This window comes from Streptomyces anulatus (assembly GCF_000721175.1).
Lineage (GTDB): Bacteria > Actinomycetota > Actinomycetes > Streptomycetales > Streptomycetaceae > Streptomyces > Streptomyces anulatus_C.
On the sequence record NZ_JOEZ01000022.1, the window covers coordinates 1 to 57,467 of the forward strand.

The window sequence follows — 57,467 nt, forward strand, 5'->3', positions numbered from 1 at the left end:
CGAGTGGGCCTACGCCCGCCCCTACCAATCAGAGCAGGAACGACGCGACGCCTTCCCCGGCTGGCTCCACACCTACAATCACCACCGCGGACACACCGCCCTCGCAGGCAAACCACCCGCCAGCCGCGTCCCCAACCTCACAGGGCAATACACCTAGACACCACCGAAGTCATCCCTTTGCGCGGCCCCGACGTACGCGTCCTTCAAGACGGCTCCTGCGTCCTCGCAGTCCGGGGAAACCGCACCCGCCTGATCATCTGCTCACGCCCCTACGAGCGCACCCTGGCCCAGGCCGCCGGGCACGCAGGCACCGGCTACCTCTTCCGGCCTGCCTGCTTCGCCCGGTCCAGCAACACCGTCACCGACCTCATCTACCGCGCCGCCCGCGACCCGCGCGTACCGCACCTGGTCCTGGGCCGCTGCCGCGCCACCTGGCTGGTCGAGCGCATGAACATCCCCATCCCGCTGCCCGTCCTGCTCGCCGCGGCCGGCCTCGACTCGCTCCACGCCCTCTCCCGCCTCCTGCCCTACCTCAAAGGCACCGGCGCCGAGCAGGCCCACACCGTCCTCAGGGAGATGCCGTGACCCCCACCCACAACCCCCGCCCACTCCCGCACGACCACACCGGCACACCCCCATGGCTGTACCAGCTGCGAGAACGCCGCCAGAACGTCAAAGCCACCGACTTCACCCGCGCCCGCCAGCTCGTCGAACGCTCCGGCATCATCCCCCTGCTCCACCAAGCACAGCAGCGCGCCCGCAAATCCAACGCCGGACGCACCCGCACCGTCAGCCTGAAGGCCCTGTTCATCGCCATGACCCTGGACTCCTGGCGCAACCACGGACGCGTCGTCCTGGCCGAGGTCGCCGACATCCTCGCCCAGCAGCTCACCCCTGCCGCACGCGCCCAACTCGCCCTGCCCGCATGGCCCGACAACGCCGACGGCTTCGAGTCCGCCTACCTGGCTGTGCGGCGCGCCTTCCACGCCGCCGAGGCGGTCATGGACCCCTCCCCACTCCCCAAGCGCCGCCTCCCGCGCGCAGACGCCCTGCGTCTGGAGCAGCAGGCCGACCAAGAGCAGCTCGCCGCACGCCGCCAACTGCTCGTCGAGGTCACCAACCGCATCGCCGAAGCCTCCCTCGCCCCGGCCAGAGCCGTCATCGAAGAATTCTGGGACGGCTCGGCCGCCGTTGACGCCACTCCGATCCGGACCTTCTCACGCGGCGTCAGCGCTACCGGCCCGGACACCGCCACCGACCCCGACGCCGCCTGGTACGTCCGCGAGGGCAACCACCGCGACCCTGCAACCGCCCCGCAGGCATGCAACACCCGCAGCGGCGGGAAGACCCGCAAGGCCAAGCGCTACCTCTTCGGCTTCGAAGCCACCCTCGTCGTCACCGGCGACACATCCGCCGCCCCGCCCGGCAGCCCCTCGGCAGCCGCCCGCGACCACAGCCAGCACCTGCCCGCCCTCGTGCTCGCCTTCACCGTCCACAAACCCGGACACGACCCCGCCGGCAACGCCATCACCGCACTCCGGGACATGCGGCGCCGCAACTACCCCACCGGCTGGCTCGCCGCCGACCGCGCCTACAACGCCGCCCTGCCCGAGAATTTCCACATCCCCGTCCGCGACCTCGGCTACCGCCCCATCTGGGACTACCGCATCGACCAGCTCGGCATCCAGGGCACCCACGCCGGCGCCCTCCTCATCGACGGCACCTGGTACTGCCCCCACCTCCCCGAAGCCCTCACCACCACCACCGCCGACCTCCTCAACAAAAGGATCGACAAGAACACCTGGCGCGCCCGCATCGACGCCCGCGCCTCCTACCGCCTGCGCCCCAAAGCCGCCCCCGACCACCGCGGCGCGCGAAGGATGCTCTGCCCCGCAGCAGGCACCCACCCCACCGTCGCTTGCCCGGTCAAACGCCGAAGCCTCGGCCGCGACCCGCGCCTGCCCCTCATCGACATCACCCCCACCCCGACAGGACACCCCGAAATCTGCCGCCGCGAGTCACTCACCTTCACCCGCGACATCGGCATCCGCCACTGGCAGGAACTCGACCATGGCCGCGCTCCCTGGGTCCACCACTACTTCCGCCTGCGCAACCGCGTCGAGCACTTCAACGGCTACGCCAAGGACCAAGAAGCCATCGAACGCTCCCGCACTCGCCGCATCCGCGGGATCGCAGCCCAGTCCCTCCTCCTCGCCTTCCAGATCGCCCATGCCAACCACCGCAAACTCGCCGGCTGGCTCGACACCCTCCAGACCAACAACCAACCCGCCCGCCGCCGCCCCTCCAACCGCCACAAACTCAAGAACCCCCACCGCTGGACCCCCAACGGATACCTCCCCGACACCACCCCGGAAACCTGACCCACCCCACCCCCCACACCCCACCTGAACAGCACAAACACATCTGGCCCTCTGCGAACCCGCAGAGGGCCAGATCACGTCCACCACAACAACAAAGCCGGTCAAAGCGACAAAGTGTCGCTTTGACCGGCTTCATTTGGTCGGTTGACCCGTGTGTCCGAGGGGGGACTTGAACCCCCACGCCCGATAAAGGGCACTAGCACCTCAAGCTAGCGCGTCTGCCATTCCGCCACCCGGACAAGGTGTCTGCCGTTCGCGGTGTGTTCCCCGCGGCGACATGGAAAACAATACCAGGGGTTCGCCGCGCCCTTCACCCGCATATCCGGTGGTCAGTGCGGTGCGGCGGGCCGGTGCGGCCTCGGCGTCCCCGGTCCGCGGAGGTCCCGGGGCTACCTTCGCGTCCATGAGTGATCGCGGCTACCGCCGGCCCCGCCCGCTGTCCCCTCTGCGTGAGCATCTGCGTGACACGTTCTGGTTCGCCCCGACCACGGGGTTCGTCTGCGTGTTCGTGCTGTGGTTGATCGCCATCGAACTGGACGAGGCGATCGTCACGCTGCTCCGGCGGGAGGAGGCGTACGACGAGCTCAGCCGGCTCATCGCGTTCTCCCAGGACACGAAGACGATCGTCACCACGATCAGCTCGGCGATGATGACCTTCATCGGGGTCGTGTTCAGCATCTCGCTGGTCGCGGTGCAGATGGCCGCCGGCCAGCTGACGCCCCGGGTGGTGCGGATCTTCGTCAGGAGCCGGATCAGCAAGCTCACGCTGACGGTGTTCCTGGCGACGTTCCTCTGCTCGCTGCTGGTGCTCTCCTCGTACGAGAGCGAGACGGACCCGCGCCGGGTGGTCTCGGTCCCGCTGGTGCAGAGCCTGCTCATCCTGGCGCTGCTCGGGCTGAGCCTGCTGCTCTTCGTCGTCTACGTGAGCGCGACGCTGCGGCTGATGCAGGTGGGGCCGGTCGTCGACAAGATCGCTCGCGACTCGTTCCGGGTGCTGGGCAGGATGCCGAGGGGGCCGCGAGGAGAGGACGAGCCGGGGCCCGAGACCGCGCGGGTGATGCACGAGGGGCGGGCCGGGGTGCTGCGCGACGTGAACACGGCGCGGCTGGTCCGGGCCGCGCGGCGGCAGGACGTCGTGCTGCGGCTCATCCCGCGGATCGGCGACTTCGTGGTGCCGGGGACTCCGGTCATCGCCGTCCACGGCGGGGCCGTGCCGCCTCGGCGACGGCTCCGGTACACGGTGTCCGTCTCGGTGGAGCGCACCCTGCACCAGGACCTGTCGTTCGGGCTGCGCCAGCTCACGGACATCGCGTTGCGGGCCCTGTCGACGTCCGTGAACGATCCGACCACCGCCGTGCAGTGCCTGGACCGGATCGTGCAGTTCCTGGCGGCCGTGGCGCACCTGCCGCTCGGCACGGTCCACCACCGTGACCGGGCCGGGCGGGTGCGCCTCGTGCAGGACGGGCCGGGGTGGGACGACCTGGTCGACCTCGCCTTCGAGGAGATCCGCTGGTGTGTCGCCGGGAGTCCCCAGGTGACGCGCCGGCTCATGGCGGGCCTCGACGACCTGCTGCTGTTCGCCCCCGAGGAGCGGAAGAAGGCGCTGGCCAGGCATCGTGCGCTGCTCGTCCAGACCGTGGAGCGCGCGGTGCCGGTGGCCGCCGACCGCGCGTTCGCCCTGCTTCCGGACCGCCAGGGCATCGGGTAGCCCGGCCCGCCGGAGGGACTCCGGCGGGCCGGGGTGCGCTCGTCAGTCGCCGCAGCGGCCCTCGCGCAGGGAGTGCAGGTGCTCGCTCGACTTACGGGCGAAGGCGAGCGACTCGACCGGGTTGTCGTGCTCGGTCTGCCAGTGGTGGTACGTCCGGCCGCGATGGGTCCGGTGCGTGACCTCGGACAGGAACGTCCTGTAGTCGATGTCCCCGTCGCCGACGTCCGACATGCGGTAGCCGTCGCGCGTCGTGTCGTCGCGGACGCCGTCCTTGACGTGGAACAGCGGGTAGCGGTCCGGGTGCTTCAGGACGTAGTTCAGCGGGTCGAGCGGCGCCGGGCTGCCGTCCACGCGCTTGCTGAAGCGGAACTGGGCGCAGAACGCCCAGTAGATGTCCATCTCCAGGTAGACGAGGTCCGGGTCGGTCTCTTCGAGCAGCACGTCGTAGAGGCGTACGCGCGGCTTGTCGGTGGCGAAGGAGAACTCCTCGGCGTGGTTGTGCTGGTAGAACTTCATGCCGCGCTTGCGGGCGGCCGCCCCGTACGTGTTGAAGTCCTCGGCCGCCCGCTTCCAGCCGTCCACCGTGTCGCCGTAGCGGAAGGGGCCGGAGGCCGTGCCGATGTGCTTGAGGCCGAGGGCCTGGGCGTCGTCCAGGACCTTCTCCAGGTTCTGGGCGAAGGTGTAGGCGCCGGGGTTGCTGTCGTCGTAGTAGCCGACGTGGCTGCCGATCGGGTTGAGGCCGTGGTCGCGCGCCAGCCGCTTGAGCCGGGCCAGGGTGATGGCGCCGGCCGAGCCCTGGGTGTAGCCCGCGAACTCGATCTCGTCGTAGCCGTACCTCTCCAGTTCGGCGAAGACGGGGGCGAAGCCGAGGGTGGAGACCTGGTCGCGGAGGCTGTAGAGCTGGATGCCGAGGCGGCCGGGGGGCAGCACGGGCCTGCCCTTGCCATGCCCGTGACCGTGGCCGTGGTCATGCCCGTGGCCCTCGCCGGGTACCTGGCCGCGGTCGCGGCTGTCGGCCTGGGCGCTCGCCGTGCCGATGATCGTGGCGGCGGTGGCTCCGGCGGCGACACCGAGGATGTTGCGGCGGCTCAGTCTGCGGGCGAGTCCGGTGTCCTTGGAGGTGCGGCTCATGTTCGCGTGACTCCCTTGGTGACCTGACGGGGTGAGTGGTGCGGTGCCGGGTGCGTGACGGGGATGTCAGTGCAGTCCGGCAAGCTGGAGGAGCAGGGACTTCACTTCGGTGGCCCTGACCCGGTCGGTGAACGCGTGGGGGGTGGAGCAGAGGATGAGCGGACCTTCGTCGTCGCTCTCGGGGAGGCGGCCGTGGCTGCCGCGAACAGGTGAGGGGTCCAGGGGGACGACCGCCATGCGGTAGCGCAGGCCGAGCTTCTTGCGGGCGACCGCCGAGACGGCCTTGACCCGGACGTAGGGGTCCTGGGGGTCCATGAAGAGCTCGACGGGGTCGTAGCCGGGCTTGCGGTGGATCTCGACGAGCTGCGCGAAGTCGGGGGCGCGTGCGTCGTCGAGCCAGTAGTAGTACGTGAACCAGGCGTCCTTCTCCGCGACGGCGACCAGTTCGCCGGAGCGGGGGTGGTCCAGGTGGTGCGCCTTCTTGCCCTCGTCGTCGAGGAGCTGCTCGATGCCGGGCAGGTCCGCGAGGGCCGCCCGGGTCGCCTCCAGGTCCTCGGGGCGGCGTACGTAGACGTGGGCGAGCTGGTGGTCGGCGACGGCGAAGGCCCGGGAGGTCATCGGGTCCAGGTATTCCATGCCGTCCTGGGTGTGGACCTCCAGCAGGCCCGCCCTGCGCAGGGCGCGGTTGATGTCGACCGGCCGGTCGACGCGGGTGATGCCGTACTCGGAGAGCGCGACGACGGTACGTCCCTCGGCGCGGGCGTCGGCCAGCAGCGGGGCCATGGCCCGGTCGAGGTCGGTGGCGGCCCGGTGGGAGCGGGGGTCGTCGGGGCCGTAGCGCTGGAGGTCGTAGTCCAGGTGGGGCAGGTAGCAGAGGGCGAGGTCGGGGGTGCGGGTGGCGATGATGTGCCGGGTGGCGTCGATGATCCACTGGGAGGAGACCAGGTCGGCGCCGGGCCCCCAGAAGTGGAAGAGGGGGAACGTGCCGAGTTTGTCGGTCAGTTCGTCGTGCAGGGCGGGGGGCCTGGTGTAGCAGTCGGGTTCCTTGCGGCCGTCGGCGTAGTAGACGGGGCGCGGGGTGACCGTCCAGTCGGTGTCGGCTCCCATCGCGTACCACCAGCAGATGTTGGCGACGGTGTAGCCGGGGTGGGCGCGGCGGGCCGCGTCCCACAGCTTGTCGCCCTCGACGAGCCCGTTGTGCTGGCGCCACAGCAGGACGTCGCCGAGTTCGCGGAAGTACCAGCCGTTGGCGACGATGCCGTGTTCGGCGGGCATCGTGCCGGTGAGGAAGGTCGACTGGGCGGCGCAGGTGACGGCGGGCAGGACGGTGGAGAGCGGTGCCTGTGCGCCCTGCTCCCCCAGGGCCCGGAGGTTCGGCATATGGGCCAGGAGCTGGGGGGTGAGGCCGACGACGTCGAGGACGAGGAGGGGGGTGGGGGCGGTGGCGGCGTCTTCGCTCATGGCAGCTCCTTGAGGCCGAGGTCGACCAGGAGGTCGCGGGCGAGGGTGAGTTCGGCGGCGATGCCGTCGGCGAGCTGGGTGCGGGTGCGGGGACGCAGTTCGGCGGGCAGCGCCTGCCAGGTGTACGTCTCCACCTCCAGGTGGCGGGTCAGGGGCACGGGTCCGCCGACGAGCCGGGTGAGCGTGTCGCGGAGCACGGGCAGGGTCGAGGTCAGCGGGGGCGCCGGGGGTGCGTGCAGCGGTACGTGGAAGTGGGCGCGCCAGGGCGTGCTGTCCGGGAGCGCCCGGCCGGCGACGGCCTCGTCGAGGTCATCGGTGCCGCGCAGCCCGGCGGCCGTGCGGGTGCGCGTCTGGTGCAGGAAGCGCGGTTCGGCGAACGCGGCGAGTGCGGTGCGGACCTCGGGCAGGTGGGGGTGTTCGGCGTGCAGGGCGGCGGAGAGCTGGGACTTGACGACGCGGACGCCTGCGGCGGCCAGTGCGTCGAGTGCGGTGCCGGCGTCCTCGAAGGAGGTGGCGAGGTGGCAGGTGTCGACGCAGATGCCGATGCGGTCGTGGCCGACGTCGGTGAGCGGCGCGATGGCGTCGGCGGTGGTCTCCACCGTGCAGCCCGGTTCCGGTTCGAGGCCGATGCGGATGGACCTGCCGGTCAGTTCGGCCAGGACGTCGAGGCGCTGGGCGAGCGTGGCGAGGGCGGCGAGGGCGGTGCGGGCCGCCTCGGGGTCGCCGTCGTAGGGGGTGCGCCAGGCGAGCGGCAGGGTGGAGATGGTGCCCTCGGTGGCGTCGTCCGGGAGCAGGGCGGCCAGGAGGCGGGCGAGGTCGGTGGTGTGGGCGAGCCGGTCGGGTTCGGTCCAGTCCGGCCGGTAGACCCGGTATTTGACCTCGTCGGCGCCGAACCCTTCGTACGGGAAGCCGTTGAGGGTGACCACTTCCAGGCCGCGGCCGTCGAGGTCGGCGCGCAGTGCGCGGAGTTCGACGGGGTCGTTGATCAGGGCGCGGGCGGCGTCCCGGGCGAGCCAGAGGCCTATGCCGAGCCGGTCCCGGCCGAGTCTGCGGCGGACGGGTTCGCAGTGGTCGCGGAGCTGGGCGCGGACGCCGTCCAGGGTTTCGGCGGGATGGACGTTGGTGCAGTAGGCGAGGTGGACGGTCGAGCCGTCCGGGTGGCGGAAGCGCATGGCCTCACTCCCCGCCGCGCAGGATGGAGTTGCCCTCGTGGAGCGGATCGGGGGCCAGGACGTCCAGCTGGAGGCGGCCGCTCCGGCCGTAGAAGGCGACGGGGTTGCGCCACAGGACCTGGTCGACGTCGTCCTCGGTGAACCCGGCCTTCAGCATGGCGTCGGCGACCTTACGGGTCTTGAGGGGGTCGCTCTTTCCCCAGTCGGCGGCCGAGTTGACGAGGATCTTCTCGGTGCCGTGGTTCTGGAGGATGGTGACCATCCGGTCCTCGTCCATCTTGGTGTCCGGGTAGATGGAGAATCCGGCCCAGCAGCCGCTGTCGGTGGCCGCCTTCACGGTTGTCTCGTTGAGGTGATCGAGGAGGACGTCCTCCGGGGGGAGGTTCGATTCGCGGATGACGTCGATCGTGCGGTGCAGACCGGCGAGCTTGTCGCGGTGCGGGGTGTGGACGAGGGCGGGCAGCCCGTGGTCGGCGGCGAGCTGGAGCTGGGCGGCCAGCGCGTGGTCCTCGGCCGGGGTCATGGAGTCGTAGCCGATCTCGCCGACGGCGACGACGGAGTCCTTCACGAGGTAGCGGGGCAGCGCGTCCAGGACGGGGGTGCAGCGGGGGTCGTTCGCCTCCTTCGGGTTGAGGGCGAGCGTGCAGTGGTGGGCGATGCCGTACTGCGAGGCGCGGAAGGGCTCCCAGCCGAGGAGCGCGTCGAAGTAGTCGAAGAAGCTGGCGGGCGAGGTGCGGGGCTGGCCGAGCCAGAAGGAGGGCTCGACGAGCGCGCGGACCCCCGCGTCGTACATCGCCCGGTAGTCGTCGGTGGTGCGGGAGGTCATGTGGATGTGGGGGTCGAAGATGCGCATCAGGACTCCTCCGTGGGGGCGGGGGCTGCGGGAGCCGCGGTCGGCGGGGCTTGCTGGGCGCCCTCGGCCGGGGCGGTGAGGGCGAGGACCGTGCGCAGGTCTTCGGGGACGGTGCGGCCGGCCGCGGTGCGTTCGGCGGCGAGGTCGCCGAGCATGCGGGCGAGTTCGGCGTCGCCCCGGGCCCGGTGGGAGAGCCGGGCGACGGCCGCCACCGGCACCTCGGTGAACAGGCACTTCAGTACGGCGTGCCGCCAGGCGTGCGGGTCCAGGTGGTCGGCGGCGTAGGGGCCGACGGCCGCGGACACCAGCCGGGTGTCGTTGGCGCGCAGGGCGTCCTCGACGAGCGGGACGGCGGTGTCGCCCAGGTCGAGGCGGTGCAGGGTGAGCAGGACGGCGCGGCGTTCGGCGGCGGTGCCCTGTTCGTAGAGCCGGGTGACGGAGGGCAGTGAGGCGCGGGCCTCGACGAGCAGGAGGGAGCGTACGGAGTCGGCGTGCTCCAGTCCGCAGTGCCGCCCGGCGGCCGCGTAGCGCAGCTCCCACGGCGGGGAGGTGCAGGGGCCGGTGGCCTCCGGCCCGGGAGCGTCGTGGGTGGCTTCTGTGCGGGCGGCGTCGTGGGCGGCTTCGGCGAGGGCCTCGTCGAGCCAGGCGCGGGCGGCCCCGCCGAGTTCGGCGTCGAGTTCCTTGCGGGACTTCAGCACGGGGCGGCTCCCTTGGTCGCGGCGTCGCCTCTCGATGTGGCGTCGCGTGTCATGGCCTCGCGCAGGAAGTCGAGCGACGTGCGGGCCAGTTCGGGGCCTGCGTGGGAGTGGCGGGGCAGTTCGACGACGGTGAGGCCCCGGTAGTCCGAGGCGGCCAGGGCGGCGAGCACGGGCGGGAAGTCGATCTCCCCGTCGCCGAACGGGAGGTGCTCGTGGACGCCGCGCCGCATGTCCTCGATCTGGACGTGCCGGAGCCAGGGGGCGGACTCCTTGATGCACTCCACGGGCGAGGCCTCCTCCAGGCACTGGCAGTGGCCGATGTCGAGGGTGAGGCCGAGCGGTCCCGGGTCGCCGAGGAGTACGCGCAGGTGGTGGAAGTCGGCGAGGGTGGCGAGGAGGTGACCGGGTTCGGGCTCGATGGCGAGGGGGATGCCGGACCGGTCGGCGGCTTCGAGGACGGGGGCGATCGCTTCGGTGAGCCGTTTCCACGCGGTGTCCACCGGGGTGCCGGGCGGGGTGATGCCGCTGAAGCAGTGGACGGCGTGCGCGCCGAGTTCGGCGGCCACGTCGACGGCGCGGACGAGCAGCGCGGTGCGGGCGGCACGGGCGTCGGGGTCCGGGTCGAGGAGGGAGGGGCCGTGCTTGCGTCGCGGGTCGAGGACATAGCGGGCGCCGGTCTCCACGGTGACCCGGAGCCCGAGGGCGGTGAGCCTGCGCCGGACCTGGCGGGTGCGTTCGGTGAGGTCCGGGGCCATGGGGTCCAGGTGCATGTGGTCGAGGGTCAGGCCGACGCCCTCGTAGCCGAGGTCGGCGAGCAAGCCGAGGGCGTCGTCGAGGCGGAGGTCGGTGAGCCCGTTGGTGCCGTATCCGAGGTGGAGGGTCATGTGAGGCTCACCTTCCGGGCGAGGCTGCGGGCGAGGGGGACGAGCCCCATGACGGCGAGACCGGTGACGGGCGCCCCGGCGCGGGCGGCGAGCGCGGCCTGGAGCGGGATCATGGCCCGGATGCCCCCGCCGACCGCCCGCTGGGTCAGCTGCGGGGACGGGTTCAGTGCGGCGTGCAGGAGGGGAGGCCCTGCGGTACGGAGACAGGCGCCGGTGAGCGTGATCAGCAGGAGGCGGGTGGGGTCGGTGGCCCACCCCGGGAGCCCTCTCCCGAGAAGGGCCCCGGGCCGCGGGGTCGCTCCGGTGCCTGCGTCGGCCCACCCGGTACGGTTCGCGTCCCGCGGCCCTGCCCCGCCCTGGGCCGTGGTCGCACCGGAGCGGTCCGGGGCCTGTCCCGGGGGCACCCCGAGCACCGCTGCCGCGAGTGCCGTCGTCGTGGCCAGCACCGCGAGTGGGGTGCCGGTGGAGCCGCCCTGCGCCTCGTGGCGCGATACGGCGGTGACGCCGTAGGTGTGCGCCCCGAGCACCAGGGCGGCGGGCAGCGCGGGCAGGGATGCCGTCAGCGCGCCCGGCGTCGGCACCGCTGTCGCCGTCGCGGCCGCCGACGCCCCGGCGACATGGTCGTGCGAGCGGCTCCGGCCCGCTGCGCGCACGCCCGTCGCTGCCGCCGTCGCCGTCGCGCCCAGAAGCAGGTCCAGGGAGCGGGCCGCCGCCATGGCCGCCGGGCCCGCCTTCGTGTGCTTCAGGTGGAGGTCGTAGGCCCAGACCGTGGCGGCGAGGCCCGTCGCGACGGTCAGCGCGGGGCGGCCGGCCCGGGCCGCCAGGGCGAGGCCTGCCGCGGTCAGTACCCCGGCCGCTCCCAGGGCCGCCGCCGGGCTGACGCGGCCCGAGGGGATCGGGCGGTGCGGGCGGTCGACGGCGTCCTCGTCGCGGTCGGCCCAGTCGTTGAGGGCCATCCCGGCCTCGTACAGGCACAGCGACGCACCCATCGCCAGTGCGGTGCCCCGGCCGGGCCGGCGGCCCACCGCCGCCGCGCCCGCCAGGGCGTCCCCGGGCACGGAGAACAGGGCGGAGACGCGTAGCAGTTCCGCCCAGGCCCGCAGACGCTCCCGGGGCGCAGCCCGGTCGGAGTCCCGTTCGGAGCCCGCGGCCGGCCGGCCCGGGCCGGCGTCGTCCGCACCCCGTTCGCCGTTCCGGCCCGCGGGAGGCGGTCCAGGCCTGTCCGGTGCGGGCGCAGTCCCACCCGCACCGGACAGGCTGTCCTGGGTCACGGCGGTCGGCCCGCCGAGCGCGAAACCGTCCCCCCGCCCGGCCGGGAGCAGCGGCAGGGCCGCCACCAGCGCGGCCGGAAGGGCTGGCCGCCGCCTCACGCCTGGGCCCGCAGCCGCTCGGCGAAGGAGAGCAACGTGGCGTACTGCTCGGCGAGTGCCGCCGAGGTGCCGCCGTCCGGGTCCTTGAAGTAGAAGCCGAGCTCCGGCAGGGGGCCGCTGATCCCGGCCTCGTGGGCGCGGGCGAGCAGCCGTGCCAGGTCCAGGACCAGCGGGGCCGCGAGGGCCGAGTCGCAGCCCTGCCAGATGGTCTGGAGGATCATGCGGGAGCCGAGGAAGCCGTCGAAGGCGATGTGGTCCCAGGCGGTCTTCCACTCCCCCATCGCGGGCACGTCGTCGATGTGCACGTCGCCCTCGGGGGCGGTGCCGAAGGTGTCGGCCAGGACGCGTTCCTTGCCGGCGTTCTTGGCTGCGGCGGCCGCCGGATCGGCCAGCGCCGCCCCGTCCCCGCCGCCCAGCAGGTTCGACCCGGACCACGCCCGTACGGCGAGGGCGCGCTGGAGGAACATCGGGGCGAGCACGGAACGGAGCAGCGTCTGGCCGGTCTTGCCGTCGCGTCCGGCGTGGGGAAGTCCGCTGAGGGCGACGATGTCGGTGAGCGCGGGGGTGCGCAGGCCGGTGGACGGGGTGAAGTTGGCGTAGGCGCAGCCGGCCCTGAGGGCGGCGGCCGCGTAGAGCGAGCTGGCGGGCAGCCGGGGGTCGTCGGGCGCGGGCGCGGGTTCGGTGGAGGCGACGTTGACGACGACGGTGCGGGCCAGGTCGTGGCGGTGGGCGAAGTCGGTGAGGTCGGCGGCGAACGCGGCGATGAGTTCCTGGTCGCTGCGGGTGTCGCCGGGGAGCGGTCCGCCGGGGCGGATCTCGGCGTCGGCGGTGTCGAGTTCGGCGCGTACGGCGGAGGGCAGTCCGTGCGGCAGCACGCCGCCGTCGGCCAGCACCTCGGCCCGCTTGGACAGCGGGCAGTCGAGGGTGTCGTGGCCGCCGAAGACCAGGCTGGTCAGGGCGGGCAGACCGCTGTCGGCGAAGGGGGGCGTCTCGGTGACCATGCCGGTCGGCGGGTGCAGGCCCGCGGCGATGGCGGCGCAGCCCGCGGTGGCGGTGGTCGCCACGGAGCCGCGTGCTCCGATGAACCAGACACCGGTACGGCTCGCGGTGCCCGCGGGGCCGGGAGCCTCCGACGGGCGCGGGGCGTCGATGCGGCCTGGGGCGTCGATGCGGCCTTCACGATCGGCGTGTGCGGTCACGGGCTGCCTCCCTGGAGGGATGTCGGGGGTGGAGGACGACGGGCGGGGGAAGGTGTGTGCTTCCCCCACCCGTCGTCGGCAGAGCCGGCCGCCCTACTTCGAGGGCAGCTCCTTCAGTTGGATGTCGCGGAAGGACACCTGGTCGTCGGCTCCGTGGTTCTGGAGGCCGATGTAGCCGTCCTTCAGACTGCGGGCCGGGTCGGTGTTGGTGAAGTCGTTGATCTTCGCTCCGTTGAGGAAGATCTGCAGACGTTCGCCCTGGACCTTGATCTCGTAGCTGTTCCACTGGCCCGGCGGCCGCAGGACGCGGTCACGGGCCTTGATGTCGGCGGACTTGAAGGTGTAGACGGCGCCGGTGGTGCGGTCGGCGGCGTCGGTGGCGTCGATCTGGATCTCGTACCCGTTGTTGACCGCCGACCAGGGGTCGTCGGACTCCGGGAAGCCCACGAAGATGCCGGAGTTGTCGTCGCCGGACATCTTCCAGTCGAGCTTCAGCGAGTACGACTTCAGCTCCTTGGCCTGGTAGGTGAGCAGGCCCATGCCGCCCTCGGAGTGCAGGGCGCCGTCACTGATGGAGAACTTCCCCGGGCCCGCCTGCTTCCACCCCTCCAGCGTCTCGCCGTTGAAGATCGGCCGGTAGTCCTTGTCCGGCTTGCAGTCGGCCTTGACCTGACCGGTGGCGTAGCGCAGGCCGCCCAGCAGGTGGCCGCGGAACTCCGGCTCGGCGTAGGACTCCTTGGTGTGGCCGAGACCGGTGTAGAAGGAGCGGCCGCCCTCGTAGGTCTGGCACCAGGAGATCGGGTGATCGCCCTTCATGTTCCCGCCGGTGTAGGTGGTCTCGTCGAGTGTGGCGAGGACCTTGGCCTTGTCCCGGGGGTTGGTGCCGTAGTTGTACCACTCGTCGGTGCGCTGCCACTCGTCCTCGAGATGGGCGGTCGCGGGGTGGTCGTGGTCCTCGACGCGGATGGTGGCGGGCTGGATCTGCGGGTGGGAGTCGAAGTAGGCGCCGACGAGGCCGCCGTAGAACTCCCAGTCGTACTCGGTGTCGGCGGCGGCGTGGATGCCGACGTAACCGCCGCCGGTGGCGACGTAGTTCTCGAACGCCTTCTGCTGCTCGGCGTCGAGGACGTCACCGGTGGTGGAGAGGAACGCGACGGCGTCGTAGCGGGCCAGGTTGCTGGTGGTGAACTGGGCTGCGGACTCGGTGGAGTCGACGGTGATGTTGGTGTCCTTGCCGATCTGCTTCAGGGCCTCGACACCCGCGGGGATCGAGTCGTGGCGGAAGCCGGCGGTCTTGGAGAAGACCAGGACGCGCTTGGCGGTCTTGTCGACCGGGGTGTTGGACAGTTCGAAGTCGTCGACGTCGTAGAGCGCTCCGTCGCCGCCCTTGAAGACGAGGAAGAGTTCCGTCTGCTTCCTGGGTGCTCCGCGCAGCGGGATGTCGATGTCCTGGAAGGTGTCCCAGCTTCCGGTCACCGGGACGGGACCCGAGCCGAGGATCTTGCCGGTGGGCGATCCGGTTCGCACTTCGAGGAAGCCGCCGGAGCCGGCCGACGAGACGCGGGCGGTGAGTTTGGTGGTGCCGCCCAGGACGTACGTCTTGAAGGAGATCCAGTCGTCGTTGTGGATGTCGCCGACGGTCTTCCCGCCGTGCGCGCTGGACTTGCTCGGGGTGGTGACGCCGGAGGAGTCGTCGAAGTGCTCGGCCTGCCGGTGCTTGGGCTGGAGCCGGGAGGCGTCCTTGCCGGTCAGCTCGGCCTGGCCGCCACCGCCGTTGTCGGTGTACGAAGCCGAAATGCCTCCGTAGATGTTGGCGTTGGGGTCGTGGCCGCCTTCCATGGCGGTCTTGATGGTGCCCTCGCAGCCGTGCTCGGTGGTGATGTCGTGGCCGTGGCTGTCGTGGCCCAGGGTGAACTTGACCTCGACCTCGGTGCAGTCGATGGTCCCGTCCTCCGGGTCGCTGACGTTCACCTTGAACGGCACGGCGTCACCGAACGCGAAGAGCTGCCCGTCCTCGGGGAGCACCAGCTCCACGGTCGGGGCGGTGTTGCCGACGGTCACGTGGACGCTGGCCGCACCGGTGCGGCCGGTCGGGTCCTCGGCGGTGAGGGTGGCGGTGTAGGTTCCGTTCTTCTTGTACGTGTACGTCGGGTCGGCGGCGGTGGAGGTGCCGCCGTCACCGAAGTCCCAGGAGTAGGTGAGCGGGTCGCCGTCGCCGTCCGCCGTGCCGGCGGAGGAGAACCTCACCTTCAGGGGTGCGGTGCCGGAGGTCTTGTTCGCCGAGGCCTCGGCGATGGGCGAGCGGCCTCCGGTGGCGTTCTCGATGCGGTAGAGCGCGGAGTTCTCGTCGCCGCCGAACCAGGCGAGGCCGTAGTCGAGGACGTACAGCGCCCCGTCCGGGCCGAAGGCCATGTCCATGATCTGGGTACCGGACCACGGCACGTCGTTGATGGACTGGACGCCGCCGTCGGCGTCCTGCTCGATGCGCTTGATCCACTGACGTCCGAACTCACCGGCGAAGAAGTCGCCGTCGTAGGCCTCGGGGAACTTCACCGGGGAGTCGAGGTCCGCGTCGTAGCGGTAGACGGGTCCGCCCATCGGGGACTCGGAGCCGGTGCCGAAATCGGGCACCGAGCCGCCGTCGTACGGAATCCACGCGGCCTCGGCCGGCGGCAGGTCGACGAGTCCGGTGTTGTGCGGGGACTCGTTCTTCGGGGCGGCGCAGTCGAAGGCGGCGCCCGAGGCCTTGGTGGCGAAGTCGTAGTCGATGTACGGCTCGTTGTCGCCGACGCAGAAGGGCCAGCCGAAGTTGGCGGCCTTCGTCACCCGGGCGAACTCGACCTTGCCGGCGGGTCCGCGCTCGGGGTCGGCCGCGCCCGCGTCGGGGCCGTAGTCGCCGACGTACACGGTGCCGGTGGCCTGGTCGACGGAGAAGCGGAACGGGTTGCGGAAGCCCATCGCGTAGATCTCGGGGCGTGTCCTGTCCGTCCCGGGCGCGAAGAGGTTCCCCTCCGGGATGGTGTACGAGCCGTCCTCGGCGACCTTGATGCGCAGGATCTTCCCGCGCAGGTCGTTGGTGTTGCCCGAGGTACGGCGGGCGTCGAACGCCGGGTTGCGGTCGGGGCGTTCGTCGATCGGGGTGAAACCGTCGGAGGCGAAGGGGTTGGTGTCGTCGCCGGTGGAGAGGTAGAGGTTGCCCTCGGCGTCGAAGTCGATGTCACCGCCGACGTGGCAGCACGTGCCGCGCGAGGTGGCGACGTCAAGTACCTTCTTCTCACTGGCGGTGTCGAGGGTGCCGTCCTCGTCGAGGACGAAGCGGGAGAGCCGGTTGACGCCCTCGAACTTCGCGAAGTCGGCGGCCGTTCCGGTCTCGGGGGCGTCGCCGGCAGGGGTGTCCATCGGGGGCGCGTAGAAGAGGTAGATCGCCCGGTTCTCGGCGAAGTCGGGGTCGACGCCGACGCCTTGGAGGCCTTCCTCGTCGTGCGTGTACACGGGGAGGGTGCCGGAGATCCGGGTGTTGCCTGCGCTGTCGGTGATCCGCAGCTCGCCGCTGCGCGAGGTGTGCAGCACGCTGCGGTCCGGGAGGACGGCGAGCGACATGGGCTCGCCGGTCTCCTCGGCGCCCTTGGCGAGGGTGACTTGCTGGAAGTCCTCCGCCACGGGCTCCTCGTGCCCGGGATGGCCCGGGTGGGCGGCGGCTCCGGGTGCGGAGCCGAGTGTCAGGGTCGCGGCGGCGAGCAGGCCGCCGGTGAACAGCGCGAGTGTTTTGGCGACGCGGGTCCGGGCCAGGAGCCGCTTTCTGGTTCTGTGCACGTAGGTCCTCCGGAAAGTGCCGGTTGTACGGGCGGGTGTAGCCGTGCCGTGCCGCGCGGGGACTGCCGCGCGTGCGCCACCGGAGCCGGGAGCGACCCCGGTGACGCGAGTCATGTCGTGTACACGAAATGGACGGTAGACCTGTTCGTCCTCGACGGAAAGCCCTCGTGCGACAGCCAGGTCGAACTTCTGCTTCCGCCAGGACAAAGAGGATTCCGGGCAGGGCGAAGCAGCCCCCGGGGGTGGGCCCGTCGTTCGGCCGACGCCCCCGGGGCTTGATCGTCCGTGCTACTCGCCGCCGCCGAAGGCCGCGTCGAAGGAGGCCGACGGCGGGTCGAAGTCGAACCGCCTGAGGCTGGCAAGCGCTTCCGGCGCGCCGGTCAGCCGGTCCATTCCGGCGTCCTCCCACTCCACGGAGATGGGACCCTCGTAGCCGATGGACCGGAGCATCCGGAAGACGTCCTCCCAGGGCACGTCACCGTGGCCCGCGGAGACGAAGTCCCAGCCGCGCCGGGGGTCGCCCCAGGGCAGGTGCGAGCCGAGCCGGCCGTTGCGGCCGTCGAGGCGCTTGCGGGCCTCCTTGCAGTCCACGTGGTAGATCCGGTCACGGAAGTCGTAGAGGAAGCCGACCGGGTCGAGGTCCTGCCAGACGAAGTGGCTCGGGTCGAAGTTCAGCCCGAACGCGGGCCGGTGGTCCACCGCTTCGAGGGCGCGCCCGGTGGTCCAGTAGTCGTACGCGATCTCGCTCGGGTGCACCTCGTGGGCGAAGCGCACCCCCTCGGCGTCGAAGACGTCCAGGACCGGGTTCCAGCGCTCGGCGAAGTCCTCGTAGCCCCGCTCGATCATGTGCGGCGGGACGGGCGGGAACATCGCGACGAGGTGCCAGATCGAGGAGCCGGTGAACCCGATGACGGTGTCCACCCCGAAGGCGGCGGCGGCCCTGGCGGTGTCCGCGACCTCGGCGGCGGCGCGCTGCCGTACGCCCTCGGGCTCGCCGTCGCCCCAGATGCGGGCGGGCAGGATGCCCTGGTGGCGTTCGTCGATCGGGTTGTCGCAGACGGCCTGGCCGACCAGGTGGTTGGAGATCGCGAAGCACTTCAGCCCGTACCTGTCGAGCAGTTGGTGCCTGGTGTCCAGGTACCCGGGGTCGGCCAGCGCCTTGTCGACCTCGAAGTGGTCTCCCCAGCAGGCGAGTTCGAGTCCGTCGTAGCCGAAGTCCCGGGCGTGCCGGCAGACCTCCTCCAGCGGAAGGTCGGCCCACTGGCCGGTGAAGAGGGTGAAGGGTCGGGGCATGGGCGACTGCCTCCTAGGGCGTGTTTCGTAAGTAGCGCCGTCCGCCCGGAGGGCGGGCTCGGCGGCGTCTGGTGCGTGCGATCGCAAGGCGGAGGGTCGCCCCGATACCGGATGTACCGGGGTGATCCACCACGTCGCGGGCCTGGTGGACGAAGGTGTGCTCGTAGCCGAGGGCGTGGCCCGGCGGCCACCAGGCCTCCAGGTAGGGGTGGTCCGGCTCGGTGACGAGGATGCGGCGGAAGCCGGCCGTGGCGGCCGGTTCGGTGTGGTCGTGGAAGGACAGTTCGTTGAGCCGCTCCAGGTCGAAGGCGAGCGAGCCCAGCTCCCCGTTGATCTCCAGCCGCAGGGCGTTCTTGCGTCCCGCCGCCATCCGGGTCGCCTCGAAGGAGGCCAGTGCGCCGGAGGCGAGGCGGCCGGTGAAGACCGCCGCGTCGTCGACGGTCACCTCGCCCCGCTCCACCGTGTCGGCGCTGCCGGAGAGCCCCGCCGACGCCCCGGCGAGCAGGGGCCTCTCGCGTACGAAGGTCTCGGACACGGCCGACACGCCGGTGAGCAACTCGCCAGACAGGTACTGGGCGAGGTCGACGATGTGCGCGCCGAGGTCCCCGAGCGCGCCGGATCCGGCGCGCTCGCGCCTGAGCCGCCAGGTGAGCGGGGACGCCGGGTCCACCAGCCAGTCCTGGAGGTAGGTGGCCCGCACATGGCGCAGGGGGCCGAGCCGGCCCTCGGCGATGAGCTGCCGGGCGAAGGAGATCGCGGGCACCTTGCGGTAGTTGAAGCCCACGATCGCCACCTGCCCGCGGGCGGCGGCCGCTTCGGCGGCGCGGACCATCGCCTCCGCCTCGGCGACGGAGTTGGCGAGCGGCTTCTCGCACAGCACGTGCTTGCCCGCCTCCAGGGCGGCGATGGCGATCTCCGCATGACTGTCGCCCGGGGTGCAGATGTCGATCAGCTGGACGTCGTCCCGGGCGATCAGGGCCCGCCAGTCGGTCTCCGCCGCGGCCCAGCCGTGCCGGGCGGCGGCGGCGTCGACCGCCGCCCGGTCGCGTCCGCAGATCGCGGCGAGAGCGGGCCGCAGGGGCAGGTCGAAGACGTGTCCCGCGGTGCGCCACCCCTGGGAGTGGGCGGCGCCCATGAACGCGTATCCGACCATGCCGACCCCGAGCGTTCCCGGCGCCTGCCGCGGCGAGGGTGCTGGGGCTTGCGTTTCCGTCTCTTGACTACGGGCCATGCGGACTTCCTCCTCATCGGTGTGCGGTAACGGGCCGGGGGATGCGCTCGCCGCACCCCCCGGAGTCCCGGTCAGTTGAAGCCCGTCGGCAGGTACTGGTCGATGTTGTCCTTCGTCACGACCGCGGAGTACAGGGTCAGGGAGGTCGGGATCTCCATCTCGGAGAGGCCGCTGACGCCCTTGCTCTGGCCCAGGGCCCGCGCCAGGTCGATCGCGGAGGCGGCCATCGTCGGCGGGTAGAGGACGGTCGCCTTGATGACCGAGTCGTCGGCCTTGATGGCGTCCATCGCGGACTTGGCGCCGGCGCCGCCGACCATGATGAACTCGTCGCGGCCCGCCTGCTCGATGGCACGGAGCGCGCCGACGCCCTGGTCGTCGTCGTGGTTCCACAGGGCGTCGAACTGCTTCTGCGCCTGCAGGAGTTGAGCCATCTTGGCCTGGCCCGACTCGACGGTGAACTCGGCGGCCTGGCGGGCCACCAGCTTGATGTTGGAGTAGTTCTCGAGGGCGTCGGCGAAGCCCTGGCTGCGCTGCTTGGTCAGCTCCAGGTTGTCGATCCCGGCGAGTTCGACGACCTTGGCGTTCGGCTTGTCCTTGAGCTGCTCGCCGATGTAGTGCCCGGCGTTGAGGCCCATACCGTAGTTGTCGCCGCCGACCCAGCAGCGGTACGCCTGCGGTGAGGCGAAGATGCGGTCCAGGTTGACGACGGGGATGCCCGCCCTCATCGCTTCCAGGCCGACCTGGGTGAGCGCCTTGCCGTCGGCGGGAAGGACGACGAGGACGTTGACCTTCTTGTTGATGAGGGTCTTGACCTGGCCGATCTGGGCGGCGGTGTCGTTGGAGCCCTCGGTGATCTCCAGGGTGACGTCGGAGTACGTCTCCGCCCGGGACTTGGCGTTCACGTTGATCGCGTTGAGCCAGCCGTGGTCGGCCTGCGGCCCCGCGAAGCCGATGGTGACGGCCTTGCCCGGCTTGTCGTCGGCGGGGGCGCTGTTGCCGGCGGGCTCGGTCTTCTTGGGCTCGTTGCTGGTACAGGCGGTGAGGAGCGCGCCCGCGGAGACGGCGGCGGTTCCGAACAGCAGCCCTCTGCGGCTGGTTTCTGGCATGACGGTCTGACCCTTCATCCGATGGGTGCTACGAGGTGCGGGTGCGGGGGGTCGTTCAGGTGCCGATGGTGCTCGGGGCGCTCGGGGCGCTCGGACTGTTCAGGTCTCCCGGCCGCGCATGGTCCGGCGCTGGACGAGGACGGCGGCGACGATGATGGCGCCCTTGGCGATCTGCTGGACGTCGCTCTGGAGGTTGTTGAGCGCGAAGAGGTTGGTGATCGTGGTGAAGATCAGGACGCCGAGCACGGAGCCGACGATGGTGCCCCGGCCGCCGCTGAGCAGGGTCCCGCCGATGATCGCGGCGGCGATGGCGTCGAGCTCGTACAGGTTGCCGTTGGTGTTCTGGCCGGAGCCGGCGAGCACGATCAGCATGAAGGCGGCGATGCCGCAGCACAGCCCGGACAGCAGGTAGAGGTACAGACGCTGGCGACGGACGTCGATCCCGGCGAGCCGGGCGGCCTCCGCGTTGCCGCCGACGGCGACGGTGCGGCGGCCGAAGGTGGTCCGGTTGAGGATCAGCCATCCGACGACGGTGACCACCGCGAACATGATGACCAGCGGCGGGATCCCGAGGATGTAGGAATCCGGCAGGCCGAGGTCCAGGACCGAATCGACGGTGACGATCTGGGTCTTGCCGTCGGTGATCTGGAGGGCGAGTCCGCGGGCCGAGGCGAGCATGGCCAGCGTCGCGATGAACGGGACCATCCCCCCGTACGCGATGAGGACGCCGTTCACGAGTCCGGCGGCGAGGCCGACGATCACCGCGGTGAACGCGATGCCCGCGAAGCCGTACTCCTGGGTGGCCAGGGTCGTCGCCCACACCGAGGCGAGGGCGACCATCGCGCCGACGGAGAGGTCGATTCCGCCGCTGATGATGACGAAGGTCATGCCGACGGTGACGACACCGATGACGGAGGCCTGAGTCAGGATCAGCTGGAGGTTCCCGGTGTCCAGGAAGGCGTCCGGTTCGGTGATGCCTCCGACCAGGATCAGGGCCGCGAGAACGCCGAGCAGGGACAGGATCCGGACGTCCGGCCGCAGACCGAGGGCCGGCCTGCCGCCGCCCGACTTCGAGGGCGGCGCGCCGGAGGGGCCCGTGAGGGCTCCCTTGTCCGGCCCGTTGTGCTGCGCCGACGGGGCGGGCTGTGTCATGGCGTCGGGCTCCCTTCCATCACGAGGTCGAGTACGCGGTGCTCGTCGAGCTCCTGGGCGGGGGCCGTGTGGACCACTTCGCCCTCGCGGAGGACCAGCACCCGGTCGGCGAGGCCCAGGACTTCGGGCACTTCGCTGGAGACGAGCAGAACGGCGAGGCCTTCGTCGGCCAGCCGGCGGATCACGGCGTAGAGCTCGGCGCGCGCGCCGACGTCGACGCCACGGGTGGGTTCGTCCAGCAGCAGGACCCGGCAGCCGCGCAGCAGCCAGCGGGCGAGGACGGCTTTCTGCTGGTTTCCGCCGGAGAGGGTGCGGACGGCGGCGTCGGGGTTGTCGGGGCGCATCTGCAGCTCGCGGGTGGCGTCCTGCGCCGCCTTCCGTTCGCCGCCCCGGTCGATCCAGCCGATCCGGGCGAAGCGGGAGAGGGAGGAGACGGAGACGTTGCGGGTCACCGACTCGGTCATCAGCAGGGCCTGCGCCTTGCGTTCCTCGGGGGCGAGGCCGATACCGGCGGCGACGGCGGCGCGCACGCTGCCGGGGCGGAGCTGCTTGCCGGCGACGGTGACGGTCCCGGTGCTCGCCTTGCGGGCTCCGTAGATCGTCTCCAGGATCTCCGAGCGGCCCGAGCCGACGAGTCCGGCCAGGCCGACGATCTCGCCGGGCCGCAGTTCGAGGTCGACGGGGGCGAACTCGCCCTTGCGAGAGAGGCCTTGGACCCGGAGCACAGGTTCCGCGGTGGCGGCGGCCGGCTGCTGCGGGCGCGGCGGGAAGACATAGGCGACGTCCCGGCCGGTCATCATGGCAACGATGTCGCGGGTGGGGGTGTCGGCGGCGGGAAGCCCGACGGCGACGGTCCGGCCGTCCTTGACGACGGTGACCCGGTCGCCGACGCGGCGGATCTCCTCGAGGCGGTGCGAGATGTAGACGACGGCCACCCCGTCGGCGGTGAGGCTGTCGACGATCCGGAAGAGGTTGTCGACCTCGTCCGGGTCGAGGGCGGCGGAGGGCTCGTCCATCACGATGAGCCGGACGTCGTGGGAGAGCGCCCGCGCCATGGAGACGATCTGCTGCTGGGCGGCGGAGAGGTCTCCGACGTGCCGGGCGGGGTCGATCTCCGGATGACCGAGGCGGGCCAGCAGCGCTTTCGCGGCCGCACGCCCCTCCCCCGTACGGACGATGAAGCCCGCACTGGTCGGCTCGTGGCCGAGGAAGACGTTCTCGGCGACCGAAAGACCCTCGACCAGGTCGAGTTCCTGGTAGATGGTGGCGATGCCCAGGCGCATGGCCGCGATCGGCGACTTGAGCTGGACGGTTTCGCCGCGCCAGGTGATCTCGCCGTCGTCGGGCTGGTGGGCTCCGGCGAGCACCTTGATCAGGGTGGACTTGCCCGCACCGTTCTGGCCGAGGAGGCAGTGGACCTCGCCGGCCTGGACTTCCAGGTCGACGCCGTCCAGGGCGCGGACGCCCGGGAAGAGCTTGGTGATGCCGGACATGGTGAGCAGGGGTGGTTCTGGTGCCATGACGAATCCCCTCGGCGAATGGGGTCTCCCCTGCTCGGGCGGTGCCGAGGGGCCGGGGAGGGCCGGTGAGCGGACAGGGCGCAGGGCTGGAGGTGCCGTGGAGCCGGCGGCACCGCGGACGGCTGCTGACTAGTACCTGAGGAGCTGATACCTGACGAGTACCTGACGAATAGCGAGTCGCGCTGACTGCATGCTGACTACATACGGTGGTGCGTACGGCCCGGGGTCAGGCCGGCGAGAAGAGGTGGTCGCTGATGAGCCGGGCCGCGCCGATCACTCCGGCGACGGGCCCCAACTCGCCCAGCACGATGGGGAGATTGCCGGTGGCCAGGGGAAGGGACTGCTTGTAGACCTGGGTGCGGACACTGGCGAGGAGGTTGTGACCGAGACCGGTGACCCCGCCGCCGATCACCACCAGACCGGGATTGAAGAAGCTGACGAGGCCGGCGATGACCTGCCCGGCCCGGTTGCCTCCTTCGCGGATCAGGTCGAGCGCGGCGGCGTCCCCGGCAGCGGCGGCGGCCGCCACATCGACGGCGGTGAGGCGTCCCACCGCCTCCAGCCGGGCGGCGAGCTCGGGCGAGCGGCCCTCCCGGGCCGCGTCCTCCGCGTCCCGGGCGAGGGCGGCGCCGCTGAAGTGGGCTTCCAGGCAGCCCCGGTTGCCGCAGGCGCAGGCCCGGCCGTCCGGTTCCACCTGGATGTGGCCGATGTCCCCGGCACTGCCGGTCGTGCCGCGGTAGACCTCACCGCCGACGACGATGCCGCAGCCGATGCCCGTTCCGATCTTGACGCAGAGGAAGTCGCCCACGGATCGGGCGACGCCCGCGTGCTGCTCCCCCATCGCCATGAGGTTCACGTCGTTGTCGACCATGACGGGGCAGCCCAGCTCCTGGCTGAGCGCCTCGCGGACCGGGAACCCGTCCCAGCCGGGCATGATCGGCGGCGCGACCGGCACGCCCTCGGGGAAGCGGACGGGGCCGGGGACCCCGATGCCCGCGCCGTCGAAGGCCTCGGCGAGCCCGGAGGCCCGCAGTTTGGCGGCCATCGACAGGACCTGCTCGAAGACGGCGACGGGGCCCTCACGCACGTCCATCGGGTGGTTGAGGTGTCCCAGTACCTCCAGCTCCGCGTTGGTGACGGCCACGTCGATCGAGGTGGCACCGATGTCGACCCCGAGGAAACGCAGTTCGGGAGCGAGCCGGATGTTGTGCGAGCGGCGCCCGCCGCGCGATGCGGCGAGTCCGTCGGCCACCACCAGGCCGGTCTCCAGCAGCCGGTCCACCTCGACGGCGAGCTTCGAGCGCGAGAGCTCGACCTGATCACCCAGTTGCGCACGGGAGTTGGGGCCCCCGTCGCGCAGCAGTCGGAGCAGCCGCGCCTGATGCGCGTTCGCGGGCCGTGCCGTCATACGTCTCACGCGTCCCTCCCCGCCACATCGGCCAGTCCGTCGGGCTTTCGAGGGAACGTAGCAGCGCTTTCACGGAGTGGGAAGAAGTTGCGCAGGAATCGGCCCCAACTTTCTCCACACCCAGGACAAAGATGCGGGGAAGGCCCGGGGAAGCGGTCAGGGGCCGCGGTGGGGAGCCGCGGTCAGGGGCAGCGGATGACCTGGCCCGCGTAGGAGAGGTTCCCGCCGAACCCGAAGAGCAGGACGGGCGCGCCGGAGGCGACCTCCCCGCGTTCGACCAGCTTGGAGAGGGCCATCGGGATGGAGGCGGCCGAGGTGTTGCCGGAGTCCACGACGTCCCGCGCGATGACGGCGTTGACCGCGCCGATCTTGCGGGCGACCGGCTCGATGATCCGCAGATTGGCCTGGTGCAGGACGACGGCGGCCAGGTCCTCCGGGGCGATGCCGGCCTTCTCGCAGACCTGGCGGGCGATCGGGGGGAGCTGGGTGGTGGCCCAACGGTAGACGGACTGCCCCTCCTGCGCGAACCGCGGCGGCGTGCCCTCGATGCGGACCGCGTTGCCCATCTCCGGCACGGAACCCCACAGCACCGGTCCGATGCCGGGACCGTCCGGGGTGTCGGGGGCGGCCGGGTCGGCGGTGACGACCGCGGCGCCCGCGCCGTCGCCGAGCAGGACGCAGGTGCTGCGGTCGGTCCAGTCCGCGATGTCGGCCATCTTGTCGGCGCCGATGACCAGCGCCCGGGTGGCCGCACCGGCCCGGATCGCGTGGTCGGCGGTGGCCAGCGCGTGCGTGAAGCCGGAGCACACCACGTTGATGTCCATCACGGCGGGCGAACCCATGCCGAGCCGCGCCGCGACCCGTGCCGCCATGCTCGGGGACCGGTCGATCGCGGTGGAGGTGGCCACGAGGACCAGATCGATGTCCGCGGGCACCAGCCCCGCCGTGGCCAGCGCCTTGGCTGCCGCGTGCGCGGCCATCTCGTCCACCGGCTCGTCGGGGCCACCCACATGGCGGGTCTTGATACCGACCCGGCTGGTGATCCACTCGTCGCTCGTGTCGACCATGGCCGCCAGGTCGTCGTTGGTGAGCACCTTGGCGGGCTGGTAGTGGCCGAGCGCCACGACACGCGAGCCGGTCATACGGGTTCCCATCGTCGGGTAGGGCAGGAAACATCCAGTCTTGGTCGCTACCGCCGGGTACGGGGGCACGTGATCCCACAGGAATCCGGCCCACACGTTGGAGCCTTGACAACTGCCTGGTCAGCGTGCTGAGCCGGCAGCTGCGACACGTCGGTGCGGTGCCGGACAATGACGGGGTCAGGTTCCGGCTTCCGCATCCGGACGGAAGCCGCCGCACACGGACAGAATCGGGTTCACCATCATGGGACGGGTCACCGAACGCCGCCGCACCCTCCGCATCCGGGACGGTGCCGTCTCCTCCCGCGCGGACACCCTGGTGGCGGAGGAACCGCTGGAGATCCGTCTGAACGGCCGGCCGCTGGCCATCACCATGCGCACGCCGGGCGACGACTTCGCGCTGGCCGCGGGCTTCCTGGTCAGCGAGGGGGTGATCGCCGAAGGGGACGAGGTGCAGTCGATCGTCTACTGCGCCGGGGCGACGGCGGACGGCGCGAACAGCTACAACGTGGTGGACGTGAGGCTCGCGCCCGGGGTCGAGGTCCCCGACATCACACTGGAGCGGAACGTCTACACCACCTCCTCGTGCGGCCTGTGCGGCAAGGCCAGCCTGGACGCGGTGCGCACCACGACCCGGCACCCCGTGGCCGACACTCCCCCGGTGCGGGTCACCCCGGAGCTGCTGTCGGCCCTCCCGGACCGGTTGCGCGCCGCGCAGCGGGTGTTCGACCGGACGGGCGGCCTGCACGCCGCCGCGCTGTTCTCCGAGGAGGGCGAGCTGCTGGACATCCGCGAGGACGTCGGCCGGCACAACGCGATCGACAAACTGGTGGGCCGGGCGCTCACCGACCACCGGCTGCCCCTGTCGCGGGCCGTTCTGCTGGTGTCGGGCCGGGCCTCGTTCGAGCTGGCGCAGAAGGCCGTGATGGCGGGGATCCCGGTACTCGCGGCGGTCTCGGCGCCGTCCTCGCTGGCGGTGGACCTGGCGGCGGAGAGCGGACTGACGCTGGTCGGCTTCCTGCGCGGCCCGTCGATGAACGTGTACGCCGGTGAGCACCGGATCGCGCTGGAGCCGGCGGACCCGCGACCCTGAGGTCCGGGGCGGTCCCCTCTCCGGTCACCGCCCCGGGTATCCGCCGGGCACCAGGCCGTCGCTCACTCTCCCGCCGGGTCTGGTGCCGGTTCCGGCCAGGACGGGGCTGCCGGAGCTCGGCGGCGTCGACTTCGTCCTGCTGCACGGGAACCGCCGGGGCGCGGCCCAGGAGGCGGCCGACGCGCTGGCCTCCGCGATCCTGGCGGGCGGCGACCGGCTGCACCGCGGGACCGGCCGCGGGGCGGGTTCGTAGGCAGTGGTCGCAGCGGGCGGATTCGGTGGAGATTCCGGCGCGAGCCGCTTACCCCTCCGTCAGAACTGGACCGGCCGGACGCCCGAGCCTTGCCCATCTGGCCGGATTTCAACGCTTGACCTGTGCGGACGGCATGGTGTGCGGAGGCCCGGGGCCCTCCCGCCGGGTCCCCGGTTGGGGTAGCGTCGCGGCGCTGTGCGGAGCGCCGTTAGGAGCATGTCATTGCGCGATTTCACTGTCCCACCCATGGCGGCGGCGCCTCAGGTCGGCGGTCTGGCCGATGTGGTCTTCGACTACGCGGAGGCCGATCCGCACCGCGTCGCGCTCGGCCGCAAGGACACCGGGGGCCAGTGGCGTGATGTGACCTCTGCGGACTTCCGCGATGCCGTGCTGGCCCTGGCCAGGGGACTGATCGCGCACGGGGTGCGGTTCGGCGACCGGGTCGCGCTGATGTCCCGTACGCGCTACGAGTGGACGCTCTTCGACTTCGCGCTCTGGACCGTCGGGGCCCAGTCGGTGCCGATCTACCCGACCTCCTCCGCCGAGCAGGTCCTGTGGATGCTGCACGACGCCGAGGTCGTGGCGGTGATGGTCGAGCACGAGGACCACGCGATGACCGTCGGATCGGTGATCGACCGGCTGCCGCGTCTGAAGCGGCTGTGGCAGCTGGACGCCGGAGCGGTGGACGAGCTGGTCGGGGCGGGCGCGAACATCGACGACGAGGTGGTGCACCGGCACCGGCGCGCGGTGACGCCCGATTCCGTGGCGACCGTCATCTACACCTCGGGGACGACGGGCCGCCCCAAGGGGTGTGTGATCACCCATGCGAGCTTCATGTTCGAGAGCGACACGATGGTCACGCGCTGGGAGCCGGTGTTCCATTCCAAGCCCGGCGACGAGGCGGCCACGCTCCTCTTCCTGCCGCTTGCCCATGTCTTCGGGCGGATGGTCGAGATCGCCGCGGTCCGTGGCCGGGTCAAGCTCGGCCATCAGCCGGAGCTGTCCGCGAACGCGCTGATGCCGGACCTGATGACGTTCCGGCCGACGTTCATCCTGGCGGTGCCGTACATCTTCGAGAAGGTGTTCAACGGGGCCCGGCGCAAGGCCGAGGCGGAGGGCAGGGCCGGTCCGTTCGACAAGGCCGTCGACATCGCGGTGAAGTACGCCGAAGCCATGGAGCAGAAGGCGTTCGGGGACGGGCCGGGCCCTTCGGCCGGGCTGCGGATGCAGCATCAGTTCTTCGACAAGGTCGTCTACAAGAAGGTCCGCGACGCGATGGGCGGCCGGGTGCGGCACGCGATGTCGGGCGGCTCGGGCATGGACCGCCGGCTCGGGCTGTTCTTCGCGGGCGCCGGGGTGAGCGTCTTCGAGGGGTACGGGCTGACCGAGTCGACCGCGGCGGCGACGGCGAACCCTCCCGAGCGCACCCGGTACGGGACGGTCGGGCAGCCCATTCCGGGGACGTCGGTGCACATCGCGGACGACGGCGAGGTGTGGGTGCACGGGCCGAACGTGTTCTCCGGCTATCTGGGCAATCCCGCGGCCACCCGGGCGGTGCTGCAGGACGGCTGGCTGGCGACCGGGGACCTCGGTGCGCTGGACGAGGACGGCTATCTGACGATCACCGGGCGGAAGAAGGAGATCCTGGTGACGTCCGGCGGCAAGAGCGTCTCCCCGGCCGGCCTGGAGGAACGCGTACGGGCGCATCCGCTGGTGGCGCAGTGCATCGTCGTCGGCAACGACCGCCCGTACATCGCGGCGCTGGTCACCGTCGACCAGGAGTCCGTGGACCACTGGCTGTCGATGCAGGGCCGCACCCCGCTCGGCCCGGCCGACCTGGTGCGGGACCCGGACCTGGAGATGGAGGTCCGCCGGGCGGTGGTGGCCGCCAACACGGCGGTGTCCCAGGCCGAGTCGATCCGCACGTTCCGGATCCTGGCCCATCCGTTCACCGAGGAACTGGGGCTGCTGACGCCCTCGCTGAAGCTGAAGCGCAAGGCGATCGAGACGGCGTACGCGGTCGAGGTCGACGCGCTGTACCACTGACCCGGCGGCGGGGCGGGCGGCCGGTCCGGCGGGGCGCCCGGGGCGGGAATGCCTGGGCCCGTCCGGTCGTTGTCGTGGGGAGTCACCAACCGACGACGTTAGGATCGACCGCTTGTGAGCCAGGTCCCCTCCATCCCCCTCAACAACGGCCTCGACATGCCGCAGCTCGGTTTCGGTGTCTGGCAGGTGCCGGACGACGAGGCGGAGAAGGCGGTCGCCACGGCCATCGAGACCGGGTACCGGAGCATCGACACCGCCGCGATCTACGAGAACGAGACCGGCACCGGCAAGGCCATCGCCGCCTCCGGCGTCGCCCGCGACGAGCTCTTCGTCACCACGAAGCTGTGGAACAGCGAGCAGGGCCACGACCGCGCCCTGCGCGCCTTCGACGCCTCGCTGGACAAGCTCGGCCTGGACTACGTCGACCTGTACCTGATCCACTGGCCGGTCCCGGCGAAGGACGCGTACACCGACACGTACAGGGCGTTCGAGAAGATCCTCGCCGACGGCCGCGCGAAGGCCATCGGCGTGTCGAACTTCCACCCCGAGCACCTGAAGCGGCTGCTCGCCGAGACCTCCGTGGTCCCGGCCGTCAACCAGATCGAGCTGCATCCGCAGCTCCAGCAGGCCGAGGCCCGCGCCTTCCACGCCGATCACGGCATCGCCACCGAGGCGTGGTCGCCGCTGGGCCAGGGCAAGGGCCTGCTGAAGGTGCCGACGGTTGTCGCCATCGCCCAGAAGCACGGCCGTACGCCCGCCCAGGCGGTGCTGCGCTGGCATCTGCAGACCGGCAACATCGTGATCCCGAAGTCCGTGACCCCGTCGCGGATCAAGGAGAACCTCGACGTGTTCGGCTTCGAGCTGGACGCCGACGACCTCGCCGCGTTCGCGGCCCTGGAGGAGGGCAAGCGGCTCGGCCCCGACCCGGCGGAGTTCAACGTCGGCGCCTGAGAGCCTGCCGGGTGGCCTTCGACCGGAAAGACGACGCGGTCCGGTGCGTGCGGTTCCCAGGCTCCGAGAGGTCCTCGTAGCGGAGCCACCAGGGCCTTTCGGCGACGCCGGAAGCGTGCGTGCCAGGGCGTGGCCGCCCGACAGGCTCTCAGCCCTCGGCCGACGACGGCGCCCCCACCGGGTTCCTGAGTTCCGGTGGGGGCGCCGTCGTCGGCCGGTGTCCAGCGGCATTGCACACGTCAACCGGGGAGACAAGGAACATGAGCGGCGAACTCGCGCCCGTCGTCGAGGCGGGCCCGTACCGTCTGCGCAACGTCGGCAGCCGGCTGTTGCTGGAGGTGTACGCCGCGGCCAAGGGCAGCGGGGCCCGGGTCCAGCAGGGCGAGGACGACGGGACGGCCGCGCAGGTGTGGCGGCTGTCCCCGGTGCACGAGGGCGCGGCCCTCTTCCACCTGGTCAACGGGCACAGCGGAAAGCGGCTGGACGTGGCGGACGCCGGCACGGAGAACGGCACCCGGATCCAGCAGTGGAAGGCCAACAACTTCGGCGCCCAGGAGTGGCTGATCGAGCAGCACGCGGAGGCGCCCGGGACGGTGAGGCTGGTGAGTTTCGTCAGCGGGCTCGTCATGGAGGTCGCGGACCGTTCCACCGAGGACGGGGGCACGATTCAGCAGTGGGAGGACACCGACTCTCCCTTCCAGTGGTGGCAGTTGGAGCCGACGGAGTAGGTGGCGCCTGGGCCACCCGCTCTCCGGACGCCCGCCGCCCCTACGGCAGGTTCAGTCGTGCTTGCCGGCGTGATGGTCGACGACGCGGGTGAGCAGGTCGATCAGGTTCCGCCGGTCGGCTGCGGGCAGCGGGGCGAGGAACTCGTCCTGGGCGGCGGCGAGCAGCCGGTCGAGGTGGGTGAGTTCCCCGCGGCCCGCCGGGGTGATGCTGATGATGTTGCGTCGGCGGTCCGCCGGGTCGGGGGCGCGCTCGATGAGTTCCCTTTCGGCGAGGTCGTTGACGGTCGCCACCATGTCGCTGCGGTCGATGCCGGTGCGGCGGCCGAGGGCGGCCTGGCTGGACGGGCCGTACTCCTCCGACGCGGCGAGCAGGGAGTAGTGGTAGCGCCGGACGCCGGCCTGGCCGAGCGCTTGGTCCACGATCCGGTTGGCGGCCAGCGCCGCCTGGTTGGCCAGCCTGCTCGGCAGTGCGCGCAGCCGCTGCGGCGGCGTTCCCTCTGCGATCTCCACGGAGGCAACCTAGCAAATTTGTTGGCCACACCCACGATCAGGCATATGGTGGGCCCTCCCAATGTTGGCGTGACCAACGATATGGTGAGGGCCATGGACCACGTCGACCGTCATGGGATCACCGACCTCGTAGCCCTGGAGTCACGACCATGATCAGACCGTTCCGCATCGACATCCCTCAGGCCGACCTCGACGACCTCAACGACCGGCTCTCCCGCACCCGCTGGCCCAACGAGCTCGCCGACGCCGGGTGGGACTACGGCTTCCCGCTGGCGCGGCTCAAGGAACTGGCCGACCACTGGCGTACCGGATACGACTGGCGCGCACACGAGGCCGAGCTCAACGAGCTTCCGCACTTCACCACCGAGATCGACGGCCAGAACATCCATTTCGTCCACGTCCGGTCCCCGGAACCGGACGCGCTCGCGCTGGTACTCACCCACGGCTGGCCCGGTTCGTTCCTGGAGTTCCTCGACGTGATCGGGCCGCTGGCGCGCGACTTCCACCTGGTGATCCCGTCCATCCCGGGCTACGGCTTCTCCGGGCCGACCCACGAGCGCGGCTGGGACACGGTCCGGATCGCACGGGCCTGGGCCGAGCTCATGCGCCGCCTCGGGTACGAGCGTTACGGCGCGCAGGGCGGCGACTTCGGCTCGGGCATCTCGACGGCGCTCGGCGCGGTGGCCCCCGAGCAGGTGGTCGGAGTGCACGTCAACTACCTGCCGACCAGGCCGGACCCGGACGCCGGCGTCGAACTGTCCGCGGTGGAGGAGGCCCGGCTGGACAAGATCAAGCGGCTGATGGCGAGTCGCCCGCCGTACCAGGCCCTGCAGGCCACCACCCCGCAGACCATCGGCTACGCGCTGACCGACTCGCCGGTCGGCCAGCTGGCCTGGATCGCCGAGCGCTTCGCCCAGTGGACGGACCCCCGCTCGCAGATCGGTGACGAGCGGATGCTCACCGACGTCTCGCTGTACTGGCTGACCGCCACCGCGGCCTCCTCGGCGCGGCTGCACCGCGAGGCACCGCGGCGGACCGAGCCGTGCACGGTACCGCTCGGCGTGGCGGTGTTCGCGCACGACATCACCCAGTCGGTGCGACCGCTGGCCGAGCGGCTGTACGACATCAGGCACTGGTCGGAGTTCGACCGGGGCGGTCACTTCGCGGCGATGGAGGTGCCGGAGCTGTTCGCCGAGGACGTCCGGGACTTCTTCCTCACCCGCGTCGCGTAGCGACAGAACCGCCGGACGTCCCCTGGTCGCGCCGGCCCAGGTGCACCGTGCGGGCGGTGAGCAGGTGGACGTCGGGGCGGTGGTGAAGGCCCTCGGGGTCCTCGGGGTCCAGCAGGCGGTCCAGTACGGCACCGTCCTCGGCCGTCAGCAGGTCGCCGAGCACCTCCCGCTCGCGGGTGATGCTCGCGACGACATGGTCGCGGGCGGTTGGGCCGAGCGGGGCGGGCAGGTCGAGGAGGAAACTGCGGGTGCCCTGCGGGATGAGGCCGACCGCGGTGAAGAGCGCGCTCCAGTCCTCGGTCTCCCGCTTCGCGCCCGGGAGCTCGGACCGCATGTGCTCGAAGCGTGTGGCGGCGGCCGCGCCCATCCGGGCCTCCAGTCCGGGCTGTCCGATGCCGATGTCCCGGGGCAGCCGCCGGGTGGGCAGTCCGCCCTCGACGAGCGCGACCGTGCCGCCGGGCCGCAGGAGCTCGGCGAAACCGGCCAGCGCGGCGCGCTGGTCGCCCAGGTGATGCAGGGAGTTGCCTGCCCAGATCAGGTCGGCCTCGCCCAACCGGTCGAGGTCTTCGGGGAGTTCGGCCTCCAGGGTCTGGAAGCGGTCGATCACGCCGAGGCGTCGCGCGCGGTTCTCGGCGCGTTCCAGGAGAGCGGGCGTGGCGTCCACGGCCACCACCTCGGCCTCCGGGAAGACCTCGGCCAGCAGGCAGGAGACGACGCCGGGACCGCTGCCGATGTCCAGGACCCGGCGGACCTTCGGCGCGGTGGGCAGGGCGGCGATCCAGCGGGCCGCCTCCTCGTACTGCGCGCCGTTGAGTTCGGCCTCCTGCTCCAGCAGGGGGCCCAGGACGTCCCAGTCGATGTCCGTCGCCGGGTCGCCCCCTGCTCCGTGCGCATGGGCATGGGCATGGGCGTGAACACGGGCCTGTACGGGGGTGGCGGATGCGTGTGCGTCGTGGGGGCCGTGACCGGCGTGGCTGCTCATGGGGGCAGCCTCCCCTGAGCGCCGCCGCTCGGCAAGCTTCGTTGCCGGTCCGGCAAATCGAGGTGGTCTCCCGGCGGGTCGGCGCGGTACTCCTGCGGGCTGACTCCCCTGACCCGCTTGAACGCGCTGCTGAACGCGAAAGGGGTGCTGTAGCCGACCTTCCGGGCCACGGCCTCCACCGTGGCGTCGCTCTCGCGCAGCAGGTCGGCCGCGACGGCGAGCCGCCGGCCGGTGAGGTACGCCATCGGCGGCTCCCCGACCAGTTCGGTGAACCGCCGGGCGAGACCGGCCCGGGACACCCCGGCGCGGGCGGCGAGCGAGGCGACGGTCCAGGGGTGTGCCGGGTCGTGCCGGAGCAGCCGCAGCGCCGTGCCCACGACCGGGTCGCCCATCGCGCGGTACCAGGCGGGGGCGTCGGCCCCGGGCCGGGCGAACCAGGCGCGGAGCACGGCGATCAGCAGCAGGTCCAGCAGCCGGTCCAGAACGACGCTCTGGCCCGGCTCGTCCTGGGCGATCTCCGCGTCGAGCAGGTCCAGCAGCGGCCGGGTCCGCGCGTCGGCGGGGACCGTGAGCAGCGGGGGCACGGCGTCCAGCAGACGGCGGTTGATCTCGCCGTCCAGCAGGTAGGTGCCGACGAGGACCGCCGTAGCTCCCTCGGCCGCGTTTCCCCAGGTCCGTACGTTCAGCACCATGTCCTGGGAGAGCGGCCGGCCGTGCAGCGTGGTGCAGACGCCGCCGGGTCCGACGAGCGCGTGGGGCGTCGTACCGGGTGCGTCGGCGACGGTGTACGGATCGGGGCCGCGGACCACCGCGATGTCCCCGGGGCCGAGCCGGACCGGTTCGCCTCCGCCGGGCGGGACGACGCAGGCCGTGCCGCGCCGGACCGACATGAGGCAGATCGGCGCCCGGTCCTCGACCCGTATCGCCCAGGGCGGCTCCATCACCATGCGGAGCAGAAAGGCGCCCCTGGCCCGAGGTCCGTCCAGGAGTCCGGCGAGAGCGTCCATGGCCGCCAGCGTAGACGCGTGGACGGTGGAGTAGGTGCCTGAGTCTTTGAAGCATGTCCGGGTGGTCGCGGGCCCGGGAGTCTGGAGCCATGACGGAGAACGCGTACACGCGACGGAACGACCGCAACAGCAACAGCAACAGCAACAGCAACAGCCAAGGATACGGGCGAAACGGGGGGCAGGCCGTGGGAACGGTTCTGGTGACGAGTGGCACGGGCAAGACCGGCCGTCGGGTGGCGGAGCGGCTGACGGCCCTCGGAGTGCCGGTCCGCTCGGGTTCCCGCACGGGCAAGGTGCCGTTCGACTGGCAGGACGACTCGGGTTGGGCGGCCGCGTTGCACGGCGTACAGGCCGCGTACGTGGCGTACTACCCGGATCTGGCGGTGCCCGGGGCGGCGGAGGCGATGGCCGCCTTCGGGCGGACCGCGGCGGAGTGCGGGGTGCGCCGGGTGGTGCTGCTGTCGGGGCGCGGCGAACCGCAGGCGGCCGTCGCCGAGGAAGCCTTGCGCGAGGCTGCCGGAGCAGGCGGGGCGGAAGGAGTGGCCGGGGCGGTGGAGCTCACGGTCGTCCGGTCGGCGTTCTTCGCGCAGAACTTCAGCGAGGGCGCGCTGCTGGACGGTGTGCTCGGCGGCGAGCTGCTGTTCCCCGGGGGCACCACGGCGGAACCGTTCCTCGACCTCGACGACCTGGCCGACGTGGTGGTGGCCGCGCTGACCGGGGACGGGCACGCGGGGGCGGTGTACGAGCTGACGGGCCCCCGGAGCCTGACGTTCGCACAGGCGGCCGAGGAGCTGGGCCGGGCCGCGGGCCGGCCGGTGCGGTACGTGCCGGTGACGGGACCCGCGTACGCGTCGCTGCTGGAGGACTTCGGGGTGCCGGGTCCGGAGGCGGGTTTCCTGGCCGAGCTGTTCGCGACGCTGCTGGACGGCCACAACACGGGGACGACGGACGAGGTGAAGCGGGTCCTGGGACGGGAGCCGAAGGACTTCGGCGCGTTCGCCCGTGAGGCCGCCGGGGACGGCGCCTGGCAGGGCTGAACCGGGATGCCGTTCCCCGCCGCCGGGCACGACGGAATACGCCTCGTGTACACCGACCGAACGGTAGGCGGAGCACACATATTGCCGGGGTGCTCCCGGGGCCATAACTTGCCCTTATGGAGCTGGAGTTGCGCCATCTGCGAACGGTCCGTGCCATAGCCGACACGGGCAGCCTCACCAAGGCCGCCGCCACGCTGGGGCTTGCCCAGCCCGCTCTCAGCGCTCAGCTGCGGCGGATCGAGAAGGCCTTGGGCGGCACGCTCTTCGACCGCGACCACACCGGAGCGCGTGCCACCCCGCTCGGCGAGCTGGTGCTGGAGCGGGCCCGGGTGGTGCTGCCCGCGGTCAGTGAACTCCAGGCGGAGGCCGTGCGGTTCGCCAATGCCACGGGGTCGCTGGACCGGTTCCGGCTGGGCGGCACGCACGGTCCGCTGCTCGGCGGTCTGGTGGACCGGATGGCCGCCGCGCACCCGTCGGTGCCGGTGTCGACGTACACCTCGTGGTCGGTGTCCGAGATCGCCTCGCTGGTGATCGACGGACGGCTGGACTTCGCGCTGATCGGTACGTGCGGCGAGAGCCCGCCGCCGCTGGCGGACCGGCTGGTCTGGGAGGTCGTCGGGGTGGACCCGGTCTTCGTGATGCTGCCGGAGGGCCACGCCCTGGCCGGCGAAGCGGAACTGGACCTGGCCGCGCTCGCGGACGAGTGCTGGGCGGACGTGCCGGGTGACGGCTGCTTCGCCGACTGCTTCACCGCGGCCTGCGCACGGTCGGGCTTCGCCCCGGTGTCGGTGTACGAGACGGACACCTCATCCGTCGTCCATCTGGTGCAGGTGGGGCGGGCGATAGGCCTGTGCCGGGCGACGTTCCCGCCGACGCCCGGCGTGGTGACCAGGCCGCTGGCCGGCGCGCCGCTCAGCTGGCGTCATCTGGTGGGCTGGCACCCGCACTCCCCCGCCGCGGACGCCGCGGCGGGGACGGTGGCCGGGGCGACCCGCGCGGCGTACGCGGAAGCGGTCTCGCGCAGCCCGGGCTACGCGCGGTGGCTCGGCGCGCACCCGAGGTTCGGCACGGTGTCCTGAGCGGACTACGCGGCTCCGTGGGCCGGGGCGGCGGCCGTCACCCGGGCGGCGAGCGCGAGGTCCTTCTCGGTGACCGCGCCTCCCGCGTCGTGCGTGTGGACGGAGAGGGACACCGTGTCGTACCCGAGCGTCAGGTCGGAGTGGTGGTTCAGCTCGTCCTGGATCCGCGCGATGTGGACCGTCAGCGCGGCGGCGGCGAAGTGGGAGGGGAGGCGGAAGGTCCGGGTGATCCGGTCCCCCTCCAGCGCCCAGCCGGGCAGGCTCTCCAGCCGGCGGTCGATCTCGGTCGGCGACAGCGGCTCAGCGCTCATGGAACGGCTCCCGTGGGTCTCGGTGGCGTGGGTCTCGGTGGCGTGGGTGCGCGTGGCGCACGTCTCGGTGGATCGGCGCGTGCGTCACCGGTACGGGCCGGGGCGGCCCCGGCCCGCCGGTGACGTTACGGTCTTGGCATGACGACTGTCCTGCCCGACACGGGAGTAGGGCCACTGCTGCGCGACTGGCGGGAGCAGCGGCGTATCAGCCAGCTGGAACTGGCCCTGCGCGCGGACTCCTCCGCCCGCCACATCTCGTTCATCGAGACGGGCCGCTCCCGGCCCAGCGAGGACATGGTCCTGCGGCTGGCCGAGCAGCTGGACGTCCCGGTCCGGGAGCGCAACGCGCTGCTCGTGGTCGCGGGTTACGCGCCCCGCTACGCGCAGACGCCCCTCGACGACCCTGCGATGGCCTCCCTGCGCGAGGGTCTCGACCGGCTGCTCACGGCGTACGAACCGTATCCGGCGCTCGTGGTGGACGGCACCTACGGGGTGGTGGCCGCCAACCGGGGCATCGCGCTGCTGCTGGAAGGGGTGCCGGAGAAGCTGCTGACCCCGCCGGTGAACGCCATGCGGCTCACCCTCCACCCGGAGGGGCTCGCCCCGCGGATCGTGAACCTCCCGGAGTGGCGGGCGGACCTGCTGGCGCAGATGGACCGTCAGATCGCCCTCGTACGCTCGCCCGAGCTGCGTGAGCTGTACGACGAGGTGGCCGCCTATCCGGTCCCCGCGCGGGCGGACGGCACGGATCGCACCGACCCGGAGGGCGGCGTGGGCCGCTCCCACCGGACGGGCGGCATGGACCACGCCCACCGGACGGGCGGCATGGACCACGCCCACCGGACGGGCGGTACGGAGCGGGAGCGGCCCTCCGCGTTCGCGCTGCCGATGCTGCTCGAACACGGGGGCCGGATCCTGTCGTTCGTGTCGTCGATCGCGACGTTCAACACGCCGATGGACGTGACGGTGGCCGAGCTGGCCATCGAGACGTTCCTCCCCGCCGACCGGGAGACGGCCGCCTATCTGCACGCCCACGTCCCGTCCTGATCACCTCGGAACCACCTCAGACGCGGGCTCCGTTGTCGAGCGGGTCGCGCCGGGACGCACCGGGACGCCCGCGCGCCGTGCCCTTCCCCTTCCCCGGTGCGGGCGGCGGCACCTTGGCGGTCCGCTCCAGGGCGAGCGCCCCGGGTACGGCGGTGAACACCGAGGACCAGGTGCCGACGCAGACGCCGATGAGCAGCGCGAGCGCGAAGTCGGCGAGCGAATCGCCGCCCAGCACCGCGAGGGCGGCCAGGATGAACAGGGCGCCCATCCCGGTGTTCACCGTGCGCGGAACGGTCTGGGGGACGGCCCGGCGGGCGATCGTGTCCAGCGGAGTCCGCCGGTTCGCCCCCCACAGCTCCCGTACCCGGTCGAAGACCACCACCGAGTCGTTGACCGAGTAGCCGATGACGGTGAGCAGGGCGGCCAGGAAGATGCCGTCCACCGGCCGCCCCAGCCAGGCGAAGGCCCCCACCACGAGGATCACGTCGTGCACCATGGCGCCGACGGAGGCCACGGCGAACGTCCAGCGGAACCGGACCGCCAGGTAGGCCAGCTGCACGGCCACCGCGACCGCCAGGGCGATCAGCGCGTTGCGCCGCAGTTCGTCGCCGAGGCTCGGGCCGATCAGCTCGTCACGTACCTTCGTCGTCTCACCGCCCTCCTCCGCGAGGGCGGTCCGCAGGGCGTGTTCGCCGTCGTTGTCGAGCTTCCCGGTGCGTACGGACAGGTCGCCGTCGCCCGCCGTGGTGACCTCGGCGTCGCCGAACCCCGCGGCCGCGAGCGTGTCCCGGGCCGTTTCGACGTCGACCGGCCGGCTGGTGGAGTACTCCACCAGCCGGCCCCCGGTGAACTCGACGCCCAGGTCGACCCCGCGCACCACGATCCCGGCCAGCGCGACGGCGACCATGGCCGCCGAGACGACGAGCCAGCGGACCGGTTTCCGGAAGAGCCGCGGGTCCTTGCGGACCAGCCAGGTCCGTACGGCGCCGGGGCGCGCGATGCCGTTGACGCTCCGGTAGTCGCTGACGAAGCGGGAGTTCGCGGCGATCTCGGTGAGCGCGCGGGCGATGACCAGCGCGGAGAACATCGAGGCGACGACCCCGATGGCGAGGGTGACCCCGAAGCCCTTGACCGGACCCGAGCCCAGGAAGAACAGCAGTCCGGCCGCGATCAGCGTGGTCGCGTTGGAGTCGGCGACCGCGCTCCACGCCTTCTTGAACCCGGTGGTCAGCGCGGAGCGCAGGGAGCGCTTCGGCCGTTCGGCGCACTCCTCCCTGGCCCGTTCGAAGACCAGGACGTTCGCGTCGACCGCCATCCCGATCGCGAGGACGAACCCGGCGAGCCCGGGGAGGGTCAGCGTGACGCCGAGGGCGATGAGCGCGGCGTAGGAGATCACGCCGTACGCGGCCAGCGCCACGGCGGCCAGCGCACCGAAGAGGCGGTAGACGAAGGTGACGAAGAGCGCGGTGGCGGCTGCTCCGATGAGGGCCGCCCGGGCGCTCGCGTCGATGGCCGCCGCGCCGAGCGTCGGGCCGACGGTCCGCTGCTCGACGATCTCGACGGGCACGGGCAGGGCCCCGCCCTTGATGAGCAGCGCCAGGTCACGGGCCTCGTCCGCGCTGAACGAGCCGGTGATCTGGGTGGCCCCGGACGGCAGTCCGGCCCGGCACCCGACCGAGGGGTCGACCTGCGGCGAGGAGATGACCTTCTCGTCGAGGACGATGGCCACCCTCCGCCGGTCGTCCCCGGCGGGGTGGCAGGCGGCCTCGCCGGTCAGCCGCTTCCAGTCCTGGCCGGCGTCCTTCCGGAATTCGAGCGACACGCTCCAGCCCGCCCCGCCCTGCGCGTCGAACCCGGCGGTGGCGTCCTCGACGCCCGCGCCGGAGAGCCGGGCGGCGCCGAGAGCGAGGATGCGGCCCTGCTCGTCGGGAAGGGTCAGCCGGTCGGAGCCGGGGTCGGGGCCGGTCTCCTCGTCCGGCTTCTCGGCCGCCGGGCCTTCGACCGCGTGGAAGGTGAGCTGGGCCGTCCGGCCGATCACCTCGGCGGCCTGGCGCGGATCCTGGACGTCGGGCAGTTCGACGATGATCCGGTCCTCGCCGGAACGGGTCAGGGTCGGTTCGGAGACGCCCAGCGAGTCGACGCGCTGCCGCAGCACCTCCAGGGTGCGGTCGGTGGTCTCCCGGTCCGCCTGGACGGTGGCGGTGTCCCGGGCCTGGAGCACGATACGGGTACCGCCCTGGAGATCGAGTCCGAGTCTGGGCGACATGGTCAGGGTGACGTAGACGGAGACGAGCAGAACGGCGACGGCCAGCACCGCTCGCACCACGGTGGCGCGATTCATGGAAATCCTCCGGTGGGGCGTCGAGCGCCCTCACCTCAGTGAGGACGCGACGCCGGGTCGGCAGAACAGGACGGATGACCGGTCGTGGGACCGGTGGTCGTCCTGCCCGGAGGCCCCCGGACTCCGGGAAGCGCGCCCCGGCGGCTGCCGGGTGCGTCGAAGGATTCCGCGGCGATCCGCCGTACGCCGGCGAGCGGTCCGGCCGGCCCCGGCGGGGAGGGCGCCAGAGCGTCGTGCGGTGGCGGCGGTGCGTGGAGGAGCAGGTACGGCCGGCCGGTGCCCGCCCGGGGAGCCTGCGCCGGATCGGCCGCCGCCCTGGAGTGCTCGTGCCCGGCCTGCGCCACCGCGCCCGTGCCCGCCTCGGCCAGGACCCCGCTCGCGTGGTCCGGCCCCCGCCGGTCGTACGCGGTGGCGTGCCCGGTGCGATGCCGGATATCAGGCCTGGTGACGTGCCCGGTGTGGGCAGCCCTCGGGTGGGCGGTCCCTGTGTGGTGGGGCTGCGGTGCGGCGGGCGCCGACGCGGCGGTGACGGCCGGCGGGAGGCTTCGGAAAGCCAGGGCCGGAGCAGCGCCGCTCGCCGTGGCCGCGCCGCCGGCCAGGGTGAGGACGGTGAGAAGCAGCGTGGTCAGCACAGACCGCACCCGGGAGGCGTTCGCCCCGGACGGTCCCGGGTACGGCGTCACCTCGGTCGGCCGGAACGCTCGGGCTGCGCCGTCCGGTGGCGGAGCACGGAGCTGAGAAACTGTCCGGCGCCCCGGACGACCGTGGTCGACGGGTCGTCGGCCAGGCGCACCCGGGTGCCGAGGCAGCGGGCGAGGCGATCGGTGACGTCGGCCCGCAGCGCGCCGCCGCCCGCGAGGACGGGGCCCTTGCGCAGGGCTCCGCGGATCGCGCCGTGCCGGTCGTGCCGCCACATGGACGTGATCATGTCGAGCACCGTGCGGACGAGGACGGCGGGCAGCGCAGCGGGATCGAGGCCGTCGAGGTCGTCGAGTCCGCTCTCGGCCTGCCGGGCGTCGGCGACCAGGCCGCCCACGAGGAGCGTGACCTCGGTCAGCCCGGCTCCCATGTCGACGACCAGCAAAGGGCCCGTCTCCCTCGGTCCCGCGTACACGGCGGCGGCCCGGGCGCTGCTGAGGACCAGGACGCGCGTCGCCCCGAGACCGGCGAGCAGGGCCCGCGCGGCGGTGCGGTGCTCGGCGCCGGCGAGCACGGGGTGGCTGAGGACGATCACGCTGTCGCCGCGGTCAGGGCCCAGGGTCGCGTCGGCGATCCGGCCGAGGAGCCGGCCGCAGGACTCGGGGTCGACGATGCGCCCGCGCCGCACCGGCCGCTCGGCTCCCCCGTGGGGGCCGGAGCCGGGGAACGGGTCGAGCACCAGCCCCCGGCCGGGCACCCAGGCCCGGGTGCGGGAGCTGCCGAGGTCCAGGGCCAGTCCCCGAGCGGCCGGGGCGCCCGGTTCACCCATGCGCCGGTGCGTCCGGAGACCGCCGTTGGAAGGGCCCGCCCCGAACGCCCCGACACCGCTCCCGTCACGAAGCGGTCCGGGGCCCTTCCCCCATGGGCCCACCCCCGGGCGAAGCGGCCCTCGCCACTCGCCGGGCGCGGAAGCGATCGGGACGCGTGCGGCCGGTACCGAAGTGGTCGGGGAAGCAGAGGCCGGGGCGGGTCCGGACGACGGGAGGACGGCGCGACCCGGTCGCTGTCCGTCGTGCACAGAACGCATCGTCCCTCACCCCCGGCCGCCCGTCGCAGCCGTCCACGCACCCCGTCGGCCCGCTGATAGCGAGGCACGACCGATCCCTCACTATGCAATACGGGGTGGTGGAACGCCACTTCCCCGCAGATTCGCAGGCACGGCCTCGTCCCGCGACCCCGAGCGCCAGCCCGACCGCTCCCGCTCCCGCTTCCGACGAGCCCACTGGCCGCTCTCGCTCACTCGCCGACCTCGCGCCATGGCCTGCCGGTCATGGGAGGAGAGATCCCGAGCGCATCCGGTGGTTGTCCTCCGCTGTTGAGACAACGTCGTCCAAGCGCCTCACGCTCTCCGGCGTCTCCGGAATCCCCAGACTTGCTGCGCGGCTCCGGAACAGCCGCTCAAGCCGGGGCACCCCATAGGCCTGGTAGTCCTAGAACTCCAGTGTGGTTTCGTGATCACGTGCGGGTCGACTGCGCCCGGACCTGCCCGAAGGTCGTTGAGTCGAGCCGCAGTTGCAGGCGGGCTCTGTGGGCAGACATATTGATGGTCGGGGCAGGAACCGAACTGCTGCAGCACACGTCTCCCGCACCATGATCTCAAGCGAGCACCAAGAGCACGCGATTTCCACCAGGCTGGTCTCGCCGTCCTCGGTGAGTGTGGATCCGTCGAAGGTCAACGACTACAGCAGCTTCGCCGAAGCGTACACGGCCGCGAATGAAACCAACCTGGTCAATGCCTACTACGAGCGGCCCGCGATGCTGGCCCTCGCTGGAGACGTGGCCGGCCGGCGGACCCTCGACGCCGGCTGTGGCTCGGGGCTCCTGTTTGCCGCGCTGCGCGACCGTGGCGCCATTGTGAGTGGCTTCGACTCGAGTGCCGGGATGCTGGGGCTGGCCCGGCAGCGGCTCGGCGACAATGCGGATCTGCAGGTGGCGGACCTGGGCAGCCCGCTTCCCTACCCTGATGACACGTTCGACGATGTAGTGGCGTCCCTGGTGCTGCACTACCTGGAGGACTGGGAGCTGGCGCTGGCCGAGCTGCGACGCGTACTCAAGCCCGGCGGTCGGCTGATCGCGTCCGTCGACCATCCCTTTGCCGTCAACCTCATCCACCGCGAGGCCGGTCGCGAGGCCGAGTGCAACTATTTCGACACCACCAAGTGGACCGTAGAGTGGAGCATGGGCGGCCAGACCACCCTGGTGAGTCGCTGGAACAGGCCGCTGCACGCGATGATCGAGGCTTTCACCAGGGCCGGTTTCCGGATTACGGTCATCAGCGAGCCGGAGCCTGATCCCGCCGCCCGCGAGCTGTTCCCCGAGGCCATCGCGGCCGAGCCGCGCTTCCTGTGCTTCCTGTTCTTCGTACTGCAAGCGGATTAGGGCGTGTATTGGGTCATGATCATCGATTGGTCCGGGTGAGGTCTTTGACCCAGATCATCGAGGCACGTAGGTGGAGGCCGGCGAGGTAGCTGTCGGGGGTCTTGTCGTAACGAGTGGCGATGCCTCGCCAGGCTTTCAGCTTGTTGATCAGGCGCTCGACGGTGTTCCTCTCCTTGTAGAGCTCGACGTCGTGGCTGACGGGCCGGCCGCCCGTGGAGCCTCTCTTCTTCCGGTTGGCGACCTGGTCCTTCTTCTCCGGGATGACTGCCTTGATGCTGCGTTTGCGCAGGTGAGCGCGGTTGCCGCAGGACGAGTAAGCCTTGTCCCCGGCGACCGCGTCGGGGCGAGTACGGGGACGGCCGACCGGCCCACGGACCCGCACCTTCTTCAGGACGGGGACGAACTGAGGGCTGTCAGCGGCCTGCCCCTCGGTCAGCACGAGCGCCAACGGGCGGCACCTGCGCTCGCCGGCGACGTGGACCTTGCTGGTCTGACCGCCTCTGGAACGACCAAGCAGGGCGGCTTTCAGGCGGAGCTTGTGCCTGCGTCGGACACGTCGCCGCTCGTCCCGTTCCGGGTCGTCAGCGGTGTCCTGCCCGTCTTGTCCCTCCGGGCCGCCCCCTTTTGCCGGGCCTTCTCCGCCTCCTCGGCGGCCTTCTCCAGGTCGGCAAGCGTGTCGGAGTCGAGGTGCACTCCAGCGGCGTCGTGGTGAGCTCGGACGGTGGTGGAGTCCACGCTGACCAGCGACAAGTCCACCTCACCCCGCTTCACGGCTTCCGTGATCACGCCCTCCAGCAGAGCCTCGAACACCCTGGCATCCTTCCACTGCCGGAAGCGGTTGTGGACAGTCGACCAGGCGCCGAACTCCTGCGGCATCTCCCGCCACTGGCCGCCTGTCCGAAACCGCCAGATCACACCCTCGAACTGTCGGCGCAGCCGCTCGGGGTGCGGGCCGTACTCACCGATCGGCAAGTACGGCTCAATGAACTCCCACTCAGCGTCCGTTAGTAGTTGTACTCGCGTCATACAACAAGTTCTGCCGGATCCGGCTCGACGGCGGGGGTGAAACCCGCAAACTGATCACGACCCATTACACGCCCTAGTGTCTCGTGATTCCGTCAGCGTTACTTGATCTTGTGTGGCAGGGTCTCTTGGTATGGAGCTGTCCGTGGAACAGGCCGCCGAGTTGCGGGAGTTGGTGAACAGCAGGGACGTGCCCGCCGACATAGCGACGCGGGGCCGGATCGTGCTGTGGTCGGGCGAGGGGCGCCGTCGCAAGGACATTGCCGAGCTGCTCGGGGTGTCGCTGCCGACCGTGGACCGCTGGAAGACCCGCTATGCCGAGCAGGGCCTGGCCGGACTGGAAGGTGAGCGTCCTGGTGGTGCGCGGGAACAGGTGCCGGCGCGGGTGCGGGCCCGGGTGATCGCGCTGACGCGTATGACGCCGCCGGACGGCACGGGGCTTTCGCACTGGTCCACCCGGGAGTTGGCGAAGTACCTGGAGCGGGCCGAGGACATCACCGTGTCCTGGCACTACATCGCGCGCGTCTGGCGGGAGGAGAGCCTGAAGCCGCACCGGTCCGGCACTTTCAAGATTTCCAAGGACCCCGCGTTCGCGGAGAAGGTGGCCGATGTGATCGGCCTGTATCTGGCCCCGCCGGGCGGTGCGGTGGTCCTCTCGATCGACGAGAAGACGCAGATCCAGGCGCTGGACCGGACCCAGCCCGTGCTGCCGGTCGCGTTCGCGGCGAGCGAGAAGCGCACCGCCGACTACGTCCGGCACGGCACCACGAACCTGTTCGCCGCCCTGAACGTGAGCACCGGCGAGGTACTCGGCGAGTGCAGGCCGACCCGGAACGGCAAGGACTTCCTGGCCTTCCTGAAGAAGGCGGTGAAACCGCACGCCGGGAAGGACATCCATGTCGTCCTGGACAACCTCTCGACGCACACCACGCCGGAGGTCAAGGAGTGGCTGGTGAAGAACCCACGCGTCCACTTCCATTTCACTCCCGTCGGTTCCTCGTGGCTGAACCAGATCGAGATCTGGTTCGGAATCCTGACCCGGCAGTCCATCCGCCGCGGCACCTTCTCCAGCGTCCACGTCCTGGTCAAACAGATCCGCGACTACATCAGCTCCTGGAACACGACGGCGAAGCCGTCCACCTGGACCGCGACCGCCGGCGAGGTCCTCGCGAAGGTCCGACTCGTCGCGGCCAACGTGAAGAAACTCGTCAATAACAACTCGAACTGATATGAACAGGATCACGAGACACTAGTCGGCCAGCGCTTCTTCAAGCTTGGCGCCGGACCCGCCGAACTGGCCTTGGAGGCCATCGACCGGGACGAACGCAGAACGCCAGCCGTTCGCCCTGACTGACGGGCGACTCCGATGGCGTGATCACTGTCCCCCTGTGGCTCTCTGGCAAAATCTTCCCGCTGGAGCTCGTTCACCTGCTGCTCGATGAGATCGAACATGGACTCACGGACCAGACCGCAGGGATCAGCCGCCGCCCTCGGTGTATCCCGGCGTGCCCCCAAGGCCACGCTGGTAGCTGTCCTCCGCCTCTGAAAGGATGCCTTCCAATCGCCTCTTGCTCTCCACCGTCTCTGGCACAGCAAGACTGCTTGCGTGATTCCGGATCAACTGCTCGAGCCAGGAAAATCCGTACGCCGAAAAGTCCTCACTGGCCAGCGCTTTCTTGAGCTTGCCCCCGGAGCCCTCGTACTGGCGTTCCAGAGCCTTGGACCGAACCCAGCGCAGAGTGCCTACGCCTTCTCCGGAGTCACGAGCCACCCCGTAGGCATCGTCGATTTCCCCGCTCGGCTTCCCTGCAAAGTCGCCCTGGTCAAGATCCTTCACCTGCTGCACAATCAGACTGAACATGGACTCACGGACCATACGAAATGCCACCTCGTCCCCAGCCACGCCCTCAAGGAAACCCAACATGATCATGGCATCGATGTCGATACCGTTGGGCTCGGTCGAGAAGTTGGGGTCCGAGTAATCCACCTGCCCATGGACGATCTGATACACATCATTGCGGTAGTAAGTAATCGCCTGGGCCAGATTACGGCGTATACCGCTCGGCATGCTCCTGGCGTTGACATCGCGTTCCCCATACGCATTCACGACATGCTCAAAAGCCTGACTCTGCTTTTCCGTCAGACGGACAGGGGCAGCATCCGACGGCTCGCTTCCTGCGGGCTTTCCTGTCATCGCGGTCTCCAACGCGTCACCGCAGGCGCCGATCGACCCCGAGGAATGGATATCTAGTTCCGCAAGGACGCCCCAGCAGGTCTGAGCTTCTTCCTCCGCCTCACTGTCGCCCTGCGGCCACAGCCACACGGCTGCACCGAGAACAGCACCGAGGGCCGCGCAGAGGGCCACAGCGACGAGTGTGTACCGACGAGACTTCCTATGCACCCACATATGATCAAATCAGCCGTTCTCTCCAGTGGAGCCCTGGGCGCTCCCCAGACCCCGCCGGTAGGCATTTCCGGCCTCCACGTCGATGTTCCCCATGCGGTTACGCGAATCAATGATGTAATCGTCAGGAACGCCCACCTCCATGGCCCGCTCACCGAGCATTCTTCGCAGCCGAGGATATCCGTTCTTCGCGTAGTCTTCGATCAATTCTTCCTTCGTGGCGTTGGTCGCATCGTTATTGAGCGCCTCGGCATGCTTCCCCGTACCAATGTCGACCAAGCGCTGCAAACTGTCGCCAATTACTGGTATTCCGGTCACTGGGGCACCGTATGCGTGATACTTGTACACCTTCTCCCAGTTATTCTCAGTTATCTCACTGTCCCGCGCGTCCACCAGCATATCGGCGCGAATCTCGTCAAGTGTCCCCATGACTTCTCCAGCGTCTCTGACAGTACCGATAGCCTGATCGGAGTCACCGGTCGGCGTCTTCATGAAGTCGCCCTTTCCGAGTGTGTCGATTCGCTCAGCAATATGGCCCATCTGGGAGTCGTGGACCATCCGGAAGGCCCCGCCGTCTTCCGAGACCGCGCGAATGAACTGATTCATCGCTTCCGTGCTGACATCGACACCGTTCGGGCGCGTTGAGAACGCGGGGTCCGAGTAGTCGACCTGCGCACTGAGGAGGTTATGGACGTCCCCTGGGTAGTACGCAAGCGCGTTGCCCATATTAACCCGGATATTCGCCGGAATGGCGCCCTGGTCGATCTTGGCGATCTCCGCGTAGGACTTCACGACGTCTTCAAGTACGCGAACCTGCGCTTCACTGTGCTTCGTGAATCCGTCCGGTGCCTGGCTGCCGGGGACGTTACCGGTCATAGCAGCTTCCAGGGCCGCACCGAAGCCAACGCGGTTGTCCGCGTCCTCGGTGTCGCCCTTGGGGATCAGGGCGCCATCCTTGTGACTCGTTCCATATTCATTGACGACGTTCCAGTCGCGCTCGGTCTGCAGATATTCCAAGCGGTCCTTGCCGAACTTATGGTCGCCATCGGAGTAGGCCTGCGGGTCGAAGTAGGCCGTGGCCGCGTCAGGATTCTTGCTCATGACACCGAGCAGGCCATCCATGGGATCGTTGGCGAACCAGCCGGACGTCTTGCCCCCGTTCCGCACGTCGAACTTGTGGTCCAGGTCCCAGACATCCTTATTGCCTCCTTGAGCGGGATCCTCGGCCGCTCGAATGGAGTCCGCCAGATCATGAAGGAAGGGGCCGCTGTAGTCGCCGCCGTTCTGCATCAGAGTGACCAGGGTCTGGTAGCCAAGTGCTTTCTGATCGACTCCGGACAACCGGTTCACGTTGGTGACCTGACTGTCGAACTCCTTGGTCCCGTTGCTCTTGACGTCGTCGAGCCACGCGTTGTAGAAATTCGAGTCCGGGTTCTTCGCCCACTCCCCACGCTTGTTCTTCCAGTCGGCCAACTCCTGGGCGTACTCTCTCGAGCCCATCGCCAGGACCTTGCCGTCCTTCTTGAACTCCGGCACCCGCGTGGCGCTGGCGATCGCGGCCGACAGGCCACGCTCGATACCCAAGTACGTCTGCATGGCCTTCTTGTCGGTGTAGTACGCGAGGTCGTTCAGCCTGTTTCCGAGCTTGATGGTCCCCTCGACGCCAATGCTGTTGAGGAAGGTCTGACTGAAGGCCTTGTCCTGCGCGTTGTCGCGCATGGACCGGTTGAACTCCGCGTACTCAGCGGCCGAAACCTTCTCTCCGCCGTTGATCTTCAGGGCTGTCTCTGTGGTGCTGATCACCTCGTATTGCTCGATATCACTCAACGCCCCGGCGTTGAAACCGTTGAGCTGATCGTCCGCGCCCTTGCCGAAGGCATCCTTGTTACTGTCGACGGCTACAGCTTCCAGGGCTATCTTGACGCCATGGTCCGCATCGTCGAAGGCCTGCACGAGGGTCTTGATGCGATTAGCCATGGCCGTGATCCGCTTGTTCAGAGCGACGACAGCCTCGGGGTGATCCCTCAGATACATCCGGTCCTGGCCGGTGAGCTTGCTCTCGTCGTGGCTCACCGTGCCACGGGAGTCAACGTGCAAGCCGTCCTCGACCGCATCCGCACGAGCCGATTCGATCCTCTTCTTGAGGTCGACGAACTGCGTGTGGGCATCGCGGAGGAGCGCGGCGATGGCCTTGGCCTGAATCTGGGCAGCGGCGTATTCGTACCGTGTACCGGCGAAGTTGATGCGGCCAGAGCTGGCACTGGCACCTGACCACGTCGATTCCACAGTGATGTTCCGGACGGTTGCCTCGTAATGGGTCGCGACCTTCTTGATCTCACCCGCCATGGCTTCCCACTTGTCGGCTGCAGCGGTGAGTCGCCCGAAGTCCGTGGTCATGACCTCGTGATACGTCAGCACGATTTACCCCCTCGTTCTGCCTTCAGTTGTTGCTTCCTCGCCGCCGCGGCGACTCGATCCGTGGTCCGGCGGCGGGACGCATCCCCCCTTCGCAGCGCACCGGGTGTCAGGCCTGCCGCCCTCGTCCATTCAGCGGCCGTCGCCCGCCGAGGCGAACCCAACCCGACGCCTGTGCGACATCCAGGGATCAGCACCATTACACCGCACGCCCCCCGGACCTCCCCGCCGGGCCTCCACGCCGAGTGACACCGCGTCGGCCGCAAGGTCGACGGCGTCCAGGCCCGCCGACTCCCGCTACGGCCTCCTCCATCCTGCCGGGGTCCTCTCGGCCTACGCCCACTTCCCCGACCAGGAGTGCCGTGCTCTTCCGGCATCGACGTCACCCCGACCGCCGCAGCCAACGATCCCTGCCGCCCTGGCGGTACAGAATCGCCGGGCTCGCCGCGGCGGCCCTCGCGCTTTCCTTCCTCCAGGCCGACGCGGGCAACGCGGCGGCCGACCGGGCGGCCGCCGCCGCCGATGTGGTGCGGGTGGCCGAGTTGCTCGGGGAGTGCCTGTACACCCACACCTCATGCCCAGCTGCTGACGCTCGCCGCCGACCCCTCGGCCGAGCCGCAGGTACGCGCCTTCACCGTCCGGCTGCGCAGCGGGCAGGAAGCCGAACGCGACTGTCTGCGGCCTCCGTTGACCCGGATGGCGCCGCCTCAGACCGATGTGCACGCGGGGCACGAAGTGACCAGCACGGTGACCGAACGGGACCTGGACGGGGTGTTCATCGCCTCTGACCTGATGGTGCTGGGCACGCTCCCTGTCCTGCTCCGGGCCGGGAGCGGCGTGCCGTCCGATGTGGCGGTGGCCGGCTTCGACGACAACAGCGCGGCGACCGCCTGCGACCCACCCCTGACCACGGTCCGGCAGCCGGTGGAGAAGATGGCGGCGGAGACGGCCCGGTTGCTGCGGAAGCAGATCGGCGAGCCGGGCGGCCCCTCGCCCTGCGTGCTCTTCCAACCGGCGCTGGTACGGCGGCAGTCGGCCTGAGCCGGCGACGGCGGCCTGTCCGGGGTCCGGCCGGTGGGTCAGGTCGTCGTTCCCGGCGCGTCCGGCACCGGAGCCTCTCCCGGGGACGGCTCGTCCGCCAGGTCTGCCCCGGCGGGGCCCTCGGCCCGGACCGGTATCTGGGGGCCGGAGGACTCCTGGAGCCAGCGGGTCAGCACCCGGTGCACCGCCTCGGCGCCCACCAGCCCGCCGCCCGGCGGCACGGGCGCGCCCTCCGCGGTCTCGGCGGCCACGATGTCGAGCGGGTCCGTCAGTCCGCGCGGCCACAGCAGGAACGGCCGGGACTGTTCGCCGCCGAGGCCGCCGTGCGAACCGATCTGCTCCTCGAAGGCGTGCACGGTCCCGGTGACGGGGTCGTACATGGAGTTGACCATGACGTCGGCGACGTGCGGGAAGGTGTCGGTGCGCCGTACGGCCGCGGCCGCCCCGACGCCGAAGACCGCGAGCGGGCCCTCGCCGTCCGTCAGTCCGGCGACGGGGACCTCGGCCCCACCGGGCCCGAGCACCACCGATCCGTGCTCCCCGCGGACGAGGAGGAAGCCGATTCCCGGGTGGTTGGCGAGCGTGGAGAGCAGCGCCGGGTGGCGGCGTTCTATCTGTTCGCGGGAGGCGCGGCCCTGGATGTCCGGGAAGGAGATCAGCCCCAGGTTGCCGGAGGCCAGCACGATCGGGTCGGAGAGCTTGGCCGGGTGCTCGGCCTCCTGCCCCTCGACGGGGCGGTGCAGCGCGATCCGCACCGCGTCACGGGCCTCGGATGCGCTGCCGGTGCGCTGGGCCCGGCGCGGCACGGGCAGCCCGCAGCCCGCCCGGACGAGGTCCTTGAGCGTGAGCCCGTACTTCCCCGCGAACGTCTCGCCGGGACTCTGGCCGTGGTCGGAGAGAACCACGATCCGGTAGGCGCGCGGGGTGTGGTCGGCGATCTTGGCGATCAGAGCGAGGGAGCGGTCGAGGCGTTCGAGGACCTTCTCCGCGTCGCGGCTGTGCGGGCCGGAGTGGTGGGCGACCTCGTCGTAGGCGACGAGGTCGGCGTAGACGGCGGTGCGTCCGGCGAACATGTCGCCGAGGACTGCGGCGGCGACCACATCGCGCTCCACGACGGTGGCGAAGGCGCGGATGAAGGGGTAGAGCCCGCCGCGCTTGATTCGCGGCGTGACCTTCCGGGCGCGGGCCCGGGTCGACTCGCCGATCTCGCGGAGGACCTCGGCGACGAAGGAGAGCGCGGTACGGGTGGCGTTGGCCGGGTCGGAGAAGTAGGCGAAGTATCCGGCGCGGGAGCGGCGGCCCTTGCCGCGCCGGGCGGCCATGGAGAGCACCAGGGCCAGCTGTCCGGCGCCGCCGCTGAAGAGGTTGCCGCGGCTCGCGCCGTCGACGGTGAGCAGGCCCCCGTCGCGGGTGTGCGCGATGGCCCGGCGCTGCATTTCGAGGGCGCTCGCGGGGCGGCTGGAGACCATGACCGTACGGGTCTCCTTCTCGTACCAGCGGAACGCGGGCACGTCGTGGTTGCTGCCGTGCAGGATGGCGAGCTGGCTGGCGCCGGTCTGGCTGGACCAGTCGGTGCGCCAGGGGGTGAGCCGGTGTCCGGAGGAGTCGGCGAGCCAGCCGGCGACGGTCGGCATGAGCCCGTCGGCGGCCGCGTTCACCAGGACGTCGTGGCCGACGCCGTCGAGCTGGAGGAAGACGGTGCCGGGCGGTCCGTCGCGGCCGGGTTCCGGCGGGCCCGGGGAGCGGCCGCGTCTGCGGCGCCGGTCGGCCAGCCGGGACAGCCGGCGGCGGTAGGCCTCGTCGTCGCGGACGGCGAGGGCGGTGGAAGTGGCGGAGGCGACGGCGGACATGACGGCGGCGACGACGACCGCGGTCTCCGGCGCGGCGTCCCCGCGCCCGTCCGGGATGAGGCGCAGCGCCATCAGCAGCAGCGAGCCGTTGAGGAAGAAGACCAGGGCGCCGAGGACGAGCGCGGGCACGATGAGCAGGGACCGTACGAGAACGGGCCAGACCAGTGCGGAGAGCAGGCCGAAGGCTCCCGCGCCCCAGGCGGCGGTGAAGGCGGTCCTGGTGATGGTGTCGCCGTCGTCGGACTGGAGCTGGAAGTCGGGCAGGATGCCGGCGAGCGCGAGCATGGTGAGGGTGGACACCGCCCAGACCGCGATCACCCGCATCAGGGCCCTGCCCGCCGTACGCCACTTCCCGTCACCCACGCCGGTCCACCTCACGCCCTCTCCGCCCCCCGGGTCCGGTCGTCCGGGACCCGCCCTTCAGCTTTTCACAGCGTCGGTCCCGGTCAGCGGCTTCCGGGACGACCGGCCAAGGGGCGGCGGGACGGTACGGGGGGCGCATAGGCTCGTAGCGGGAACGCACCCGGGCACGGGCCGCGCGGGCCGCGCCGGAGCACGTGGTCGCGGGGGTCCGGCGGAGTCCGGGCGGGGATCGAGCGAGGAGGCGGACGTGCCGGTGGAGGTCACCTGGTGGGGTCATGCCACCTGCACGATCGAGGACTCGGGGGTGCGGGTGCTGACCGACCCCCTGTTCGTACGGCGCTTCGCGCATCTGCGCCGCCGCCGGGGCGAGGTGCCGCCGCCGCAGGCCGCGGTCGCGGAGGTGGTGCTGGTCTCCCATCTGCACTCCGACCATCTGCATCTGCCGTCGCTGGCCCGGCTGTCCCCCGGCAGCCGGCTGATCGTGCCGAGCGGCGCGGTGGCGGCGGTGCCGGGACTGCGGGCGCTGCGCCGGATGCGGCAGCTGCACGTCACCGAGGTGAGGCCGGGCGACACGGTGCGGGCCGGCGAGGTGCGGGTGCGGGCCGTTCCCGCGCTGCACGACGGGCGGCGGCTGCCGGTCGGGCCGCACCGCGCGCCCGCGCTCGGCTATGTGGTCGAGGGCGAGGCCCGGACGTACTTCGCCGGGGACACCGGGCTCTTCGACGGGATGGCCGACGCGGTGGGGCCGGTGGACCTGGCGCTGCTGCCGGTGGGCGGCTGGGGGCCCTACCTCGGGCACGGTCATCTGGACCCGGCCCGTGCCGCCGAGGCCCTGACGCGTCTCGCACCGCGGTCGGCGGTGCCGGTGCACTACGGCACGTACTGGCCGATCGGGCTGGACGGGGTGCGTCCGCACGAGTTCCACGCGCCGGGCGACGAGTTCGTACGGCAGGCGGCGAAGCGGGCGCCCGAGGTGACGGTGCACCTGCTGGGGCACGGCGAACGGGCCCGTCCGGAGGCCGGCCGGTGATCCAGGAGATACAGCAGGTGGTGCGGGAGCTGCCCACCGAGTCGACCCAGCAGGCGGTCGGATACCCGACGCTGTTCGCACTGGTGGCGCTGGGGGCGTTGGTGCCCGTGGTGCCGACGGGGGCGCTGGTGAGTACGGCGGCGGTGGTGGCGTTCCACCAGACGTCGCCGTTCGCCCTGCTCTTCGTGTTCGTGGTGGCGTCGGCCGCCGCGTTCCTCGGGGACGTCTGTCTGTACTGGCTGGGTCAGCGCGGGGTCCGGTCGAGGAACGGCTCGAAGTGGCTGGAGGCGATAACCCGCCGGGCCCCGCCGGAGCGGCTGGCCCAGGCGCGGGCGAGGCTGGACGAGCGCGGCGGGACGGTGCTGGTGCTGTCCCGGCTGGTGCCGGCCGGGCGGATCCCGGTGATGCTGGCGTGTCTGCTGGGCCGGATGCCGTTGCGGCGGTTCGCCCGAGGCGATGTTCCGGCGTGCCTGGCCTGGGCGGCGACGTACCAGTTGATCGGGATCCTGGGCGGTTCGCTGTTCCCTGAGCCGTGGCAGGGGGTGGTCGCGGCGGTGGCCCTGACGCTGCTGATCAGCGGGGCTCCGGCGGTGTGGCGCAGGCTGCGGTCGCGGTTCGGCCCGGGGACGGGCGACGCGACGGGGTGAACGCCGCGGCCGGACGACCCTGGCCGTGCTCAGCGCAGCGCTCCGAACACCGCCGCGAAGCCGTCCAGCGCCTGCGCCACATGGGCGAGCTCCAGGGGCTTCGCCGCGGTGAGGGACTCCGTCTGCTGCTGCGGCGTCGCCCCGAGCAGCGGGCCGGTGCCCAGGCGTACGCGCAGGGCGCCGAGCTCGTCCCCGAAGCGGTGTCCGCCCGGGGCCGGTGCGCCGAGCCGGTCGGTGAGGTACTCCTCCAGCTCCATGGAGTCCGTGACGCCCAGCTCCGCCAGCCGGGAGCGCAGCGGGCCGAGGTCGGCGTAGAGGTGGCGGCCCGCCTGCGGGGGGCGGGCCAGCGCGCCGGAACCGAGGACCACACGGTGGGCGGCGGCGGCGACCTGCGCCTGGAGCGCCGCGGCCCGCCGGATCCGGTCGCGTACGGAATCCGCCTCCCCCAGCGCGTGGGCGGCCGCGTGGGCGACCGGAGCCGCGACGAGAGCGCCCAGCGCGGTGAGGATGTCCAGGGTGCGGGCGTGCCGGACGGCTGCCCGGGCGGTGTCCGGGAAGCGGGCGACGGCGACCGGCCAGGCGGCGGGCGCGAGGGCTCCGGCCAGGTCGCCGATGACCGTGACGTCGTCCGGGCACATCTCGGCGGGGCTGAGGAGGACGGTGTCGCGGGGCCGGTGCACGGTGTCGCGCCAGGTCTCGTCGCTGATGATGTGCAGCCCTTCGCCGATCGCCGCCTCGCAGGCCTCGCGGACCAGCTCGGGCGGTGCGACGGTGGCCGTGGGGTCGTCCACGACGGACAGCAGCAGCAGCTTCGGCCGGCCGCCCTCCGCCCGGACCCGGCGGACGGTCTCCAGCAGGGCGTACGGGTCGGGGACGCCGCCGCATTCGGCCGGGGTCGGCACCTGGTAGGCGGGCCGGCCCAGCAGCCGGGCCTGCGGCATCCAGGCGGCCGGGCAGGGGCGCGGCATGAGGACGTCGCCGCCGTGTGCGCCGATCAGGGCCAGGAGGAGCGGCTGGGCGCCGGGGGCGGCGGCGATGCTGCCCGCCGTGCCGTGCAGCCCGCGCCGGTCCCAGTAGCCGCGGGCCGCCTCGCGCAGGACCGGACCCCCGCCGGGAGGCTCAGGGCGGGTCCGGGCGGATGCGGCGGCGAGGACGGCGGCCAGTTCGGGGAGGACCGGGAGGCCGGGGTCGGGGGCGGGCGGCCCGTAGCGGACGGGGCCGTGGTCCTCGTGTGCGGGTGCGTGGTCCTCGGTCCCGTGCATCCGGCCCTCCTCCGCCGCTCGTCACTCACCGTCGCCGTACGCCCGCCCGGTCATCGGGTCCGGGTCCGGGCCGGTGGCCTCCGACTTCTCCACGTCCGCGTCCGCCGGCTTCGTCGTCGCGGCCCCTGGCTCCTTCGGTCACGGCCCCTGGCTTCTTTATACGGAGGTTCCGGGCGGCCCGCCCGCCCGATCGCGCACCCGCGCCGGCGGCCGTCACCACATGGGCTGTTCCGCCGGTCGGTGGCGGCACGTAACCGTGGTCTCAGCGCGCCTGCTGGTTCAGCGTGGCCCGGCCGGGTATTCGCTGAGCCATGTCCACACCGAGAACCTCATCCGCCGCCCCCGCCGCCGACCGGTTGCGCGGCTGGCTGCAAGGACGGGACCTGGCCGTCTTCCGGAGCGTCGCGGACCGGCACTGGCCGGGCGCCGATCCGCTGCTCCCCGGACTGAGCCGGAGCGCCAACCACGGGCTGCTCTGGTTCGGGGCGGCGGCCGGGATCGCGGCCCTCGGCAGCAGTGCGCGCTCCCGGCGGGCCGCGCTGCGCGGGGTGGCGTCCCTCGCCGTGGCCTCGGCGGCGATCAACACGGTCGGCAAGCGGGCGGTGCGCCGCGAGCGGCCGATCGTGGACCTGGTGCCGGTGGTGCGGCAGCTCAAGCGGCAGCCGATCACCACCTCCTTCCCTTCCGGCCACGCCGCGTCGGCCGCGGCCTTCGCCACCGGGGTGGCCCTGGAGTCCAGGGGCTGGGGCGCGGTCGTGGCCCCGCTCGCGGTGGCCGTGGCCGCCTCCCGGGTCTACACCGGCGTCCACTATCCGGGCGATGTGCTGGCGGGCGCGGCGCTCGGTGTGGGAGCCGCGTTCGCCCTGCGCGGGGTGGTGCCCACCCGGGGCCAGCTGCCCGCTCCCGGCCGCCCGCCCGGCGAGGCCCCGGCGCTGCCCGCCGGGAAGGACCTCGTCGTGGTGGTGAACCAGGAGTCGGGCACGGCCGCCGCGACCGCGTCGCTGGTGCGCGAGGCGCTGCCCGCGGCGGAGGTGGTGGAGGTGCCTCCCGAGGAGCTGTCGGCGGCTCTGGACCGGGCGGCGGGCCGGGGCCGGGCGCTGGGGGTCTGCGGCGGCGACGGCACGGTGAACCTGGCGGCCTCCGTGGCGGCGACGCGCGGGATGCCGCTGGCGGTCTTCCCCGGCGGCACGCTCAACCACTTCGCCTACGACCTGGGCATCGAGACCGTCCACGACACCGCCACCGCCCTCACCGCGGGCGATGCGATCCGGGTGGACCTCGGCCGCTTCCGGCCGGGACCGAAGGGCCCGGACGGGGCGGACGGCCATTTCCTCAACGCCTTCTCGCTGGGCGCCTACCCGGACCTGGTGCGCACCCGGGAACACTGGTCACCGCGGATCGGCGGCTGGCCCGCGGGCGTCCTCGCGGCGTTCCACGTACTGCGCGGCCAGCGGCCGCTGGAGGCCGAACTGCAGGGCCGCAGGCGTCCGTTGTGGCTGGTCTTCGTCGGCAACGGGCTCTTCCAGCGGGTGGGCCCCGCCCCGGGCCGCCGCCACAACCTGGCGGACGGTCTGCTGGACGTCCGGGTGGTGCACGGCGGGCGGGGGCCCGCGCTGCGCCTGCTGGCGGCCGCGGTGGCGGGACCGCTGACCCGCTCTCCCGCCCATGCCGCGGTGCGGCGGCGCCGGGTGCGGATCGGTGGCCTCGCACCGGGGACGCCGTACGCGTACGACGGTGAAGTGGCCCACTCCGGCACGGAACTGATGATCGACAAGCTGCCGGAGGCGCTGACCGTCTACTGCCCGATGCCGGTCTGACACCCCAGGACCACTCGTCCGCATCGCAAGACACCCATCTCACCATCCGACATGTCGGCGTACGGTTGTTCCTGTCGCCGCGCCTGCCGGCGCGAGGTTTTCGGGAGAGGACGTAACGCCATGCCGAAGGAGACCGCCGTGTACACGCACGGCCACCACGAGTCGGTCCTGCGCTCGCACCGCTGGCGGACCGCCGCCAACTCGGCGGCGTATCTCCTCGACGAACTCCACCCCGGTCTGGCGGTGTTGGACGTGGGTTGCGGCCCCGGAACCATCACCGCCGATCTGGCCGCGCTGGTCGCGCCGGGCCGGGTCACCGCGGTGGACACCACCACCGGCATCCTCGGCCAGGCCGCCGCGGTGGCGGCCGAACGAGGCCTGGAAAACGTCGAGTTCGCGGT

General features: G+C 71.5%; 45 protein-coding genes, 1 tRNA gene and 4 pseudogenes (1 of these 50 running past the window's edge). 21 read left to right on the forward strand and 29 right to left on the reverse strand.

Annotated features, from left to right (window positions below):
- The 3 genes and pseudogenes from IG90_RS43780 to IG90_RS0125080 all read left to right on the forward strand — a co-directional run.
- A pseudogene (locus tag IG90_RS43780) lies at positions 1–157 on the forward strand (integrase core domain-containing protein); the annotation flags it as partial.
- A 20-nt stretch (positions 158–177) separates the two neighbouring features.
- Positions 178–585 (forward strand): hypothetical protein, encoded by a 408-nt coding sequence (locus IG90_RS0125075; protein ID WP_051860245.1) that lies wholly within the window; start codon positions 178–180, stop codon positions 583–585.
- Positions 582–2,381 (forward strand): hypothetical protein, encoded by a 1,800-nt coding sequence (locus tag IG90_RS0125080; RefSeq protein WP_051860246.1) that lies wholly within the window; start codon positions 582–584, stop codon positions 2,379–2,381. Before IG90_RS0125075 ends, IG90_RS0125080 begins: the two co-directional genes overlap by 4 nt.
- 154 nt (positions 2,382–2,535) lie before the next feature.
- On the opposite strand, the gene IG90_RS0125085 is transcribed toward IG90_RS0125080, so the two are convergent.
- Positions 2,536–2,620, reverse strand: a tRNA-Leu gene (locus tag IG90_RS0125085).
- Between the two features lie 164 nt (positions 2,621–2,784).
- On the opposite strand from IG90_RS0125085, the gene IG90_RS0125090 reads away from it, so the two are divergent.
- The gene (locus IG90_RS0125090) at positions 2,785–4,089 is read left to right on the forward strand and encodes a DUF2254 domain-containing protein (protein ID WP_030588786.1); all 1,305 of its coding nucleotides are present in this window, start codon (positions 2,785–2,787) and stop codon (positions 4,087–4,089) included.
- A 42-nt stretch (positions 4,090–4,131) separates the two neighbouring features.
- Here the strand turns inward: IG90_RS0125090 and IG90_RS0125095 are convergent, their stop codons facing one another.
- From IG90_RS0125095 to IG90_RS0125170, 16 genes are all read right to left on the reverse strand, one after another.
- Positions 4,132–5,220 carry a sugar phosphate isomerase/epimerase family protein gene (locus IG90_RS0125095; protein WP_030588789.1) on the reverse strand — a complete coding sequence of 363 codons (1,089 nt, stop codon included), beginning with the start codon at positions 5,218–5,220 and terminating at the stop codon, positions 4,132–4,134.
- Between the two features lie 66 nt (positions 5,221–5,286).
- The gene (locus IG90_RS0125100) at positions 5,287–6,681 is read right to left on the reverse strand and encodes an alkaline phosphatase family protein (protein ID WP_030588792.1); all 1,395 of its coding nucleotides are present in this window, start codon (positions 6,679–6,681) and stop codon (positions 5,287–5,289) included.
- Entirely contained in the window at positions 6,678–7,853 is a 1,176-nt protein-coding gene (eboE, locus tag IG90_RS0125105; RefSeq protein WP_030588795.1) for a metabolite traffic protein EboE, read from the reverse strand. Before eboE ends, IG90_RS0125100 begins: the two co-directional genes overlap by 4 nt.
- A gap of 4 nt (positions 7,854–7,857) precedes the next feature.
- On the reverse strand, positions 7,858–8,706 hold the full coding sequence (locus tag IG90_RS0125110) for a TatD family hydrolase (RefSeq protein WP_030588797.1): 849 nt from the start codon (positions 8,704–8,706) through the stop codon (positions 7,858–7,860).
- A complete protein-coding gene (locus IG90_RS0125115; RefSeq protein ID WP_030588800.1) occupies positions 8,706–9,404 on the reverse strand; it encodes an EboA domain-containing protein in 699 nt (232 codons plus the stop codon). The genes IG90_RS0125110 and IG90_RS0125115 overlap by 1 nt, the downstream gene beginning before the upstream one ends.
- Positions 9,398–10,288, reverse strand: a complete 891-nt coding sequence (locus IG90_RS0125120) for a sugar phosphate isomerase/epimerase family protein (protein WP_030588803.1) — start codon at positions 10,286–10,288, stop codon at positions 9,398–9,400. Before IG90_RS0125120 ends, IG90_RS0125115 begins: the two co-directional genes overlap by 7 nt.
- A complete protein-coding gene (locus IG90_RS0125125) occupies positions 10,285–11,658 on the reverse strand; it encodes an SCO3242 family prenyltransferase (RefSeq protein WP_030588805.1) in 1,374 nt (457 codons plus the stop codon). Before IG90_RS0125125 ends, IG90_RS0125120 begins: the two co-directional genes overlap by 4 nt.
- Positions 11,655–12,857, reverse strand: a complete 1,203-nt coding sequence (locus IG90_RS0125130; protein WP_030588808.1) for an inositol-3-phosphate synthase — start codon at positions 12,855–12,857, stop codon at positions 11,655–11,657. The genes IG90_RS0125125 and IG90_RS0125130 overlap by 4 nt, the downstream gene beginning before the upstream one ends.
- Before the next feature lie 93 nt (positions 12,858–12,950).
- Positions 12,951–16,670, reverse strand: coding sequence for a ThuA domain-containing protein (locus IG90_RS0125135; RefSeq protein ID WP_030588811.1), 3,720 nt, complete (start codon positions 16,668–16,670; stop codon positions 12,951–12,953).
- Between the two features lie 288 nt (positions 16,671–16,958).
- On the reverse strand, positions 16,959–17,963 hold the full coding sequence (locus IG90_RS0125140) for a sugar phosphate isomerase/epimerase family protein (RefSeq protein ID WP_030588814.1): 1,005 nt from the start codon (positions 17,961–17,963) through the stop codon (positions 16,959–16,961).
- A gap of 13 nt (positions 17,964–17,976) precedes the next feature.
- Positions 17,977–19,194, reverse strand: a complete 1,218-nt coding sequence (locus tag IG90_RS0125145; RefSeq protein ID WP_245170722.1) for a Gfo/Idh/MocA family protein — start codon at positions 19,192–19,194, stop codon at positions 17,977–17,979.
- A gap of 71 nt (positions 19,195–19,265) precedes the next feature.
- Positions 19,266–20,300 carry a substrate-binding domain-containing protein gene (locus IG90_RS0125150; RefSeq protein WP_030588819.1) on the reverse strand — a complete coding sequence of 345 codons (1,035 nt, stop codon included), beginning with the start codon at positions 20,298–20,300 and terminating at the stop codon, positions 19,266–19,268.
- Positions 20,301–20,399: 99 nt separating this feature from the next.
- Positions 20,400–21,452: an ABC transporter permease gene (locus IG90_RS0125155; protein ID WP_030588822.1), complete on the reverse strand. Its 1,053-nt coding sequence runs from the start codon at positions 21,450–21,452 to the stop codon at positions 20,400–20,402.
- Entirely contained in the window at positions 21,449–22,972 is a 1,524-nt protein-coding gene (locus IG90_RS0125160) for a sugar ABC transporter ATP-binding protein (protein ID WP_030588825.1), read from the reverse strand. The genes IG90_RS0125155 and IG90_RS0125160 overlap by 4 nt, the downstream gene beginning before the upstream one ends.
- Positions 22,973–23,198: 226 nt before the next feature.
- A complete protein-coding gene (locus IG90_RS0125165) occupies positions 23,199–24,380 on the reverse strand; it encodes an ROK family transcriptional regulator (protein WP_030588828.1) in 1,182 nt (393 codons plus the stop codon).
- A gap of 182 nt (positions 24,381–24,562) precedes the next feature.
- Entirely contained in the window at positions 24,563–25,522 is a 960-nt protein-coding gene (locus tag IG90_RS0125170) for a beta-ketoacyl-ACP synthase III (RefSeq protein WP_030588829.1), read from the reverse strand.
- A gap of 241 nt (positions 25,523–25,763) precedes the next feature.
- Here IG90_RS0125170 and fdhD point away from each other — a divergent pair, with 241 nt between their 5' ends.
- The 5 genes and pseudogenes from fdhD (at position 25,764) to IG90_RS0125195 (ending at position 30,590) form a co-directional block, all read left to right on the forward strand.
- Positions 25,764–26,612 (forward strand): formate dehydrogenase accessory sulfurtransferase FdhD, encoded by an 849-nt coding sequence (gene fdhD / locus IG90_RS0125175; RefSeq protein WP_030588834.1) that lies wholly within the window; start codon positions 25,764–25,766, stop codon positions 26,610–26,612.
- A gap of 67 nt (positions 26,613–26,679) precedes the next feature.
- Positions 26,680–26,865: pseudogene (locus IG90_RS42415) on the forward strand (LysR family transcriptional regulator); the annotation flags it as partial.
- 246 nt (positions 26,866–27,111) lie between these two features.
- Entirely contained in the window at positions 27,112–28,911 is a 1,800-nt protein-coding gene (locus IG90_RS0125185) for an AMP-dependent synthetase/ligase (protein WP_030588840.1), read from the forward strand.
- Between the two features lie 114 nt (positions 28,912–29,025).
- Positions 29,026–29,862: an aldo/keto reductase gene (locus tag IG90_RS0125190; RefSeq protein ID WP_030588843.1), complete on the forward strand. Its 837-nt coding sequence runs from the start codon at positions 29,026–29,028 to the stop codon at positions 29,860–29,862.
- 260 nt (positions 29,863–30,122) lie between these two features.
- Entirely contained in the window at positions 30,123–30,590 is a 468-nt protein-coding gene (locus tag IG90_RS0125195; RefSeq protein WP_030588846.1) for an RICIN domain-containing protein, read from the forward strand.
- 51 nt (positions 30,591–30,641) lie between these two features.
- On the opposite strand, the gene IG90_RS0125200 is transcribed toward IG90_RS0125195, so the two are convergent.
- Positions 30,642–31,100, reverse strand: a complete 459-nt coding sequence (locus IG90_RS0125200) for a MarR family winged helix-turn-helix transcriptional regulator (RefSeq protein ID WP_030588849.1) — start codon at positions 31,098–31,100, stop codon at positions 30,642–30,644.
- 149 nt (positions 31,101–31,249) lie between these two features.
- Here IG90_RS0125200 and IG90_RS0125205 point away from each other — a divergent pair, with 149 nt between their 5' ends.
- Complete coding sequence (locus IG90_RS0125205) at positions 31,250–32,332, forward strand: epoxide hydrolase family protein (protein ID WP_030588851.1); 1,083 nt, start codon at positions 31,250–31,252, stop codon at positions 32,330–32,332.
- Here the strand turns inward: IG90_RS0125205 and IG90_RS0125210 are convergent.
- Together IG90_RS0125210 and IG90_RS0125215 are read right to left on the reverse strand one after the other, a co-directional pair.
- Positions 32,316–33,314, reverse strand: a complete 999-nt coding sequence (locus tag IG90_RS0125210) for a class I SAM-dependent methyltransferase (RefSeq protein WP_078585396.1) — start codon at positions 33,312–33,314, stop codon at positions 32,316–32,318. The genes IG90_RS0125205 and IG90_RS0125210 overlap by 17 nt on opposite strands.
- Positions 33,311–34,321 (reverse strand): AraC family transcriptional regulator, encoded by a 1,011-nt coding sequence (locus IG90_RS0125215; RefSeq protein WP_030588856.1) that lies wholly within the window; start codon positions 34,319–34,321, stop codon positions 33,311–33,313. The genes IG90_RS0125210 and IG90_RS0125215 overlap by 4 nt, the downstream gene beginning before the upstream one ends.
- Before the next feature lie 89 nt (positions 34,322–34,410).
- Here IG90_RS0125215 and IG90_RS0125220 point away from each other — a divergent pair, with 89 nt between their 5' ends.
- Both IG90_RS0125220 and IG90_RS0125225 read left to right on the forward strand, forming a co-directional pair.
- A complete protein-coding gene (locus IG90_RS0125220; protein WP_030588859.1) occupies positions 34,411–35,358 on the forward strand; it encodes a Rossmann-fold NAD(P)-binding domain-containing protein in 948 nt (315 codons plus the stop codon).
- 116 nt (positions 35,359–35,474) lie between these two features.
- Entirely contained in the window at positions 35,475–36,437 is a 963-nt protein-coding gene (locus IG90_RS0125225; RefSeq protein ID WP_030588861.1) for a LysR family transcriptional regulator, read from the forward strand.
- Positions 36,438–36,442: 5 nt separating this feature from the next.
- Here IG90_RS0125225 and IG90_RS0125230 read toward each other — a convergent pair whose 3' ends face one another.
- A complete protein-coding gene (locus tag IG90_RS0125230) occupies positions 36,443–36,748 on the reverse strand; it encodes a 4a-hydroxytetrahydrobiopterin dehydratase (RefSeq protein ID WP_030588865.1) in 306 nt (101 codons plus the stop codon).
- A gap of 138 nt (positions 36,749–36,886) precedes the next feature.
- Between IG90_RS0125230 and IG90_RS0125235 the strand changes: the two genes are divergently transcribed.
- A complete protein-coding gene (locus tag IG90_RS0125235) occupies positions 36,887–37,795 on the forward strand; it encodes a helix-turn-helix domain-containing protein (RefSeq protein WP_030588868.1) in 909 nt (302 codons plus the stop codon).
- A 16-nt stretch (positions 37,796–37,811) separates the two neighbouring features.
- On the opposite strand, the gene secD is transcribed toward IG90_RS0125235, so the two are convergent.
- From secD to IG90_RS0125250, 3 genes are read right to left on the reverse strand one after another with little or no spacing between them, the layout of a single operon-like run.
- Positions 37,812–40,136, reverse strand: coding sequence for a protein translocase subunit SecD (gene secD, locus IG90_RS0125240; protein WP_030588871.1), 2,325 nt, complete (start codon positions 40,134–40,136; stop codon positions 37,812–37,814).
- A 35-nt stretch (positions 40,137–40,171) separates the two neighbouring features.
- A complete protein-coding gene (locus tag IG90_RS0125245; RefSeq protein WP_233436076.1) occupies positions 40,172–40,768 on the reverse strand; it encodes a hypothetical protein in 597 nt (198 codons plus the stop codon).
- Positions 40,769–40,815: 47 nt separating this feature from the next.
- Complete coding sequence (locus tag IG90_RS0125250; protein ID WP_030588876.1) at positions 40,816–41,532, reverse strand: rod shape-determining protein; 717 nt, start codon at positions 41,530–41,532, stop codon at positions 40,816–40,818.
- 893 nt (positions 41,533–42,425) lie between these two features.
- On the opposite strand from IG90_RS0125250, the gene IG90_RS0125255 reads away from it, so the two are divergent.
- A complete protein-coding gene (locus tag IG90_RS0125255) occupies positions 42,426–43,214 on the forward strand; it encodes a class I SAM-dependent methyltransferase (RefSeq protein WP_030588879.1) in 789 nt (262 codons plus the stop codon).
- Between the two features lie 19 nt (positions 43,215–43,233).
- Here IG90_RS0125255 and IG90_RS42420 read toward each other — a convergent pair.
- Positions 43,234–44,240 (reverse strand): annotated as a pseudogene (locus IG90_RS42420) (IS5 family transposase).
- 142 nt (positions 44,241–44,382) lie between these two features.
- Here IG90_RS42420 and IG90_RS0125270 point away from each other — a divergent pair.
- The gene (locus tag IG90_RS0125270) at positions 44,383–45,465 is read left to right on the forward strand and encodes an IS630 family transposase (RefSeq protein ID WP_233436077.1); all 1,083 of its coding nucleotides are present in this window, start codon (positions 44,383–44,385) and stop codon (positions 45,463–45,465) included.
- 249 nt (positions 45,466–45,714) lie between these two features.
- Here IG90_RS0125270 and IG90_RS39750 read toward each other — a convergent pair whose 3' ends face one another.
- Both IG90_RS39750 and IG90_RS40825 read right to left on the reverse strand, forming a co-directional pair.
- Positions 45,715–46,602, reverse strand: a complete 888-nt coding sequence (locus tag IG90_RS39750) for a hypothetical protein (protein ID WP_233436078.1) — start codon at positions 46,600–46,602, stop codon at positions 45,715–45,717.
- A 51-nt stretch (positions 46,603–46,653) separates the two neighbouring features.
- Positions 46,654–49,038 (reverse strand): DUF6571 family protein, encoded by a 2,385-nt coding sequence (locus tag IG90_RS40825; protein WP_157846349.1) that lies wholly within the window; start codon positions 49,036–49,038, stop codon positions 46,654–46,656.
- A 380-nt stretch (positions 49,039–49,418) separates the two neighbouring features.
- Here IG90_RS40825 and IG90_RS46125 point away from each other — a divergent pair.
- Both IG90_RS46125 and IG90_RS46725 read left to right on the forward strand, forming a co-directional pair.
- A pseudogene (locus IG90_RS46125) lies at positions 49,419–49,625 on the forward strand (DUF1996 domain-containing protein); the annotation flags it as partial.
- A 127-nt stretch (positions 49,626–49,752) separates the two neighbouring features.
- Positions 49,753–50,097, forward strand: a complete 345-nt coding sequence (locus IG90_RS46725; protein WP_411572645.1) for a substrate-binding domain-containing protein — start codon at positions 49,753–49,755, stop codon at positions 50,095–50,097.
- A 38-nt stretch (positions 50,098–50,135) separates the two neighbouring features.
- On the opposite strand, the gene IG90_RS0125290 is transcribed toward IG90_RS46725, so the two are convergent.
- Positions 50,136–52,310, reverse strand: a complete 2,175-nt coding sequence (locus IG90_RS0125290) for a phage holin family protein (protein ID WP_030588901.1) — start codon at positions 52,308–52,310, stop codon at positions 50,136–50,138.
- Positions 52,311–52,557: 247 nt separating this feature from the next.
- Between IG90_RS0125290 and IG90_RS0125295 the strand changes: the two genes are divergently transcribed.
- The gene (locus IG90_RS0125295; RefSeq protein WP_030588904.1) at positions 52,558–53,340 is read left to right on the forward strand and encodes an MBL fold metallo-hydrolase; all 783 of its coding nucleotides are present in this window, start codon (positions 52,558–52,560) and stop codon (positions 53,338–53,340) included.
- Complete coding sequence (locus IG90_RS0125300) at positions 53,337–53,987, forward strand: DedA family protein (RefSeq protein ID WP_030588907.1); 651 nt, start codon at positions 53,337–53,339, stop codon at positions 53,985–53,987. Before IG90_RS0125295 ends, IG90_RS0125300 begins: the two co-directional genes overlap by 4 nt.
- Before the next feature lie 29 nt (positions 53,988–54,016).
- Here the strand turns inward: IG90_RS0125300 and IG90_RS0125305 are convergent, their stop codons facing one another.
- Positions 54,017–55,249 (reverse strand): aminotransferase class I/II-fold pyridoxal phosphate-dependent enzyme, encoded by a 1,233-nt coding sequence (locus IG90_RS0125305; RefSeq protein ID WP_030588911.1) that lies wholly within the window; start codon positions 55,247–55,249, stop codon positions 54,017–54,019.
- 311 nt (positions 55,250–55,560) lie between these two features.
- Between IG90_RS0125305 and IG90_RS0125310 the strand changes: the two genes are divergently transcribed.
- Together IG90_RS0125310 and IG90_RS0125315 are read left to right on the forward strand one after the other, a co-directional pair.
- On the forward strand, positions 55,561–57,066 hold the full coding sequence (locus IG90_RS0125310; protein WP_030588914.1) for a bifunctional phosphatase PAP2/diacylglycerol kinase family protein: 1,506 nt from the start codon (positions 55,561–55,563) through the stop codon (positions 57,064–57,066).
- A 120-nt stretch (positions 57,067–57,186) separates the two neighbouring features.
- Positions 57,187–57,467: the 5' end (the start) of a methyltransferase domain-containing protein gene (locus IG90_RS0125315; RefSeq protein ID WP_030588916.1), read on the forward strand. Its footprint extends 529 nt past the window's final position; only the first 281 of its 810 coding nucleotides appear in the window; it begins with the start codon at positions 57,187–57,189; its stop codon lies off the right edge, out of view.

What these genes read in the sequence shown, in the direction of transcription:
- IG90_RS0125090 (WP_030588786.1), top strand. Translation starts at nt 2,785, where the DNA reads ATGAGTGATCGCGGCTACCGCCGGCCCCGCCCGCTGTCCCCTCTGCGT.
- IG90_RS0125095 (WP_030588789.1), bottom strand. Translation starts at nt 5,220, where the DNA reads ATGAGCCGCACCTCCAAGGACACCGGACTCGCCCGCAGACTGAGCCGC.
- IG90_RS0125100 (WP_030588792.1), bottom strand. Translation starts at nt 6,681, where the DNA reads ATGAGCGAAGACGCCGCCACCGCCCCCACCCCCCTCCTCGTCCTCGAC.
- eboE (WP_030588795.1), bottom strand. Translation starts at nt 7,853, where the DNA reads ATGCGCTTCCGCCACCCGGACGGCTCGACCGTCCACCTCGCCTACTGC.
- IG90_RS0125110 (WP_030588797.1), bottom strand. Translation starts at nt 8,706, where the DNA reads ATGCGCATCTTCGACCCCCACATCCACATGACCTCCCGCACCACCGAC.
- IG90_RS0125120 (WP_030588803.1), bottom strand. Translation starts at nt 10,288, where the DNA reads ATGACCCTCCACCTCGGATACGGCACCAACGGGCTCACCGACCTCCGC.
- IG90_RS0125140 (WP_030588814.1), bottom strand. Translation starts at nt 17,963, where the DNA reads ATGCCCCGACCCTTCACCCTCTTCACCGGCCAGTGGGCCGACCTTCCG.
- IG90_RS0125145 (WP_245170722.1), bottom strand. Translation starts at nt 19,194, where the DNA reads ATGGCCCGTAGTCAAGAGACGGAAACGCAAGCCCCAGCACCCTCGCCG.
- IG90_RS0125150 (WP_030588819.1), bottom strand. Translation starts at nt 20,300, where the DNA reads ATGCCAGAAACCAGCCGCAGAGGGCTGCTGTTCGGAACCGCCGCCGTC.
- IG90_RS0125155 (WP_030588822.1), bottom strand. Translation starts at nt 21,452, where the DNA reads ATGACACAGCCCGCCCCGTCGGCGCAGCACAACGGGCCGGACAAGGGA.
- IG90_RS0125160 (WP_030588825.1), bottom strand. Translation starts at nt 22,972, where the DNA reads ATGGCACCAGAACCACCCCTGCTCACCATGTCCGGCATCACCAAGCTC.
- IG90_RS0125165 (WP_030588828.1), bottom strand. Translation starts at nt 24,380, where the DNA reads ATGACGGCACGGCCCGCGAACGCGCATCAGGCGCGGCTGCTCCGACTG.
- IG90_RS0125170 (WP_030588829.1), bottom strand. Translation starts at nt 25,522, where the DNA reads ATGACCGGCTCGCGTGTCGTGGCGCTCGGCCACTACCAGCCCGCCAAG.
- fdhD (WP_030588834.1), top strand. Translation starts at nt 25,764, where the DNA reads ATGGGACGGGTCACCGAACGCCGCCGCACCCTCCGCATCCGGGACGGT.
- IG90_RS0125185 (WP_030588840.1), top strand. Translation starts at nt 27,112, where the DNA reads ATGGCGGCGGCGCCTCAGGTCGGCGGTCTGGCCGATGTGGTCTTCGAC.
- IG90_RS0125195 (WP_030588846.1), top strand. Translation starts at nt 30,123, where the DNA reads ATGAGCGGCGAACTCGCGCCCGTCGTCGAGGCGGGCCCGTACCGTCTG.
- IG90_RS0125205 (WP_030588851.1), top strand. Translation starts at nt 31,250, where the DNA reads ATGATCAGACCGTTCCGCATCGACATCCCTCAGGCCGACCTCGACGAC.
- IG90_RS0125210 (WP_078585396.1), bottom strand. Translation starts at nt 33,314, where the DNA reads ATGAGCAGCCACGCCGGTCACGGCCCCCACGACGCACACGCATCCGCC.
- IG90_RS0125215 (WP_030588856.1), bottom strand. Translation starts at nt 34,321, where the DNA reads ATGGACGCTCTCGCCGGACTCCTGGACGGACCTCGGGCCAGGGGCGCC.
- IG90_RS0125220 (WP_030588859.1), top strand. Translation starts at nt 34,411, where the DNA reads ATGACGGAGAACGCGTACACGCGACGGAACGACCGCAACAGCAACAGC.
- IG90_RS0125225 (WP_030588861.1), top strand. Translation starts at nt 35,475, where the DNA reads ATGGAGCTGGAGTTGCGCCATCTGCGAACGGTCCGTGCCATAGCCGAC.
- IG90_RS0125230 (WP_030588865.1), bottom strand. Translation starts at nt 36,748, where the DNA reads ATGAGCGCTGAGCCGCTGTCGCCGACCGAGATCGACCGCCGGCTGGAG.
- IG90_RS0125235 (WP_030588868.1), top strand. Translation starts at nt 36,887, where the DNA reads ATGACGACTGTCCTGCCCGACACGGGAGTAGGGCCACTGCTGCGCGAC.
- secD (WP_030588871.1), bottom strand. Translation starts at nt 40,136, where the DNA reads ATGAATCGCGCCACCGTGGTGCGAGCGGTGCTGGCCGTCGCCGTTCTG.
- IG90_RS0125255 (WP_030588879.1), top strand. Translation starts at nt 42,426, where the DNA reads ATGATCTCAAGCGAGCACCAAGAGCACGCGATTTCCACCAGGCTGGTC.
- IG90_RS40825 (WP_157846349.1), bottom strand. Translation starts at nt 49,038, where the DNA reads ATGACCACGGACTTCGGGCGACTCACCGCTGCAGCCGACAAGTGGGAA.
- IG90_RS46725 (WP_411572645.1), top strand. Translation starts at nt 49,753, where the DNA reads ATGGCGCCGCCTCAGACCGATGTGCACGCGGGGCACGAAGTGACCAGC.
- IG90_RS0125305 (WP_030588911.1), bottom strand. Translation starts at nt 55,249, where the DNA reads ATGCACGGGACCGAGGACCACGCACCCGCACACGAGGACCACGGCCCC.
- IG90_RS0125310 (WP_030588914.1), top strand. Translation starts at nt 55,561, where the DNA reads ATGTCCACACCGAGAACCTCATCCGCCGCCCCCGCCGCCGACCGGTTG.